Source organism: Spiroplasma poulsonii, from assembly GCF_009866525.1.
In the GTDB taxonomy this organism is placed as follows: domain Bacteria; phylum Bacillota_I; class Bacilli_A; order Mycoplasmatales; family Mycoplasmataceae; genus Spiroplasma; species Spiroplasma poulsonii.
The window spans coordinates 777,959-835,629 of record NZ_CM020866.1 but is presented as its reverse complement, the minus strand read 5'-3'; the positions used below and the strand labels follow the sequence as shown (position 1 = coordinate 835,629).

The 57,671-nt window shown below is 28.5% G+C and carries 62 protein-coding genes, 6 tRNA genes, 3 rRNA genes, 2 pseudogenes and 1 riboswitch (1 of these 74 cut by a window edge); of the genes and pseudogenes, 14 read left to right on the top strand and 59 right to left on the bottom strand.

Annotation, left to right across the window (positions count from 1 at the left end):
* The 3 genes in view from tkt to deoD are tightly spaced (at most 45 nt apart) and all read right to left on the bottom strand, a layout consistent with a single transcriptional unit that may run on beyond the window.
* Window positions 1-1,636, bottom strand: the 5' portion of a protein-coding gene (gene tkt / locus MSROBK_RS04625) for a transketolase (RefSeq protein WP_040093338.1). It extends 350 nt beyond the left edge of the window; only the first 1,636 of its 1,986 coding nucleotides appear in the window; it begins with the start codon at window positions 1,634-1,636; its stop codon lies beyond the left edge, outside the window.
* Window positions 1,637-1,681: 45 nt separating this feature from the next.
* The gene (locus MSROBK_RS04620) at window positions 1,682-2,305 is read right to left on the bottom strand and encodes a deoxynucleoside kinase (RefSeq protein ID WP_040093336.1); all 624 of its coding nucleotides are present in this window, start codon (window positions 2,303-2,305) and stop codon (window positions 1,682-1,684) included.
* Window positions 2,306-2,323: 18 nt separating this feature from the next.
* A complete protein-coding gene (gene deoD / locus MSROBK_RS04615; protein WP_040093334.1) occupies window positions 2,324-3,034 on the bottom strand; it encodes a purine-nucleoside phosphorylase in 711 nt (236 codons plus the stop codon).
* A 399-nt stretch (window positions 3,035-3,433) separates the two neighbouring features.
* Window positions 3,434-3,604: riboswitch (cobalamin riboswitch) on the bottom strand.
* A gap of 271 nt (window positions 3,605-3,875) precedes the next feature.
* On the opposite strand from deoD, the gene MSROBK_RS13345 reads away from it, so the two are divergent.
* Both MSROBK_RS13345 and MSROBK_RS13340 read left to right on the top strand, forming a co-directional pair.
* Window positions 3,876-4,328, top strand: a complete 453-nt coding sequence (locus MSROBK_RS13345; RefSeq protein ID WP_040092446.1) for an IS5 family transposase — start codon at window positions 3,876-3,878, stop codon at window positions 4,326-4,328.
* A pseudogene (locus tag MSROBK_RS13340) lies at window positions 4,262-4,711 on the top strand (transposase family protein); the annotation flags it as partial. The gene MSROBK_RS13345 and the pseudogene MSROBK_RS13340, both read left to right, overlap by 67 nt.
* 211 nt (window positions 4,712-4,922) lie before the next feature.
* Here MSROBK_RS13340 and MSROBK_RS04605 read toward each other — a convergent pair.
* Window positions 4,923-6,476, bottom strand: coding sequence for a hypothetical protein (locus MSROBK_RS04605; RefSeq protein WP_040093332.1), 1,554 nt, complete (start codon window positions 6,474-6,476; stop codon window positions 4,923-4,925).
* Between the two features lie 180 nt (window positions 6,477-6,656).
* Between MSROBK_RS04605 and MSROBK_RS13335 the strand changes: the two genes are divergently transcribed.
* Together MSROBK_RS13335 and MSROBK_RS13330 are read left to right on the top strand one after the other, a co-directional pair.
* Window positions 6,657-7,109 (top strand): IS5 family transposase, encoded by a 453-nt coding sequence (locus MSROBK_RS13335; protein WP_040093331.1) that lies wholly within the window; start codon window positions 6,657-6,659, stop codon window positions 7,107-7,109.
* Window positions 7,094-7,492 carry a transposase family protein gene (locus MSROBK_RS13330; RefSeq protein ID WP_416375037.1) on the top strand — a complete coding sequence of 133 codons (399 nt, stop codon included), beginning with the start codon at window positions 7,094-7,096 and terminating at the stop codon, window positions 7,490-7,492. The genes MSROBK_RS13335 and MSROBK_RS13330 overlap by 16 nt, the downstream gene beginning before the upstream one ends.
* Window positions 7,493-7,907: 415 nt before the next feature.
* On the opposite strand, the gene recD2 is transcribed toward MSROBK_RS13330, so the two are convergent.
* The 5 genes from recD2 to MSROBK_RS04580 form a co-directional block, all read right to left on the bottom strand.
* Window positions 7,908-10,055: an SF1B family DNA helicase RecD2 gene (recD2, locus tag MSROBK_RS04595; protein WP_040093330.1), complete on the bottom strand. Its 2,148-nt coding sequence runs from the start codon at window positions 10,053-10,055 to the stop codon at window positions 7,908-7,910.
* 15 nt (window positions 10,056-10,070) lie between these two features.
* Window positions 10,071-11,204 (bottom strand): tRNA 2-thiouridine(34) synthase MnmA, encoded by a 1,134-nt coding sequence (mnmA, locus tag MSROBK_RS04590; RefSeq protein ID WP_040093328.1) that lies wholly within the window; start codon window positions 11,202-11,204, stop codon window positions 10,071-10,073.
* Between the two features lie 76 nt (window positions 11,205-11,280).
* A complete protein-coding gene (locus MSROBK_RS11545; RefSeq protein ID WP_052443485.1) occupies window positions 11,281-11,712 on the bottom strand; it encodes a hypothetical protein in 432 nt (143 codons plus the stop codon).
* Between the two features lie 109 nt (window positions 11,713-11,821).
* The gene (locus MSROBK_RS04585) at window positions 11,822-13,072 is read right to left on the bottom strand and encodes a hypothetical protein (RefSeq protein ID WP_052443484.1); all 1,251 of its coding nucleotides are present in this window, start codon (window positions 13,070-13,072) and stop codon (window positions 11,822-11,824) included.
* A gap of 269 nt (window positions 13,073-13,341) precedes the next feature.
* Entirely contained in the window at window positions 13,342-14,634 is a 1,293-nt protein-coding gene (locus tag MSROBK_RS04580; protein WP_369123223.1) for an Mbov_0401 family ICE element transposase-like protein, read from the bottom strand.
* 81 nt (window positions 14,635-14,715) lie between these two features.
* Here MSROBK_RS04580 and MSROBK_RS04575 point away from each other — a divergent pair, with 81 nt between their 5' ends.
* On the top strand, window positions 14,716-14,991 hold the full coding sequence (locus MSROBK_RS04575; protein WP_040093310.1) for an IS3 family transposase: 276 nt from the start codon (window positions 14,716-14,718) through the stop codon (window positions 14,989-14,991).
* Entirely contained in the window at window positions 14,934-15,803 is an 870-nt protein-coding gene (locus MSROBK_RS04570; protein ID WP_206780842.1) for an IS3 family transposase, read from the top strand. The genes MSROBK_RS04575 and MSROBK_RS04570 overlap by 58 nt, the downstream gene beginning before the upstream one ends.
* Before the next feature lie 161 nt (window positions 15,804-15,964).
* Here the strand turns inward: MSROBK_RS04570 and MSROBK_RS04565 are convergent.
* Window positions 15,965-16,800 (bottom strand): annotated as a pseudogene (locus tag MSROBK_RS04565) (IS5 family transposase).
* 698 nt (window positions 16,801-17,498) lie between these two features.
* Window positions 17,499-17,972 carry a hypothetical protein gene (locus MSROBK_RS04560; RefSeq protein WP_040093324.1) on the bottom strand — a complete coding sequence of 158 codons (474 nt, stop codon included), beginning with the start codon at window positions 17,970-17,972 and terminating at the stop codon, window positions 17,499-17,501.
* A 196-nt stretch (window positions 17,973-18,168) separates the two neighbouring features.
* Between MSROBK_RS04560 and MSROBK_RS11540 the strand changes: the two genes are divergently transcribed.
* Together MSROBK_RS11540 and MSROBK_RS11535 are read left to right on the top strand one after the other, a co-directional pair.
* Window positions 18,169-18,507, top strand: a complete 339-nt coding sequence (locus MSROBK_RS11540; protein WP_227991455.1) for a helix-turn-helix domain-containing protein — start codon at window positions 18,169-18,171, stop codon at window positions 18,505-18,507.
* Window positions 18,508-18,509: 2 nt separating this feature from the next.
* Window positions 18,510-18,932, top strand: a complete 423-nt coding sequence (locus MSROBK_RS11535; protein WP_227991452.1) for a hypothetical protein — start codon at window positions 18,510-18,512, stop codon at window positions 18,930-18,932.
* Between the two features lie 113 nt (window positions 18,933-19,045).
* Here MSROBK_RS11535 and rrf read toward each other — a convergent pair.
* The 10 genes from rrf to MSROBK_RS04520 all read right to left on the bottom strand — a co-directional run bounded on the left by rrf (window position 19,046) and on the right by MSROBK_RS04520 (window position 28,557).
* Window positions 19,046-19,152 (bottom strand): 5S ribosomal RNA (rrf, locus tag MSROBK_RS04550).
* 70 nt (window positions 19,153-19,222) lie between these two features.
* Window positions 19,223-22,136, bottom strand: a 23S ribosomal RNA gene (locus MSROBK_RS04545).
* 278 nt (window positions 22,137-22,414) lie between these two features.
* Window positions 22,415-23,934, bottom strand: a 16S ribosomal RNA gene (locus MSROBK_RS04540).
* Together the 16S, 23S and 5S rRNA genes form the textbook arrangement of a ribosomal RNA operon.
* Window positions 23,935-24,266: 332 nt before the next feature.
* Complete coding sequence (locus MSROBK_RS04535) at window positions 24,267-25,853, bottom strand: Na+/H+ antiporter NhaC family protein (RefSeq protein WP_040093323.1); 1,587 nt, start codon at window positions 25,851-25,853, stop codon at window positions 24,267-24,269.
* 495 nt (window positions 25,854-26,348) lie between these two features.
* Complete coding sequence (locus MSROBK_RS13325) at window positions 26,349-26,483, bottom strand: hypothetical protein (protein WP_416375070.1); 135 nt, start codon at window positions 26,481-26,483, stop codon at window positions 26,349-26,351.
* Window positions 26,449-26,748, bottom strand: coding sequence for a transposase family protein (locus tag MSROBK_RS13320; RefSeq protein WP_416375437.1), 300 nt, complete (start codon window positions 26,746-26,748; stop codon window positions 26,449-26,451). The genes MSROBK_RS13325 and MSROBK_RS13320 overlap by 35 nt, the downstream gene beginning before the upstream one ends.
* Window positions 26,733-27,104, bottom strand: coding sequence for an IS5 family transposase (locus MSROBK_RS13315; protein ID WP_040093092.1), 372 nt, complete (start codon window positions 27,102-27,104; stop codon window positions 26,733-26,735). Before MSROBK_RS13315 ends, MSROBK_RS13320 begins: the two co-directional genes overlap by 16 nt.
* A 235-nt stretch (window positions 27,105-27,339) precedes the next feature.
* Window positions 27,340-27,738: a transposase family protein gene (locus tag MSROBK_RS13310; protein ID WP_242441474.1), complete on the bottom strand. Its 399-nt coding sequence runs from the start codon at window positions 27,736-27,738 to the stop codon at window positions 27,340-27,342.
* Entirely contained in the window at window positions 27,723-28,178 is a 456-nt protein-coding gene (locus tag MSROBK_RS13305; protein WP_040093322.1) for an IS5 family transposase, read from the bottom strand. The genes MSROBK_RS13310 and MSROBK_RS13305 overlap by 16 nt, the downstream gene beginning before the upstream one ends.
* Window positions 28,179-28,197: 19 nt before the next feature.
* A complete protein-coding gene (locus MSROBK_RS04520; RefSeq protein ID WP_227991446.1) occupies window positions 28,198-28,557 on the bottom strand; it encodes a non-canonical purine NTP pyrophosphatase in 360 nt (119 codons plus the stop codon).
* Between the two features lie 76 nt (window positions 28,558-28,633).
* Between MSROBK_RS04520 and MSROBK_RS04515 the strand changes: the two genes are divergently transcribed.
* Window positions 28,634-29,422 (top strand): phosphotransferase, encoded by a 789-nt coding sequence (locus MSROBK_RS04515; protein ID WP_227991443.1) that lies wholly within the window; start codon window positions 28,634-28,636, stop codon window positions 29,420-29,422.
* Here the strand turns inward: MSROBK_RS04515 and MSROBK_RS04510 are convergent.
* The 9 genes from MSROBK_RS04510 to MSROBK_RS13295 all read right to left on the bottom strand — a co-directional run bounded on the left by MSROBK_RS04510 (window position 29,419) and on the right by MSROBK_RS13295 (window position 32,196).
* Entirely contained in the window at window positions 29,419-30,000 is a 582-nt protein-coding gene (locus MSROBK_RS04510) for a DxFTY motif-containing membrane protein (protein ID WP_052443480.1), read from the bottom strand. The two genes, MSROBK_RS04515 and MSROBK_RS04510, sit on opposite strands and share 4 nt — an antisense overlap.
* Before the next feature lie 79 nt (window positions 30,001-30,079).
* Window positions 30,080-30,153 (bottom strand) — tRNA-Gly (locus MSROBK_RS04505).
* Window positions 30,154-30,230: 77 nt separating this feature from the next.
* Window positions 30,231-30,317, bottom strand: a tRNA-Leu gene (locus MSROBK_RS04500).
* A gap of 16 nt (window positions 30,318-30,333) precedes the next feature.
* Window positions 30,334-30,409, bottom strand: a tRNA-Lys gene (locus MSROBK_RS04495).
* Window positions 30,410-30,416: 7 nt separating this feature from the next.
* Window positions 30,417-30,491 (bottom strand) — tRNA-Gln (locus MSROBK_RS04490).
* Window positions 30,492-30,506: 15 nt separating this feature from the next.
* A tRNA-Tyr gene (locus tag MSROBK_RS04485) sits at window positions 30,507-30,590 on the bottom strand.
* A gap of 5 nt (window positions 30,591-30,595) precedes the next feature.
* Window positions 30,596-30,671, bottom strand: a tRNA-Thr gene (locus tag MSROBK_RS04480).
* A 689-nt stretch (window positions 30,672-31,360) separates the two neighbouring features.
* Window positions 31,361-31,759: a transposase family protein gene (locus MSROBK_RS13300; RefSeq protein ID WP_242441474.1), complete on the bottom strand. Its 399-nt coding sequence runs from the start codon at window positions 31,757-31,759 to the stop codon at window positions 31,361-31,363.
* A complete protein-coding gene (locus tag MSROBK_RS13295; protein WP_040093321.1) occupies window positions 31,744-32,196 on the bottom strand; it encodes an IS5 family transposase in 453 nt (150 codons plus the stop codon). The genes MSROBK_RS13300 and MSROBK_RS13295 overlap by 16 nt, the downstream gene beginning before the upstream one ends.
* A gap of 208 nt (window positions 32,197-32,404) precedes the next feature.
* Here MSROBK_RS13295 and MSROBK_RS04470 point away from each other — a divergent pair, with 208 nt between their 5' ends.
* The gene (locus MSROBK_RS04470) at window positions 32,405-33,052 is read left to right on the top strand and encodes a hypothetical protein (protein ID WP_040093319.1); all 648 of its coding nucleotides are present in this window, start codon (window positions 32,405-32,407) and stop codon (window positions 33,050-33,052) included.
* Window positions 33,053-33,084: 32 nt separating this feature from the next.
* Here the strand turns inward: MSROBK_RS04470 and MSROBK_RS11530 are convergent, their stop codons facing one another.
* From MSROBK_RS11530 to MSROBK_RS04395, 18 genes are all read right to left on the bottom strand, one after another.
* On the bottom strand, window positions 33,085-33,285 hold the full coding sequence (locus MSROBK_RS11530; protein ID WP_227991430.1) for a hypothetical protein: 201 nt from the start codon (window positions 33,283-33,285) through the stop codon (window positions 33,085-33,087).
* Window positions 33,269-33,865: a MurR/RpiR family transcriptional regulator gene (locus MSROBK_RS04465; RefSeq protein ID WP_227991427.1), complete on the bottom strand. Its 597-nt coding sequence runs from the start codon at window positions 33,863-33,865 to the stop codon at window positions 33,269-33,271. The genes MSROBK_RS11530 and MSROBK_RS04465 overlap by 17 nt, the downstream gene beginning before the upstream one ends.
* A gap of 108 nt (window positions 33,866-33,973) precedes the next feature.
* Complete coding sequence (locus MSROBK_RS12095; RefSeq protein ID WP_255516881.1) at window positions 33,974-34,096, bottom strand: hypothetical protein; 123 nt, start codon at window positions 34,094-34,096, stop codon at window positions 33,974-33,976.
* 82 nt (window positions 34,097-34,178) lie between these two features.
* The gene (locus MSROBK_RS04460) at window positions 34,179-34,931 is read right to left on the bottom strand and encodes a DeoR/GlpR family DNA-binding transcription regulator (protein ID WP_040093318.1); all 753 of its coding nucleotides are present in this window, start codon (window positions 34,929-34,931) and stop codon (window positions 34,179-34,181) included.
* 62 nt (window positions 34,932-34,993) lie between these two features.
* Complete coding sequence (uvrC, locus tag MSROBK_RS04455) at window positions 34,994-36,775, bottom strand: excinuclease ABC subunit UvrC (RefSeq protein ID WP_040093316.1); 1,782 nt, start codon at window positions 36,773-36,775, stop codon at window positions 34,994-34,996.
* 106 nt (window positions 36,776-36,881) lie between these two features.
* A complete protein-coding gene (rplT, locus tag MSROBK_RS04450) occupies window positions 36,882-37,241 on the bottom strand; it encodes a 50S ribosomal protein L20 (protein ID WP_040093315.1) in 360 nt (119 codons plus the stop codon).
* A gap of 26 nt (window positions 37,242-37,267) precedes the next feature.
* Entirely contained in the window at window positions 37,268-37,462 is a 195-nt protein-coding gene (gene rpmI, locus MSROBK_RS04445) for a 50S ribosomal protein L35 (protein ID WP_040093314.1), read from the bottom strand.
* A 42-nt stretch (window positions 37,463-37,504) separates the two neighbouring features.
* A complete protein-coding gene (gene infC / locus MSROBK_RS04440) occupies window positions 37,505-38,035 on the bottom strand; it encodes a translation initiation factor IF-3 (protein ID WP_040093313.1) in 531 nt (176 codons plus the stop codon).
* Between the two features lie 676 nt (window positions 38,036-38,711).
* Window positions 38,712-39,110, bottom strand: a complete 399-nt coding sequence (locus MSROBK_RS13290) for a transposase family protein (protein WP_242441474.1) — start codon at window positions 39,108-39,110, stop codon at window positions 38,712-38,714.
* Complete coding sequence (locus MSROBK_RS13285; protein WP_040092446.1) at window positions 39,095-39,547, bottom strand: IS5 family transposase; 453 nt, start codon at window positions 39,545-39,547, stop codon at window positions 39,095-39,097. Before MSROBK_RS13285 ends, MSROBK_RS13290 begins: the two co-directional genes overlap by 16 nt.
* Before the next feature lie 26 nt (window positions 39,548-39,573).
* Complete coding sequence (locus MSROBK_RS04430; RefSeq protein WP_133165052.1) at window positions 39,574-39,798, bottom strand: hypothetical protein; 225 nt, start codon at window positions 39,796-39,798, stop codon at window positions 39,574-39,576.
* Between the two features lie 145 nt (window positions 39,799-39,943).
* Entirely contained in the window at window positions 39,944-40,744 is an 801-nt protein-coding gene (locus MSROBK_RS04425; RefSeq protein WP_242441467.1) for an IS3 family transposase, read from the bottom strand.
* A gap of 32 nt (window positions 40,745-40,776) precedes the next feature.
* On the bottom strand, window positions 40,777-41,052 hold the full coding sequence (locus MSROBK_RS04420; RefSeq protein ID WP_040093310.1) for an IS3 family transposase: 276 nt from the start codon (window positions 41,050-41,052) through the stop codon (window positions 40,777-40,779).
* Window positions 41,053-41,074: 22 nt separating this feature from the next.
* The gene (locus MSROBK_RS04415) at window positions 41,075-41,425 is read right to left on the bottom strand and encodes a hypothetical protein (RefSeq protein ID WP_052443479.1); all 351 of its coding nucleotides are present in this window, start codon (window positions 41,423-41,425) and stop codon (window positions 41,075-41,077) included.
* Window positions 41,426-41,584: 159 nt separating this feature from the next.
* Window positions 41,585-41,764 (bottom strand): PTS sugar transporter subunit IIB, encoded by a 180-nt coding sequence (locus MSROBK_RS11525; RefSeq protein WP_197708991.1) that lies wholly within the window; start codon window positions 41,762-41,764, stop codon window positions 41,585-41,587.
* Between the two features lie 138 nt (window positions 41,765-41,902).
* Window positions 41,903-42,154, bottom strand: a complete 252-nt coding sequence (locus tag MSROBK_RS04405) for a hypothetical protein (RefSeq protein ID WP_040093309.1) — start codon at window positions 42,152-42,154, stop codon at window positions 41,903-41,905.
* Entirely contained in the window at window positions 42,154-42,303 is a 150-nt protein-coding gene (locus tag MSROBK_RS04400) for a hypothetical protein (protein WP_004027793.1), read from the bottom strand. Before MSROBK_RS04400 ends, MSROBK_RS04405 begins: the two co-directional genes overlap by 1 nt.
* 367 nt (window positions 42,304-42,670) lie before the next feature.
* Complete coding sequence (locus MSROBK_RS04395; protein ID WP_369123222.1) at window positions 42,671-43,672, bottom strand: Mbov_0401 family ICE element transposase-like protein; 1,002 nt, start codon at window positions 43,670-43,672, stop codon at window positions 42,671-42,673.
* A 58-nt stretch (window positions 43,673-43,730) separates the two neighbouring features.
* On the opposite strand from MSROBK_RS04395, the gene MSROBK_RS04390 reads away from it, so the two are divergent.
* The 4 genes from MSROBK_RS04390 to MSROBK_RS04380 all read left to right on the top strand — a co-directional run bounded on the left by MSROBK_RS04390 (window position 43,731) and on the right by MSROBK_RS04380 (window position 45,299).
* Complete coding sequence (locus MSROBK_RS04390) at window positions 43,731-44,006, top strand: IS3 family transposase (protein ID WP_040093307.1); 276 nt, start codon at window positions 43,731-43,733, stop codon at window positions 44,004-44,006.
* Window positions 43,949-44,695 (top strand): IS3 family transposase, encoded by a 747-nt coding sequence (locus MSROBK_RS04385; RefSeq protein WP_206780841.1) that lies wholly within the window; start codon window positions 43,949-43,951, stop codon window positions 44,693-44,695. Before MSROBK_RS04390 ends, MSROBK_RS04385 begins: the two co-directional genes overlap by 58 nt.
* A complete protein-coding gene (locus MSROBK_RS12340) occupies window positions 44,696-44,839 on the top strand; it encodes an IS3 family transposase (protein WP_206780840.1) in 144 nt (47 codons plus the stop codon).
* Between the two features lie 130 nt (window positions 44,840-44,969).
* A complete protein-coding gene (locus MSROBK_RS04380) occupies window positions 44,970-45,299 on the top strand; it encodes a hypothetical protein (protein WP_133165051.1) in 330 nt (109 codons plus the stop codon).
* Between the two features lie 205 nt (window positions 45,300-45,504).
* On the opposite strand, the gene MSROBK_RS04375 is transcribed toward MSROBK_RS04380, so the two are convergent.
* The 11 genes from MSROBK_RS04375 to MSROBK_RS04320 all read right to left on the bottom strand — a co-directional run bounded on the left by MSROBK_RS04375 (window position 45,505) and on the right by MSROBK_RS04320 (window position 57,281).
* A complete protein-coding gene (locus MSROBK_RS04375; protein ID WP_133165035.1) occupies window positions 45,505-46,005 on the bottom strand; it encodes a hypothetical protein in 501 nt (166 codons plus the stop codon).
* Complete coding sequence (locus MSROBK_RS04370) at window positions 45,990-46,919, bottom strand: recombinase RecT (protein ID WP_052443407.1); 930 nt, start codon at window positions 46,917-46,919, stop codon at window positions 45,990-45,992. The genes MSROBK_RS04375 and MSROBK_RS04370 overlap by 16 nt, the downstream gene beginning before the upstream one ends.
* Before the next feature lies 1 nt (window position 46,920).
* Window positions 46,921-47,622, bottom strand: coding sequence for a hypothetical protein (locus tag MSROBK_RS04365; RefSeq protein WP_040092600.1), 702 nt, complete (start codon window positions 47,620-47,622; stop codon window positions 46,921-46,923).
* Window positions 47,623-47,624: 2 nt separating this feature from the next.
* On the bottom strand, window positions 47,625-47,762 hold the full coding sequence (locus MSROBK_RS04360; RefSeq protein ID WP_157944213.1) for a hypothetical protein: 138 nt from the start codon (window positions 47,760-47,762) through the stop codon (window positions 47,625-47,627).
* 880 nt (window positions 47,763-48,642) lie between these two features.
* Window positions 48,643-48,882 carry a hypothetical protein gene (locus MSROBK_RS04355; protein ID WP_040092486.1) on the bottom strand — a complete coding sequence of 80 codons (240 nt, stop codon included), beginning with the start codon at window positions 48,880-48,882 and terminating at the stop codon, window positions 48,643-48,645.
* A 586-nt stretch (window positions 48,883-49,468) separates the two neighbouring features.
* Complete coding sequence (thrS, locus tag MSROBK_RS04345; RefSeq protein WP_040093305.1) at window positions 49,469-51,388, bottom strand: threonine--tRNA ligase; 1,920 nt, start codon at window positions 51,386-51,388, stop codon at window positions 49,469-49,471.
* A 253-nt stretch (window positions 51,389-51,641) separates the two neighbouring features.
* Window positions 51,642-53,078 (bottom strand): pyruvate kinase, encoded by a 1,437-nt coding sequence (pyk, locus tag MSROBK_RS04340; RefSeq protein ID WP_040093304.1) that lies wholly within the window; start codon window positions 53,076-53,078, stop codon window positions 51,642-51,644.
* A gap of 54 nt (window positions 53,079-53,132) precedes the next feature.
* Window positions 53,133-54,116 carry a 6-phosphofructokinase gene (gene pfkA / locus MSROBK_RS04335; protein ID WP_040093303.1) on the bottom strand — a complete coding sequence of 328 codons (984 nt, stop codon included), beginning with the start codon at window positions 54,114-54,116 and terminating at the stop codon, window positions 53,133-53,135.
* 419 nt (window positions 54,117-54,535) lie between these two features.
* Window positions 54,536-55,371, bottom strand: a protein-coding gene (locus MSROBK_RS04330; RefSeq protein ID WP_105628856.1) for an IS5 family transposase whose coding sequence is annotated in 2 segments (ribosomal slippage) — window positions 54,536-54,975 and window positions 54,975-55,371 — 837 coding nt in all. Because the reading frame shifts where the segments join, the coding sequence is not laid out codon by codon here.
* A gap of 115 nt (window positions 55,372-55,486) precedes the next feature.
* A complete protein-coding gene (locus tag MSROBK_RS04325) occupies window positions 55,487-55,999 on the bottom strand; it encodes a lipoprotein (RefSeq protein ID WP_040093302.1) in 513 nt (170 codons plus the stop codon).
* Between the two features lie 484 nt (window positions 56,000-56,483).
* A complete protein-coding gene (locus MSROBK_RS04320; protein WP_040093300.1) occupies window positions 56,484-57,281 on the bottom strand; it encodes a spiralin lipoprotein in 798 nt (265 codons plus the stop codon).
* Between the last annotated feature and the right edge of the window lie 390 nt (window positions 57,282-57,671).

The following is a 57,671-nucleotide window of genomic DNA, read 5'->3' as shown; positions in this document are numbered from 1 at the left end:
TGTCTTCTTCAACAACAATATATCCTCCCTGCAATGTTTTTTTATAACAAGTTGTAGCTAACTGATAAGGGGTATCTTGGCGCGATAAAATTAATGCTGAAGGCGTTTTTTTTGTTTCAACAACAAGTTTTAAACAACCAATTGCTTCATTAATATCAGCGGGACGTAAAACGTTTAAATTCGGACAATTTCGTAACATTGCTAATTGTTCAACTGGCTGGTGCGACTTACCATCAAAACCAACCCCAATTGAGTCATGTGAAAAAGCAAAAATAACCGGTAAATTTTGAATACATGCCATTCTAATGCACGGTTTCATATAATCAGAAAAAATTAAAAACGTTGAATTAAATCCTTTTAATCCTTGATGTAATTCAATTCCAATGCTAATTGTCCCGGCGGCAAATTCCCGAACCCCAAAATGAATATTATTATTTTGGGGTGTCTTAATTGTTCATGAACCATTATAACCAATAATCTTTGTCGCTGTTCCCAAATCAGCACTACCACCAAACATATTATTAGGACATTTTTGTTGATAATATTTAAAAACATCCCCCATAATAATTCTTGTTCCTGCTTTTTTATTTTGATCAGTTGTTAAAAAGGATTTAAAAGCATCAAATTCAACAGTCGGAGCAGCAAATAATTGCTTGAATTCCTCGGGAAAAGCAGTTTGATAAGCTTTTAATTTTTTTGCTCATGTTTGGTATGTTTCTTGACCGCGTTTAATAAAAGCATCCTTTCAATAAGTTTTAACATCTGGGTCAACATAAAATTGCGGATGTTCAAAATCATAAAAGGTTTGCACTTGTTGCATTTCTTCTGCTGTAAACGGTGATGAATGCATTGGTGAGCCTTGTTTTGGATGCCCATAACCAATAATTGTTTTACACTCAATTAAAGTTGGCTTATCACTTTTTTGCGCTGCTGTGATTGCCTTTTTAATTGCTGTTAAATCTTCATCAGCATTATCAACGCGAATATAATTTCAATTTTGTGCTTCAAAAAATTTTTGATAATTTACTTTTAAAACTTCATCACACTTGGTATCTAATTGACAATCATTTGAATCATACAACATAATTAATTTATTTAACTTTCATACTCCAGCTAACTGGATTGCCTCAAGAGCACCCCCCTCTTGTAAATCACCATCACTACACAAAACATAAGTATAATGATCAATAATGTCATGTCCTGATTTATTAAACTTAGCAGCTAAATGTTGTTCTGCTAATGCCATTCCAACGCCATAACCAACACCTTGGCCTAATGGTCCCGATGAATTATCAACCCCTGGGGTTACACCATATTCAGGGTGCGCTGGGGTTTTTGAATTAATATGGCGATAATTTTTTAAATCATCAATTGATAAATCATAACCTGCAAAATGTAAAATTGCATATTGAAGCGTTGACGCATGTCCTGGCGATAGCACAAAACGGTCACGATTAATTCAATCGGGGACAGCTGGATTAGCAATTAAATTGTTTAAATAAATTGCTTGCATCATTGGCGCTGCACTTAAAACAATCCCTGGATGGCCAGTTTTATTATAGATAATTGGATCTAAGCCTAAAATTCGTAAATTACTTAAGCTTTTTGTTTCAATATTATTATTTGTATCTTTCATTTCGTTTTCCTCCTAATAAATTTAAAATATCAACGATAATTATTTTTAAATTAAACAAGGAACTTTATTATCTATCATTAATAATTTCTGCATAATAAAGGTCATTTTTTCTGCAAAATTATCGTTATCAGCATCAACAACAATGAAATGATAATAATCCTTTAATTCATAATATAAGACCTCATATTGTTCATTTAATTTTTCCCAATAATGGTATGGCGTTTCTAATTCTAATACGCGGCCACGCTTATTAATCCGTTCAACAGCTTTTGCTGTTGAAACTTTTAAATAAATAATGACATCAAACCCTAATTTTTGTTTTAAAATTGGTGTAATAACATTTTGAAAAAAACGATTGTAAACTTTAAAATCAACATCATTCATAATTTCTAACAAATGTGAAACCCGAACAAAAACCGGATCTTCTAAAATCGTGCGATCAAAAACAGTATCTTCTAAATTATCAATTTCAAAAAATTGTTCAATTCTGGTTGTCAACATGTAAATTTGCATTTTAAAGGCAAATCCTTTCATATCCTGATAAAAATCATTAAAATATGGGTTTTCTTCTAAGGGTTCTTTAAATAAATTATAATTTAACTGTTGACATAACGTCTCACTAACTTTTGTTTTCCCAGCACCAACAGTTCCAAAAACAGCAATTTTCATTTCTTCTCCTCCGTTAGGTTATTTCATTAATTGCACTTCCGTTGTTAACGCCAATTGCACCATTACCATAAAATTATTTTGGCGTTCCATTGCTGAAGCTGCTTGTTTTGTAACAAGGTTATCAGAAATAGTTAGCAATGTTGCTGCTTGTTTTTTGGTCACAATTGCATTTGCAAACAAGGCATATGATTCCATTTCAACAACATCTAGATTATGTTCTTTCGTAAATGATAACGACTCATCATAGCGATAAAAAACATCAGCAGCATAGGCAGTACCAGTATGTGTTTTGATTCCTTGCTTTAACGCTACATCTTCAATCGTATTGAATAATTTTTCACTTGATGGAATTAGATGAGAATCTATATTAGCAGCAATTTTGGCATAATTACTTTCACCAAACGCTTCGCGAACATTGAAAATATCATATAGTTCAAACTCTGATTTATAACTACCCGCTGAACCAATGCGAATAATATAATCAACATCATAAAATTTAAATAATTCATAGGAATAAATTCCAATACTTGGACAACCCATCCCACTTCCAGCAATTGTAATTTCAATATCTTGATATTTTCCTGTATACATAAACATATTTCGAACCTCATTGACTAATTTGTAATCGGTCAAATATTTTTCCGCAATTGCTTTTGCTCGTAACGAATCACCGGGCATTAAAACAACTTTTGCAATATCCGTTGGTTTTGCATTAATATGTGGTGTCATTTTTTTATTTCCTTCTTTTTGTACCTTTATTGGACTAACGATCCTATTAATGAGATTATTATTTAAAATACTTTTTCTTAAAAATAAATTTAAACAAAACGAAAAGGAATATTTTAATATATTCATATAAGTGATGTTTAATTAACAGTTTTATTTTTATTTAATAAATTAGGTTAATAAAAAATTAAAATTATAAAATATTTTAAAATTAGTTTTATTAAACTTAAAGATTTTTTAATTATTATTATTTTAAATAATGCCCTAATAGGATTATCGCTTTAAATTAACAACTAAAAAACGCTTTTTGACGTCTTTCAAATTATTATTTAATAGTTTTTCACTAATAAATAATTAACTATCCAACCCCAGGGATAATAACTATAAAGGCAGCACTGATAAAATATCAATGTTTTTTAGATCGGTCTACTGGCTCAGTTTCACTTTACTCGCTATTCCTTCTCAAGAAGTATCTTCTCAATGGCATATGTTAGCTTTCATCCACTTTACAGTTGCTGGGACAGCCTAGGATTTTCACCTAATTCCCGTAACATCCAAAATTGCTTTTTAAAGTTGTTAAAGTAATAATATAAAGTTTAATTTTAAAATGCAAGTTAAAAGTAAACTTTTTCCTAAAACGACAACACTGTTGGAATAAAGTAAGTGTTTGCTGGTAAAATCCAGTAAACACTTACTTTATTCGGTCCACTGATAAAACGCGGCAAAATTGCGGCCTACATCTGGTGCATACTATCTTTAAAATTCTTTAACATAATAGACTTCTTGCGATACCCTTTTTTATTAAAATATTATTATAAAATATAATTTATGAGGACATAAAAATATGAACAATAATAAATTTAATACTCTTAATGATAGAGAATGGTTAAGATTAACAGGAATAAAAAAATCCACTTTTAATAAAATGTTAGATATTTTAAAAGTTGCTGAAATAGAAAAATTTAAAAAAGGTGGTAAAACTAATAAATTATCATTAGAAAATAGATTATTGATGACTTTATTATATTGACGAGAATATCAGACTTATTTTCATCTTGGTAAAAGTTTTGATATTAGTGAGGCTAATTGTTATCGTAATATTAAGTGAATTGAAGATATTTTAATTAAAAACTCTGATTTTCAACAACTTGCTGGTAAAAAAGCACTAATAAATGATTATTTTAATGATAAAACTATTATTATTGATGCTACCGAAACTCCAATCCAACGCCCAAAAAAAGACAAAAACAATCTTATTCTGGTAAAAAGAAAAAACACACGATCAAAACACAAGTAATTATCGAACAAGAAACCAAAAAAATTATTGCAACAAGTTTTTCGCTCGGAAAAAAACATGATTATGCTTTATTTAAAGAATCAAAAATCCCAATTTTAAAAAATACCAAATTAATAGTTGATAGTGGTTATCAAGGAATACAAAAAAATCACAATAATGTTCTAATACCTACAAAGAAAACAAAGAAAAACCCTTTAAACAAAGAACAAAAGCAATATAATAGACTAGTTTCAAAAATGAGAATTATTATTGAAAATATTTTTGCTATTCTTAAAAAATTTAAAATTATTACAGAAAAATATCGTAATCGAAGAAAAAGATTTGGTTTAAGATTTAATTTAATTGCCTCAATTTATAATTTACAATTATTATATTTAACATAAAATATTTATTTAAAATTAAATAATTTAAATAATAAATTAATTTTTCGTTGTGGAAAAATATTAAATTTTTAAATAAAAAACATAATTAATTAAAATTATATTTTTCTATTAGTATCTTTTTTACAAATATTTGCAATTTTTTAACAAGTAATGTAAGAAGTCTAATATTAAAATAAAAAAAGCAAGAACTTTCTTGCTTTTTAAGTTAATGTTATTTTTTAGTAAATTGTAATGTAAATAATGTTGATGTTCACCCAGTATAATAAACGGCATTATTTGTCCCAAAAGTTAGATCAAAGTTTCAGACCGTACCACGACGTAATGAAAAAGTATCTTTTGTATCATTTAAAGTAACATCATGACCACGTTTTTTTCAATCACCTGTTGTAAAAATATCTAATCCTGATAAGCCTTTGGCCTCAGAAGATGCTTTAAAATCATCAATTAAAATTCTTAAAACCTTTTGATATTTATATTCTGGTAAAGCTAAAATTTTATTAAAGGCGGACTCACTAAGATGTCAAACCCCAGAATTTTTATTTGATTCAAGACGAAAATGTTTATAAAAAGCTGTTACCAATTTTCCATATTCCAGTAGTTTTTTATCCAAACCATCTTTTGTAATTTCAACTTGAACTTTTAATGCTTCACCGCCGTTCATAACTGCCCCCAATAATGGAAATCCAGCAACTAACATTTTTGATAAATTAACATTAAAATAAGCTAAATTTAAACTATTATGTCCTGTATTAAAAATATTAACTAATGAACGATAAAATGTAACAAAGTTTTCTGGTGTAATTTTATCTGGTTGATAACCCATTCCGGCTCAAACATAAGAAGCTGTTTTTTCAGTTACAAGATCAACCCCATTTGTGCTGTTATTAATAGCGCTTGTTAATAAAGTTAATAACGTTAATGAATCATTATATTTAATACTTCCAACAAGGTTTGCTGAATCAGAATCTTCCGCAATGGCTTTTTTTAATTTTGCTAAAATAATATTATCTAAATCACGAAAGCCTTGGGTATAGTTAACATTAAAATCATTATAAATTTCTTCAAAACCTGGAGTTTTATCAATTTGGAATGTTCCTTCTTTAACAAAAAATTTTACAATTACTTTTGAAAGTTTTTCAACAACACCACGTAAAACATCCCCCATTGTCTTTGGATCATCAGTAATAACATATTGAATAAAGTAATTTGAAGTGGTTGCTAAATTTTTAAAATTAACCTTAAAACTAAAACTAAAATCTAATCGGGTTGCTTTAACATCTTTAACAGCTGGATTATTTGCTAACTTTGCTAATTTTTCTGTATCAATAAAATTTAAATTATATTTTAAACTATCTTCAGATAAATCAATTGGTTTAGTATCAATATAATAATTTGAATAATCATTAATAATTTGTTGATTCACATTGTTAAAAACAGCCATAAAACTAGTTTTTAAAATTTGTAAAGCACCAACAACTTTAGGATCATTTTGATCTAATGCTTTACTTTGTGTCGTTTTATCAACCATAGTATATAACTCATCAAATGTTGGTTGATAATCCTTACTATTAATTGTGTTTCTGGTGCGAGCATACTCTAAAAATGCATTTGAAATGCGTTGCGAAATTTTATTTAAAGTCTCGGCATCCTTTGCTGCTCCAGTATTTGAATCATCTGAGTCGCTCCCCCGATGACAACTAACAATTGTGCTAGCTCCTGTTACAGTGAAAGCAGAAATACCCAATAACGCCAATAATTTTTTCATTTTTTCAGTCTCCCCTTCAGCATATTTTTGCTACATATGTTTTTAATTATGACAAAAAAACAAAAAAAACAAGTGGTCTCATACTCTTGAAGCTGTTTGCTATAAATACATTAGACTTCTTGCGATACCCTTTTTTATTAAAATATTATTATAAAATATAATTTATGAGGACATAAAAATATGAACAATAATAAATTTAATACTCTTAATGATAGAGAATGGTTAAGATTAACAGGAATAAAAAAATCCACTTTTAATAAAATGTTAGATATTTTAAAAGTTGCTGAAATAGAAAAATTTAAAAAAGGTGGTAAAACTAATAAATTATCATTAGAAAATAGATTATTGATGACTTTATTATATTGACGAGAATATCAGACTTATTTTCGTCTTGGTAAAAGTTTTGATATTAGTGAGGCTAATTGTTATCGTAATATTAAGTGAATTGAAGATATTTTAATTAAAAACTCTGATTTTCAACAACTTGCTGGTAAAAAAGCACTAATAAATGATTATTTTAATGATAAAACTATTATTATTGATGCTACCGAAACTCCAATCCAACGCCCAAAAAAAGACAAAAACAATCTTATTCTGGTAAAAAGAAAAAACACACGATCAAAACACAAGTAATTATCGAACAAGAAACCAAAAAAATTATTGCAACAAGTTTTTCGCTCGGAAAAAAACATGATTATGCTTTATTTAAAGAATCAAAAATCCCAATTTTAAAAAATACCAAATTAATAGTTGATAGTGGTTATCAAGGAATACAAAAAAATCACAATAATGTTCTAATACCTACAAAGAAAACAAAGAAAAACCCTTTAAACAAAGAACAAAAGCAATATAATAGACTAGTTTCAAAAATGAGAATTATTATTGAAAATATTTTTGCTATTCTTAAAAAATTTAAAATTATTACAGAAAAATATCGTAATCGAAGAAAAAGATTTGGTTTAAGATTTAATTTAATTGCCTCAATTTATAATTTACATTTATTATATTTAACATAAAATATTTATTTAAAATTAAATAATTTAAATAATAAATTAATTTTTCGTTGTGGAAAAATATTAAATTTTTAAATAAAAAACATAATTAATTAAAATTATATTTTTCTATTAGTATCTTTTTTACAAATATTTGCAATTTTTTAACAAGTAATGCAAGAAGTCTATTTAAAATTAACCAATAAAATCACACACTAAAAAAATAAAATGTGTAATTAAAACTAAATTTAATTACACATTCTAAATATAAACTAATGAAAACTATAAAATATGTTTCTATGTCTGCTTAAAAATAAACTGCTATAGTTTTAGTTTTAAGCACCATCATTATAACAAAAAAACTGTTTTGGCCTAAAAAAATAATTTATTTTAAATTAACATCATAAAAGCAAAAACAACAATAAAACAAATCCTATATTTAATAATCTTTAAGAACTTCTTCTAGCGTTGTTCGCCGTTTTTGCGACAAATTATTAACACCTTGCAAAAAAGCTCTTTGTTCGCCAATTAAATATAAATTTGTTTTTGCTCGAGTAATTGCAGTATATATTAAATTCCGTTTTAACATCATTCAAAAACTTTTAGTGATAACAAAAATGATATTATCATATTCACTTCCTTGCAATTTGTGCACACTACATGCATAAGCTAAAGTAATATCGTAATACATTTCTTTACTATATTCAACAATGTTGTCATATTTTATTAATAAAACATCGTTAAAGTTTCTATCTTTTTTAATATCAACAATAACTCCAACATCACCATTATAAATTTCCAACTCGGGACGATTTTTTAATTGCATTACTTTATCATTAACCCGAAAAATCCGATGACCAATTTTAATCTCTTTTTGGCCATAAGAACGATTTATTTTATCTTGTAAATAGGTGTTTAACATGTTAATGCCAACAGGACCATTATACATCGGAGCAATTACTTGAATTGCATTATAATCTCCTGATTTTTCTTCATTTAGTTTCTGATATAAATCACCAATTGTTGTTAATAATAAATGAGGATCAGTTTCTTCAATAAAAGTTAAATCTTTTTTGTTTAGTAAATCATATTCAAAATGGTCTTGCTCAATCGCATAACTTAATTCCAAAATATCATTTCCTGCTTCTTGGCGGTAAACTTCTTCTAACTTAATGACATTGAAAACATCACTTTGGATAATATCACGTAAAGTGTTACCGCAGGCAACAGAAGGCAACTGATTTGGATCACCAATTAAAATTAATTTTCGTAAATTTAAACTAGCTTTGGCAATTTGAGCTAATAACAAACTATCAACCATACTAACTTCATCTAAAATTAAAATATCATTTTCTAACGGATTACTTTCATTATAAAAAAACTGATTTGTAATTGCATCATATTTCAATAATTTATGAATCGTTAAGGCTTTTTGTCCTGTTTTTTCGCGCAATCGTTTTGCTGCCTTTCCGGTTGGTGCTGCTAAAACAATTTTTGATTGTTGATAAACTTGCTTTAAAATACTAACAATTCCATCAACTACAGTTGTTTTACCAGTTCCTGGACCACCAATAATTACTAAAAAATTGGAATGAACAGCGGCTTTGATTGCTTTCGTTTGATTTGCATTGTAACTAATTTGTTTCTTGCTTGTTAACTTCTCTAAATGCTTTACCAGTTTTTCTTCATCATATTGATCCGTTGAATTTAGACCACTTAACATGGCAGCAATATTTAACTCACTATGATATATTTCTGCAACATAAATTTTATCATTTTTAAAAATTAGTAAGTTGATTTCTTTACTATATTTTAACCCCGCTAAAATAGATTCTTTTGTTAAATCATTAAAATGTTTTTGTAAAATAACTGTTAATTCATCTAATGTTAAATAAGTATCACCAGTATTATTACAAAATTCTTTTGCTAAATATCAGGCATAATAACCAATTCGAATATCACTAAGCGGGTCTTGGTCAAGCGCTAAATAAATTTGATCAATTATTTTGAATGAAATATTATCTTTTAACAGTAATGAATAAGGGTCTTTTGTTAATAAAGCATAAATTTGATCAACATTATATTTTGTTTTTAATAATGATAAAACTTGCAAAGACAACCCTTTTTGATTAAATTGATGGTTTAATTCATCATCTTGGCTCATTTCGTTAAATGATTTTGCAATAATATCCGCTTGTTTAGTAGTAACTCCTGGAATTTGTTTTAGTTCTAAAATATTGGACTTAATTTTACTAACAATATCGTTTCCATAATAATCAATAATACTTTGTGCTGTTTTTGCTCCGATTGTTGGAAACAAACTACTTGTTAAGTATTTCAAAACTTCATCATTGCTTTGGGGTCCAATTTGTTTTAATTCTTTAACTTCAAAATTTTGACCATAACGATTATTATAAACAAATTCACCAGTTAATTCGTATAATTGATCAGGTTGTAACGTTGCTAAAAAACCTTTAATAAAGATAAAATGGGTTTTATCTTTTTCTAATTGAAATTTACAAATCCGATAACCATTCTTTGATTCAAAAACAATTAATTTTAAATAACCACGTATCTTTTCAGCCATTACAATATTCCTTTCTTATAAGTAACATAGTTTTTGATCATTTAAATAAACTTCATCAATTGTTCCACTACCAAGACAAACATCACCATCATAAAAAACGGCAGCTTGACCAGGAGTTATCGCTTTTACTTTATTATCAAAATGAACAAGACATTTGTCATCACTTAAAACCGTTACTTTAACTGGAATATCTTTTTGGCGATAACGAAATTTTGCTGTAGAGTTAAACTGATCAGTTTTCAGTGTATTAATTCAATTAACATCTGTTACAAGACAACTAGTTGAATATAGTCATTTTTCTTCACTACTTTTTGCCACATATAAAATATTTTTTGCCGCATTTTTGCCAGCAACAAAATAAGGTTCTGTCATCCCCCCTAAATTTAATCCTCGTCGTTGCCCAATTGTATAATACATAATACCATTATGTGTTCCAACAACTTCTTTTGTTTCAATATCAACAATCAAACCATTTTGATTTGGAATATAATTTTGCAAAAAGTTTTTAAAATCACGTTCACCAATAAAACAAATTCCAGTTGAATCTTTTTTATTTGCTGTTATTAAATTTTGTGCATTAGCAATTTCTCGAACTTCTTTTTTGGTTAAATTTCCTAACGGAAAAATTGTTTTTGCTAATTGATGTTGATTTAATTGACTTAAAAAATAAGTCTGATCCTTGTCACCATCGACTCCTCGTAATAATTGATATTCATTTATTTCTTGATTAAATTGTACCCGCGCATAATGCCCCATTGCAATAAAATCAGCTTGATAATTATTAATCGCATACTTTAAAAAATAATCAAATTTAATATATTTATTACATAAAATATCTGGGTTTGGTGTTCGTCCTTTTTGATACTCACTAATAAAATATTCAAAGACATATTCTCAATACTCTTTAATAAAATCAACGCGATGTAATGGCACTTTCAAAGCAGCACTAACTTTTGCTGCGTCATTATAATCAACTTCTTGGGGGCAAATTGGATTATTGATTGCCTTATTCCCTAAAATATCATTATTTAATTGACTATCTCAATTTCGCATAAACAGCCCTTCAACTTGATAGCCAGCTTGTTGTAATAAATATAAGCTAACAGAAGAGTCAACACCTCCCGATAAGCCGACAACAACTTTTTCCATTTATAATCACTTCCCTTAATAATATAATTAGCAATATTATTTTAACATTAAAACACTAAGTTTAAAAAACTTAGTGTTATCTTTTTTGACGCTTTAAGAATAAAATCCCTATTGACATTAAGATATTTGCTAATATTAAAAAACTATAACTAATAATTTGCATTATACCACTTGTTAACAGAAAAGTATTATTACTGTAAAAATAACCATACAAAGCAATTCCAATTACACTTCCTAATAATAATAAACCAAAAGGTAAAAGCAAATATAATTGAATTTTAAAATTAGGAATAACACAGAATGGTAAAATAATAACAATAGCATAGATACTAAGCAAGATAATCATAAACAACCGGCTCGGTAAAAAATAATCTTGGTTAGTTTGAATAAAATCAAATTCTCCAAAAGTTGTTGTAATAAAATTATATAAATCCAATGATGAATTATTAATTCAATTATTAAAGATTAAAAAAGCACCACATAAAAGAATTAGACCAACAACAGCCATAATCCGTGCTGTTAAAATCGTTGGATTACGTCATGTAATAATGTTATTTTTCCTAATTTTACTAATTCTTTGTCTTCCGTTTGGTAATAGTTGAATTTGATAACTATTACTAAAAAAAGTTGCTGGTTGAACATCATTTTTTTTGATTTTCTTGATTTAGATCCTCATCGTTGGATTTTACCTGCTTCTTTGCACGAATTCGTTTAATTTTAACATTTTTAATTGGTTTGCTTGGTTTAGCAGTTGACTCTACTGTATCAAACAAACTTGCATAAAAATTATTGATTCGATAGTTTCCTACTGGTTCATCAATTTCAATTGCCCGTGGTATTTCAGTTTCAGACTCATCTTTTTGCGTTATTGGCAAAGAACCTATCTTTTCTTCTTCTTTTGGGGTTATTTCTTCTTGAAGATAATATTTATTAGTCGTATGATCAAGTCCTAAATTTGGTCGTTTTGTGATATCCCATTCCATAACATCAGCTTCATCATAAACCTCCGAACCGCGACCAAATGCGACGTTTAAGTTAATCCCTTTAGCTTCTGGTTTAGTTCTTGGTTGTTCAGGCTCGTTTGTCTGCGGTTTTTTTGCTTCTTCCTTAATTAAGTTTATTTTATTATTAAAAAGCGGTTGTGATTTTTTTCAAGATGAACTTTCTGTATTTTGAGTTTTATTATTATAACTTTGTGTCACAATAACATCTTTTTTTGGAATTGGATTAACAGCACTAACCTTCGGAAAATGTGTTGATAAAATTGATTTTGGTTTTAAAACAGGTTTATTTTCAACAACTGTCTCATTTGTTTTCCGAGCTGTTTCCTGTTCTGTTTTTTGGACAATTTTTTGAGCAATAGCACGCGCTTGTGCTTTTAAGACTGTTCGATCAACATCAATCTGATCATCTTTAAGAACACGATGAACTGGATTGTTATTATTAAAATGGGTTAAATCAATCTTTTTGCTCATCACTGGCGGTTCTTGTAAATGGTTATCATTATGAAAAGGTGCTTTTTCATCAAATGTTGTTTTTATTCGATCTAACCGTTGGTGAAAACTTGTCTTTTCTTGTTCTAACTGTTCTGTTTGAGTATGCAAAACTTTTAACGCGTCAGGATTATCAAGATTTAAATTTAATTCTCGGCATTGGGTTAATGAAGAAGGATAATTTTGTGGCATCATTTGTGTTGGGACAGATGAGTTTGATGCAAAAAAACCATTATTAAAAAAATGGCTATTTTCACCACCAAAAAAATGTGACTTAGCAATTAAAGAAGGCTCTTGACAATCAGAATGCTGATTGTTAAGAAGGCCTTGCTTAATTGGTTTAATTTTTAAAATTTTAATGTCATTGCTCTTCATTATTTAGCACCCACTTTAATTTAACCCCAAAACTCTATGTAATAATTATATCCTAAAATCGCCAAAAAATAAAGCGTTATTGGTGTTTTGACCGCTTTATGTTGGAATAAAGTAAGTGTTTGTTTAATAGACATAAATTTAATTCTTTTTCGTATAAAAGCATTAACAAGACTTTGTCTTTTTAAGTTATTCTAATTAAACCATGAATATTTATATTCTGCAACAGCAAAAATGCAAATTATTAAAATTTGTTCCAAATTGTTAACTGATTAGTTTTTTGAACTAAGAACTTTTCTGATTAATTTTGTGATTCCTCTTTCTTTTGATTTTAAGATTGGGACTGAACCTTGTTTTGATTCATAATCATAATTCTCATTTGTTGGATGAAATCACATATTTTGACGATAATACTCAGTTGCTTCTTTAACTTCTTCAATGTGTTCATTAATAATGAGTTGAATTGGACTTCACTGATTAACCTTTGCCATTCGCATCGATAACATAGTACGAAAGACAATTTCACTATATGCTTTTGCTCCATAAGATTTTAATGCCTTAACATTATGTGAAATTTGTGATTCTGTTTGGCAACCAATATAATACTCATTCTGATAATTTCTAATGCCATTCGCATTTGTAGTAATATATTTAATTAATTCTTTAACCTTGTCTTTTTTATCCTTTAAAAATGGGTACACTTCTTGCATTTCTTTTGTTAAAAATGGTTTTAAGTAATCTAAGATATGATCAACTCCCCCTTTTCGAACAAAAGCATATAAATCTTGATAGATTGCTTTTTTCTGTGTTTCTTCTATTGTTAGCACTTTCTTTGAATCTTTACTTAATCGACGAAAATTAAAACAACGGTGAACTTTAGCCATTAAATGAAACTCATCTAAAATATAGTCTGATTTAAAATATTCTGCTATTTTTTTAATTCATTCAGCACCATCACCCATTACTATTAACGATTTTTCTGTTAAATCATAATTATTATTAATGAATTCTTTTAACAATTGCCGATATTCTTTCATCTTAAGATTTACATTTTTTGACATCACCGTTAACAATAGCTTATTTTGTGAAAAATGTCGTTTCTTAGTAGATTTTTGTCAATCAATTCCAGTATGCAAATATGCTAATCGAACCATATTCTTATCAATCTTTTTATGTCTTTTAAAGATTTTAGTAAAAGTATCATCTAATCCCAAATAAATGTATTTGCTATCGGCTTTTATTTTATTATGAAGGGCAGTATGTTTAAAGTTTTCATTAATTTCTGCCAAATCAATACTTCTAAAAATATTAGAAACAGTCATTGGGGTAATTTTTGAATCTTTATATTTATCAATGATATCTTGATATAGTTTCCCAGAATCTAATTCCTTAAGAACTTTAATATACAAGTCAAAATGAATTCGCTGATATGGCTTTCGTCCCATTTCGGCATCTAACAAAAAGACAAATCGGTTACCACCATATCTGCCATCTTTATTTAATTTATTTGGATCATAATATTTAAAAAGTGTTCGTTGATAAGTAACATGTCATCATTCTGTAATTGTTTGGATGGGTTAAGATAAATTGGACAACAATAATGTGGAGTAAGGATTATAATTAAATTAATAAATGGAGGTGTAATTATGGCAAAGAATCATTATACCGATGAATTTAAACAACAAATTGTTAGTCTTTATAAAACAGGTAAAACAGCAAAACAATTGTCCAGTGACTATCAGGTCGGTAAATCAACAGTTTGAAAATGAATTCATGAATTCAATAATTCTGGTTCATTTAAAGCAAAAGATAATCGAAGCCCAGAAGAAAATGAACTAATTCATCTAAGAAAAGAAATTAAACAATTACGAATGGAAAATGATATTTTAAAGCAAGCCACACTGATAATAGGCAAAAAATAGTAATTATTAAAAACAACAAAGAAAAATATGCAATTATTAATTTATGCAAAACACTAAAAGTTCCTAGATCAACGTTTTATTATCAATTGAAATCAAATAATCCTAAATCAAACCATACTATTGATAATGCTGTTATCAGTATTTTCTTAAAAAGTCGTAAAAATTATGGCACAAGAAAAATTAAAGTTATGTTAGCACAACAAAATATTTTATTATCACGAATAAAAATTAGTAAAATAATGCAAAGATATAACTTAATTTCCAATTATACAAAACTTAAATATAAACATCAAAGTAACAAAAACGCTACATACAAATATCATAATTTGTTAAATCAAGAATTTAATAATTATAAACTACATGAAGTTGTTGTCAGTGATTTAACACAAGTTGCTATCAATAGCAAATGATATTATGTGTGCTTTCTAATTGATTTATTTAATCGTGAAGTTATTGGTTATGATGTTAGTTCCGATAAAGATGCCAAATTAGTTGAAAATACTTTTAAAAAGCTTAGTTTTTCTTTAGATAATATTAAAATATTTCATACTGATCAAGGCAGCGAATTTAATAACAATATCATTTACAATCTTTTAGCCAAAAACAATGTTGCAAAATCTTATAGTAAACCAGGCTGTCCTTATGATAATGCTGTTTCTGAATCAACCTATAAAATTTTAAAAACAGAATTAATTAAAAACAGAAAATTTAAAAATATTGAACAATTTAAATTAGAATTATTTGACTATGTTAATTGATACAATAATGTACGAATTCACAGCAAATTAAATTATTTAACACCAATTGAATAGACTTCTTGCATTACTTGTTAAAAAATTGCAAATATTTGTAAAAAAGATACTAATAGAAAAATATAATTTTAATTAATTATGTTTTTTATTTAAAAATTTAATATTTTTCCACAACGAAAAATTAATTTATTATTTAAATTATTTAATTTTAAATAAATATTTTATGTTAAATATAATAATTGTAAATTATAAATTGAGGCAATTAAATTAAATCTTAAACCAAATCTTTTTCTTCGATTACGATATTTTTCTGTAATAATTTTAAATTTTTTAAGAATAGCAAAAATATTTTCAATAATAATTCTCATTTTTGAAACTAGTCTATTATATTGCTTTTGTTCTTTGTTTAAAGGGTTTTTCTTTGTTTTCTTTGTAGGTATTAGAACATTATTGTGATTTTTTTGTATTCCTTGATAACCACTATCAACTATTAATTTGGTATTTTTTAAAATTGGGATTTTTGATTCTTTAAATAAAGCATAATCATGTTTTTTTCCGAGCGAAAAACTTGTTGCAATAATTTTTTTGGTTTCTTGTTCGATAATTACTTGTGTTTTGATCGTGTGTTTTTTCTTTTTACCAGAATAAGATTGTTTTTGTCTTTTTTTGGGCGTTGGATTGGAGTTTCGGTAGCATCAATAATAATAGTTTTATCATTAAAATAATCATTTATTAGTGCTTTTTTACCAGCAAGTTGTTGAAAATCAGAGTTTTTAATTAAAATATCTTCAATTCACTTAATATTACGATAACAATTAGCCTCACTAATATCAAAACTTTTACCAAGATGAAAATAAGTCTGATATTCTCGTCAATATAATAAAGTCATCAATAATCTATTTTCTAATGATAATTTATTAGTTTTACCACCTTTTTTAAATTTTTCTATTTCAGCAACTTTTAAAATATCTAACATTTTATTAAAAGTGGATTTTTTTATTCCTGTTAATCTTAACCATTCTCTATCATTAAGAGTATTAAATTTATTATTGTTCATATTTTTATGTCCTCATAAATTATATTTTATAATAATATTTTAATAAAAAAGGGTATCGCAAGAGGTCTAATATAAAAATCTTTACTCTACATAAAATTTGTCCAAAAAACCCTTGCCATTCCAGCTTTTGTTTTTCGATTAATTAGTATTCTATCCTTAAACTATATTACCTTTGACTATCTCATGCTAACAATTTGAGCAATTTATTTCCGTTGATATCTTAACTATATTATTTGTAATGTTTATACGGCTTTAATCTGTTTATACTATTCTGGCTTTGGTTTTATTTTTGTTTTTTTCACCTTTTTTACTTGAAATTTAATCGTTACTATTATTTTCTTTATGCGTCGGTGCTTTATTAAATATTATTTTTTATATCCAATTGTCGTTTTTGTCTTAATTTACTTACAATATTTAATTGCCATTTTTCTATATAGTTGAGTTATTTTTGGAAATATTAAGCAAGCCCTTGGGGTTTGAATCTTTTGGTTAATAAATAATACAATTTGTGCAATAACATCAACCGCCTTAACAACTCCGGTTTTAATTCCATTTATTAAAATGATATATTATTTTGCAAATAAATATCCCTTTTTATTTAATCAGAGTTTCTTAAATTATCTCGATGAAACAGACTATAACTTTCAATTTAAATTTTCGAAAAAAAACACTGATAAAAAACCAGTGTAATTTGTTAACTAACGTGAAACTTGATCTAATAATTTTTGTCACTTTTGTGATTCTTTTTCTCATGATTCTTTTGATAAAATCACTTTACGCTCACGCATCGCATTTTTAACACGTGAAATATTTGTTAAACGCATTTGTTTTTTAGCACGTTTTTCGTATAAGGTATTATTTTTTACAATTTCTTCTTTACGTTTTTGTTCTAACACAATAATTCGTTCTTGTTCAATTTTATCAACGTCTTTTACTTTTGCAGAAGCTTTAATTTCTTTTTGTTTTGCTAAAGCAATCTTTGCTTCTCATTTCTTTACAGCCAAAATAGATGCTTCATTATTTTTTTTAATTCATTCTTCACGGATTAATTTTTCTTTTGCTTCTTTTTCATCAGTTTTAGTAGTTAAATCTTTTCCCTCTTCAATAATTTGATTTATTAAGTCAACTACTGATAACTCCTCTTGCATAACAACTTTCTTTTTTACTGCCATAAATAAACTCCTCATCTTTTTATGTTTCGTTCCTATATAAGAATACTTCTTAATATTTTTACATAGACTATTCCCATTATATCAAAAAATCATAAAAATTAAAGCAAATCATTCATTTTAACAAAATAAAGTTTTAAAAAAGATTTTGATTAAATAAAAAATGATAAAATTATACTTAGTAAGAAGGAGACAAGTTATGTTAAATTTTAATGATGAAAAACTAAATAAGTTAGTAACAAATTTTATTCATTATATGGTGGACCCAAAACATGATGAAGGAAAACAATTCGTTGAAACTGATTATAAGAATTTTTTTCATCACATTGATTCACGTAAATCAAAAAGTAATTTAAATATTGTGATTAGTTCCCATTTAGCAACCGCCGAGCAATTTGCGAAAGCTGGGGAAATTATCGACCAATATCACATCAATAAAACCCCTTTTACTTGATGTACTATTACCGTTGACAATAACCAAGCTCTGAAAAATCATTTTTTGAAAAAAGTGGTTTACAACACTTTGAAACTGCATTAGGAATGTTAATTAATTTATCAACTTTTACAATAACTAATCGGGAAAACCAGAATGAACAATTTCAAGAAGTAACATCACAAACGATTGTTCATGATGTTGTTAAAGTTATTAAAAGTGCCTTTGATTTATCCCTCATTGATCTTGCAAAATATCAATCAATTTGAGAATTAAACCAAGCTGAAAAAATTAGTTATTTAACCATTTTAACAAAAAACAACATTCCCGTTTCAACTGGCAACTTATACTTTGAACCAGAATTAGCAATTATTGATGATATTGCAACTCATAGTAATCATCAAAAACAAGGTTTTGCCAAAGAAAATGCTAATTCATTTATTAAACCAAGCAAAACAAGCCAATTACCAATATGCTGGTTTAATTGCCACTCCTGATGGGTTACCACTATATGAAAAACTTGGTTTTAAAAGTCAAAAATTATGTTTTAATGTTTATACGATGCATTATTCAAAATAATAATGCATTTTTTAATGTTAAAATTTAACAAATAAAAAAAAGACTTATTTAAAGTCTTTTTTTAACCTGGCACTGCCCTATTTTCACCTTGCGGCTATCGTCGGCGTGATAGTGCTTAACTTCCGTGTTCGGGATGGGAACGGGTGTGTCCACTATGCCATAAGCACCAGATCACTTGAGTGGAATTATCCCCTCAAAACTAGATAATAAACATTCTAAAATTTGTAAATAAGCTCTCGCTTTTTTGAAGTCCTCGACCTATTAGTATTGGTTAGCTGAACACGTCACCGTGCTTACACACCCAACCTATCAACCTTGTCGTCTTCAAGGGGTCTTACTCCATAAAGGATGGGAAATCTCATCTTAAAGTATGCTTCTCGCTTAGATGCCTTCAGCGATTATCATTTCCACACATAGCTACCCAGCTGTGCCACTGGCGTGACAACTGGAGCACCAGAGGTGTGTCCATCCCGGTCCTCTCGTACTAGGAACAGATCTCTTCAAATTTCCTACGCCCACAACAGATAGGGACCAAACTGTCTCACGACGTTCTGAACCCAGCTCGCGTACCGCTTTAATGGGCGAACAGCCCAACCCTTGGAACCAACTTCAGCTCCAGGATGCGATGAGCCGACATCGAGGTGCCAAACCTCCCCGTCGATGTGAACTCTTGGGGGAGATCAGCCTGTTATCCCCAGGGTAACTTTTATCCGTTGAGCGACGGCCCTTCCACACGGGACCGCCGGATCACTAAGCCCAGCTTTCGCTCCTGTTCGACTTGTAAGTCTCACAGTCAAGCACCCTTCTACCTTTGCGCTCTATGTATGATTTCCGACCATACTGAGGGTACCTTTGGGCGCCTCCGTTACATTTTAGGAGGCGACCGCCCCAGTCAAACTACCCACCTGACACTGTCTCTGATCTGGCTTACAGATCTAGGTTAGGATTTCGACATAGCAAAGGTGGTATTCCAAGGACGACTCCACAACAACTAGCGTCGCTGCTTCAAAGTCTCCCACCTATCCTATATATGCTATATCAAAACCCAATATCAAGCTATAGTAAAGCTCCATGGGGTCTTTCCGTCTAGTTGCGGGTAACCTGCATCTTCACAGGTACTAAAATTTCACCGAGTCTGCAGCCGAGACAGCGAAGGGATCATTACGCCTTTCGTGCGGGTCAGAACTTACCTGACAAGGAATTTCGCTACCTTAGGACCGTTATAGTTACGGCCGCCGTTCACTGGGGCTTCGGTTCAAAGCTTCGCTAATGCTAACTAATCCCCTTAACCTTCCAGCACTGGGCAGGCGTCACCCCCTATACGTCGTCTTACGACTTTGCAGAGAGCTGTGTTTTTGCTAAACAGTTGCCCCTCCCTCTTCACTGCGGCTCATATTGCTATGAGCACCCCTTCTCGCTAACTTACGGGGTTATTTTGCAGAGTTCCTTAGCTACAGTTATCTCGCTTGCCTTAGGATTCTCTCCTTGACCACGTGTGTTCGTTCTAGGTACAGGCACCATATAAATAGTGCTAGAAGCTTTTCTTGGAAGCATGGAGTCATATACTTCGCTACTAGGCGAACCGTTCGCTCCCCATCACACTTCAAGGTTATGCAAGGCGGATTTGCCAACCTTACCCTCTTTGTGCTTAGCCCGGAAATCCAATAACCGGGATATACTATCCTTCTCCGTCACTCCATCGCTCTATATGGTGGTACAGGAATATCAACCTGTTGTCCATCGACTACGCCTTTTGGCCTCGCCTTAGGTCCTGACTAACCCTGGGTGGACGAACCTTGCCCAGGAAACCTTGGTCAAACGGCATGAGGGATTCTCACCCTCAAACGTTACTCATGCCGGCATTCTCACTTCTAACCAGTCCAGCAGTCCTCACGGTCTACCTTCATCCCTGTTAGAACGCTCCCCTACCGCCCTGTATATAAATATACAAAACCCATAGCTTCGGTATTATGCTTAGCCCCGGTACATTTTCGGCGCAAAGTTACTCGACTAGTGAGCTGTTACGCACTCTTTAAAGGGTGGCTGCTTCTAAGCCAACCTCCTAGCTGTCTAAGCGACTTCACATCCTTACACACTTAGCATAAATTTTGGGACCTTAGCTGATGATCTGGGCTGTTTCCCTTACGTGCATGGACCTTATCACCCATGTACTGACTGCCGAGTATACAAAATTGGCATTCGGAGTTTAATTGTATTCAGTACCCCTAGGTGGGGCCATCATACATTTAGTGCTCTACCTCCAACTTGCTAACCTCGACGCTAGCCCTAAAGCTATATCGGGGAGAACCAGCTATCTCCAGGTTCGATTGGAATTTCACCCCTAGCCACAAGTCATCCGCGGTCTTTTCAACGAACGTCGGTTCGGTCCTCCATTAAGTTTTACCTCAACTTCAACCTGCTCATGGCTAGATCACCTGGTTTCGGGTCTATGACAACATACTAAACGCCCTATTAAGGCTCGCTTTCACTACGGCTCCGTATCTTCTACTTAACCTTGCATGCTATCATAACTCGCCGGCTCATTCTACAAAAGGCACGCCGTTACCCATTAACGGGCTCCGACTTCTTGTAGGCATATGGTTTCAGGTACTATTTCACTCCCCTCCCGGGGTGCTTTTCACCTTTCCCTCACGGTACTGGTTCACTATCGGTGAATAGGTAGTATTTAGCCTTACGCGGTGGTCCGCGTTGATTCCGACAAGATTTCACGTGTCTCGCCGTACTCAGGATTCCATTTCGAGTCTTGTTCATTTCATATACGGGGCTATCACCCTCTGTGGCATGGTTTCCCAACCATTTCTACTATAAACAAGTTTTGTAACTCTACTCATATGGTCCTACAACCCCAGATAAATCTGGTTTGGGCTGTTCCCCGTTCGCTCGCCGCTACTAAGAGAATCGCATTCGCTTTCTTTTCCTCTAGGTACTGAGATGTTTCAATTCCCTAAGTATACCTTCACTATAACTATGTATTCATTATAGGATGATGAGAGATTAATCTCACCGGGTTCCCCCATTCGGACATGTTCGGATCAAAGCTTACTTCCAGCTCCCCGAACCTTATCGCAGGTAGTCACGTCCTTCATCGTCTCCTATTCCCAAGGCATTCACCATACGCCCTTTGTAACTTCAAAGTTTTATTAATTTAATTATTTGACCTGATTTTAAATCAGTTTTGAGAATCATTTACAAATATAACTGTGAAATTTTAGTTATTTTTTTAAAATAACAGAAATTTTGAATTATTGTTATTTTAATCTTATGATTAAAATAACTAGATGTCTATTATCCAGTTTTCAAAGAACAATTTCAATAACATTTTTCGTGTTATTGTCAGAGAAACTAATCCCCGAAAACTAAACATAACGGTCATTAAAACTAATTAGATTACTATAAAGTAATAACTCCATAGAAAGGAGGTGATCCATCCGCACGTTCTCGTACGGATACCTTGTTACGACTTCACCCTAATCATCAATCCTACCTTGGGCGGCTTCCTCCTTGCGGTTAGAATACCGACTTCTGGTATTATCAACTCTCATGGTGTGACGGGCGGTGTGTACAAGACCCGAGAACGTATTCACCGCGACATTGCTGATTCGCGATTACTAGCGATTCCGGCTTCATGAGGGCGAGTTGCAGCCCTCAATCCGAACTGAGACCGGCTTTTTCAGATTAGCTCCCTCTTGCGAGATCGCAACTGTTTGTACCGGCCATTGTAGCACGTGTGTAGCCCAAGACATAAGGGGCATGATGATTTGACGTCATCCCCACCTTCCTCTAGCTTACACTAGCAGTCCCGTTAGAGTATCTCAACTTAATGGAGTAAATAACGGCAAGGGTTGCGCTCGTTACTGGACTTAACCAAACACCTCACGGCACGAGCTGACGACAACCATGCACCACCTGTCTCAATGTTAACCTCCACTGTATTTCTACAGCTTTGCACTGGATGTCAAGCCTTGGTAAGGTTCTTCGCGTTGCTTCGAATTAAACCACATGCTCCACCGCTTGTGCGGGTCCCCGTCAATTCCTTTGAGTTTCACTCTTGCGAGCATACTACTCAGGCGGAGTACTTAATGCGTTAGCTGCAGCACCGAACTTAGTCCGACACTTAGTACTCATCGTTTACGGCGTAGACTACTAGGGTATCTAATCCTATTTGCTCCCTACGCTTTCGTGCCTAAACGTCAGTGATAGGCCAGTCGACCGCCTTCGCCACTGGTGTTCCTCCATATATCTACGCATTTCACCGCTACACATGGAATTCCATCGACCTCTCCTACACTCTAGCTTAACAGTTTTCAAGGCGAACTGGAGTTAAGCTCCAGGATTTGACCCCAAACTTGTTAAACCGTCTGCGCACGCTTTACGCCCAATAAATCCGGATAACGCTTGCCACCTATGTATTACCGCGGCTGCTGGCACATAGTTAGCCGTGGCTTTCTGGTAAGGTACCGTCAAATAAGTATCATTTCCTATACCTACTGTTCTTCCCTTACAACAGACCTTTACAATCCGAAGACCGTCTTCAGTCACGCGGCATTGCTCCATCAGGCTTTCGCCCATTGTGAAAAATTCCCTACTGCTGCCTCCCGTAGGAGTTCGGGCCGTGTCTCAGTCCCGATGTGGCCGTTCAACCTCTCAGTTCGGCTACGTATCACTGTCTTGGTAGGCCATTACCCCACCAACTAACTAATACGCCGCACCCTCATCCATTAGTGGTCCAAACGGACCTTTTAACATTCTCTGATGCCAGAAAATGTCGTATGCGGTATTAGCAGTCGTTTCCAACTGTTATCCCCCGCTAATGGGTAGATTAGATACGTGTTACTCACCCGTTCGCCACTGGGTGCAAGCACCCCGTTCGACTTGCATGTATTAGGCATGCCGCCAGCGTTCATCCTGAGCCAGGATCAAACTCTCATTAAAAAATATTGTTTTTGTTCCTAGCTTTAATGACGGATATTCATTGATTAAATGATTATCTTTGTTGTTATGTTTAGTTTTCAAAGATCGTTTTTGTGTCAACAAAACACCTTTCAAATCATACAAAAATTAGTGATTATTGTCAATAACTTTTGACTTTTTTTGTAATAATTTTTTCGATATTGTGCGGAAATATTCATTTTTCATTAATAATAAGTATTACTAACTGACACCTTTATAAGTATATAAAATCCATATTTTTTTGCAAGCGTTTTTACTAAAAATATTAATATTTTTTTCATAAAAAATAACTATTTAAAATAGTTATTTTAATCTTATTTTTTCCGAAAGATGTTAGTTATTCCTTTTCATCATGATGCTGTTAAATAGCGTTCTAAACTATTAAAACTAATAAAAATAATTGCTGAAAAAAATAGTAAATATAAATATCAAGCATATTTTCAAACATCAAGAAAAGAGATCGGTGTTTGATTACTAGTAACATAGTTATTTGCCATACTAACTAAAATTAGCATTTGTGCCCCATATGGAATTAAACCTTGGAAGACAGCGGGGAAAATTGAAACAAAAGCAGCAATCTTGTTTTTATTTAAATCATATTTTTGTCGAATTTCTTTTACCATTGGGCCAACAACAATAATAGCAATAGTATTGTTAGCTAAAGCAATATCTGCCACACTTGTTAAAGTTGCAATTCCAAATTGCGCACTTTTTTTACCTTTAATTTTTTGATTAATTTTTTCAGTTGCTCATTCCAATCCCCCAGATAGTTCACTTAACCCTGCTAAACCACCAGTGAAAAGTGCTAAAAAAGCAATTTCCGCCATTGATAACATTCCATTTTTAATAGCATCTGTTGCCACTAAAAACTTATCTAAACCACTTAAGAAATGACCATTTGGATTTAAACTGCCATTTAACATACGAGCGGGCGTTAAACTTGGTAAATAAGATGATGTTAAATCACCAGTTGCTGTTACTCATTGATTAAATTGGCTTAAACTAAAACCAACAATAATGGCACCAAAAATCCCACTAATTAACACAATAAAAACATTAACACCACACAAGGCAACAACTAGAACAACAAAGAATGGTAAAATTGTTAATAATGCTCGCCACCAAATTCATCTTTCACTATTTACTTTTGCATATTTGACATAAGTAACGGTAAAGAAAAGAATAATAGTAATAATTGCGGCAAAAATTAAAATTTTTCAATTAAATAAAAATCGACTTTGCGGAGTAACATCTTGAGTTCGACATGATGCAATTGCTGTATCAGAGATAACTGATAAATCATCACCGAACATTGCTCCGCACAATAAGGCCCCACCTACCATTGCTAAATTTAAATTTGCTTGTGCTGCCATTCCAAACGCAATTGGTCCAAACGCAACAATTGTTCCAACACTAGTTCCCATTGCAGTTGAAATAATCGCACTAATTAGAAAAACACCCCCAACTAAAATTGCTGGTGGAATAACCTTGAACCCAAGAAAAGCAATGGCAGAAGAAGCCCCAATTATGTTCATTAGTTGAGCAAATGACCCCGACAATAAATAAATAAAAACCATAATTAAAATGTTTTGATCAGCACTTCCTTTTAAGAAGGCATTTAATTTAGTTGTAAAATTTCCTTTAATAATTAAAAAACCAATAATCGTTGGAATCAAAATAATAATTGGAGCAAATATTAAATAAAACCCCATTGGATTGTTTTTTGAAAAAATTTCTTGTTTAAAAATATCTAAAATAATTCCCACTAAAATAAATAAAATAACAAATAATAACAACGGTACTAAACCACGAAAAGAAACCTCTTTCTTTAAATCTAATAAATTTGTTGTTAGCGTTTGTTCTTGTAATAATTTTTCAACTTTTTTCTGTTTTTTCGGCACATTAATCAACTACTTTCTCTTGTTAAAATAATTGATTATTGATTTTTAATATTATTAAATTTATCGTAATTAACGGCACATCATCATGTTATTAGTACGAGCAAAAAATAATCATTTATGAAAATCTTGATTTTTAGTATTATTAATTGTCATTGTCATACCCCTTTACCTAATTTGTTCTTTCTTTATTATATTATAGATTTATTAAATTTTTTAAAAAATAATAAAAAAGCCACTATCATAAAAATGGCTAATTTGTATTAAGTTAATAATGTTAAGTAATTCTAGTTAAAACTGCTTAAATAAGTGACACGATCAGCAATTATATCATTAGACTTCTTGCATTACTTGTTAAAAAATTGCAAATATTTGTAAAAAAGATACTAATAGAAAAATATAATTTTAATTAATTATGTTTTTTATTTAAAAATTTAATATTTTTCCACAACGAAAAATTAATTTATTATTTAAATTATTTAATTTTAAATAAATATTTTATGTTAAATATAATAATTGTAAATTATAAATTGAGGCAATTAAATTAAATCTTAAACCAAATCTTTTTCTTCGATTACGATATTTTTCTGTAATAATTTTAAATTTTTTTAAGAATAGCAAAAATATTTTCAATAATAATTCTCATTTTTGAAACTAGTCTATTATATTGCTTTTGTTCTTTGTTTAAAGGGTTTTTCTTTGTTTTCTTTGTAGGTATTAGAACATTATTGTGATTTTTTTGTATTCCTTGATAACCACTATCAACTATTAATTTGGTATTTTTTAAAATTGGGATTTTTGATTCTTTAAATAAAGCATAATCATGTTTTTTTCCGAGCGAAAAACTTGTTGCAATAATTTTTTTGGTTTCTTGTTCGATAATTACTTGTGTTTTGATCGTGTGTTTTTTCTTTTTACCAGAATAAGATTGTTTTTGTCTTTTTTTGGGCGTTGGATTGGAGTTTCGGTAGCATCAATAATAATAGTTTTATCATTAAAATAATCATTTATTAGTGCTTTTTTACCAGCAAGTTGTTGAAAATCAGAGTTTTTAATTAAAATATCTTCAATTCACTTAATATTACGATAACAATTAGCCTCACTAATATCAAAACTTTTACCAAGATGAAAATAAGTCTGATATTCTCGTCAATATAATAAGGTCATCAATAATCTATTTTCTAATGATAATTTATTAGTTTTACCACCTTTTTTAAATTTTTCTATTTCAGCAACTTTTAAAATATCTAACATTTTATTAAAAGTGGATTTTTTTATTCCTGTTAATCTTAACCATTCTCTATCATTAAGAGTATTAAATTTATTAGACTTCTTGCATTACTTGTTAAAAAATTGCAAATATTTGTAAAAAAGATACTAATAGAAAAATATAATTTTAATTAATTATGTTTTTTATTTAAAAATTTAATATTTTTCCACAACGAAAAATTAATTTATTATTTAAATTATTTAATTTTAAATAAATATTTTATGTTAAATATAATAATTGTAAATTATAAATTGAGGCAATTAAATTAAATCTTAAACCAAATCTTTTTCTTCGATTACGATATTTTTCTGTAATAATTTTAAATTTTTTAAGAATAGCAAAAATATTTTCAATAATAATTCTCATTTTTGAAACTAGTCTATTATATTGCTTTTGTTCTTTGTTTAAAGGGTTTTTCTTTGTTTTCTTTGTAGGTATTAGAACATTATTGTGATTTTTTTGTATTCCTTGATAACCACTATCAACTATTAATTTGGTATTTTTTAAAATTGGGATTTTTGATTCTTTAAATAAAGCATAATCATGTTTTTTTCCGAGCGAAAAACTTGTTGCAATAATTTTTTTGGTTTCTTGTTCGATAATTACTTGTGTTTTGATCGTGTGTTTTTTCTTTTTACCAGAATAAGATTGTTTTTGTCTTTTTTTGGGCGTTGGATTGGAGTTTCGGTAGCATCAATAATAATAGTTTTATCATTAAAATAATCATTTATTAGTGCTTTTTTACCAGCAAGTTGTTGAAAATCAGAGTTTTTAATTAAAATATCTTCAATTCACTTAATATTACGATAACAATTAGCCTCACTAATATCAAAACTTTTACCAAGATGAAAATAAGTCTGATATTCTCCTCGTCAATATAATAAAGTCATCAATAATCTATTTTCTAATGATAATTTATTAGTTTTACCACCTTTTTTAAATTTTTCTATTTCAGCAACTTTTAAAATATCTAACATTTTATTAAAAGTGGATTTTTTTATTCCTGTTAATCTTAACCATTCTCTATCATTAAGAGTATTAAATTTATTATTGTTCATATTTTTATGTCCTCATAAATTATATTTTATAATAATATTTTAATAAAAAAGGGTATCGCAAGAAGTCTAATAAATCATTAATAATTTTATTGTCAGTAATTGGATGTGCTCATCGTCGCGTATTAACCCCCGGAAAATGATCCAACCTAATAATTTCTAAACCTGAATCATCAGCCAAGACTGGTTTATTAATCATTTGACTTAAAAAATCCGCCTTGCAAAAAGCATTTTCTTCAAAGGTAGTTCCCGTTTCTGGAATATCAGGAATCGGATTTTCTAAATCTAATAATGATTTAACTGTTATGTTAACATCGTAAAACATCGCCTTAAATTCTCGAACTTTGTTTTTATTACTAGTTGCAATTCAAATCTCTGTCATTCCTTATTTCCTCGCTTTTCTTAATTATATCTATTGTATAATAAAATTAAGAAATCACAGAATGGAAGTTAGATAAATGATGAAATACAACATTAAAACAAAACTAAATTTAGGAATAACTAATCAAAATTACCAAACCGTTGATAATCTTTTTATTCGCTATAGTGACCCTTTTACCAATTTATTTATTGACCATCAAAATGAAATTTTTGTTTTAGAAAAAATTAAAAATACTAAATTAACCCTTCCAATTGTTGATTATGGTTATGATAATGACCATTTCTTCCTCGTAACATCATACTATCAAACATTACAACCAGTTAGTGCGATAAAACTTACAAAAGAAGTCCTTAAAAATATTGCAGCAATAATTAAACAATTATGACAAATTAAGCTTACCGCAAATGATCAAATTAAGACTTTTCAACCACAACAATTTTTAGAAACTTTTAAAACTGCTTTGAAAAAGCCATTAGTAGCCTTACAACCATATGAAGCTAAGCTTGATTATATTAAATTGCAAACAAATAATCTTGTTTTATGCCACAATGATTTAAATGGTGGAAATTTAGTTGTTGTTGAAAAAAAACTTTATTTAATTGATTTTGAATATGCAATGCAAAATGATAAGTTTTTTGATATTGCTTCTTTTGCTTCAGAAACGTTAACAACAAAAGCAGAACAAACATATTGGTTTAGTCTTTTCAACCTAACAGTACAACAGCAGCAAAAAGTTAACGCTTGAATGTATTATCAAAACATTGTTTGAATTGCTTGAGCTAACTATATGTATGAACAAACAAACAATAATATTTTCTTAGAAATTATTAATTTAAAATTACTTAATTTGCAAAATAATGATTAGGGATCAAGTGTTGATGATGGTGGATTTTGCTCATCATCCGCTGTCGTTGTTTCTTGTTCGTTAGCTTCGAGTTCTTGAAAATTAGTTTTTTTCATTTGTAAATAACCACATAAATTACGCATTCATACGGCCATAAAAGTACCAAAAAAAACAGCAAGTAATAAAAACACTAGGGCAACTAAACAACGATATAAAATTTTATCTCACCCTCATCAATAACCAGTTAAATAAATGCCATATAAAGTTCAAGATAAAGTAATTGTATAAGTAAACTGATCAGCTTGATGAAACTTTAACCAAAAACCAGCACAAGTTAATAAAAAGACTCCTAAAATCATTGCTAATCCAAAACTAATTCCAGCACCAACATCATAATGATAAGCAAAACTTAAATCTGGGGAAGTTAACAAAAACAACAACAAAAATGGCCCTACTGCTTCAATGATCAAAAATAAAAAACTTTTTCAAAAAACAGTTCGTGAAGCATGAAACGCTAAATCATTTTGTACTTCTACGGGTAAATGTTCTCAATTATTATCAGTAACGTCTTTTTTGTTATCCTTTTTAATTACTTTCATATTAATTAATTACTCCTCTTAAGATGCTTGTATTCCTATTTTAACATAAAAAAATTGTTAAACTAACAACTTATAGTAATGGAGCGGGTGAAGGGAATCGAACCCTCACAGTCAGCTTGGAAGGCTGAAGTTCTACCATTAAACTACACCCGCATTTTTAATTTTTATAACTTATAACAATAATATATATACCACTGTCTTAATTTGATGTCAATTGTTTTTAAATAAAATGGTACCCGAGACCGGACTTGAACCGGTACAGTTGTAAAACCGACGGATTTTAAGTCCGTTGCGTCTACCTATTCCGCCACTCGGGCATATATATCTAATAAATGGTCTCCTGTAAAGGACTTGAACCTTTGACCCACTGGTTAAAAGCCAGATGCTCTACCTACTGAGCTAACAGGAGACTTAAATGGCAGGGCTAGCTGGGATTGAACCAGCGCATGAAGGAGTCAAAGTCCTTTGCCTTACCGCTTGGCTATAGCCCTATGTCTCAATAAAAATGGTGGAGGGGGAGGGATTCGAACCCCCGAACCCGAAGGAGCTGATTTACAGTCAGATGTGTTTGGCCACTTCACTACCCCTCCAAGAATGGTGCTGGCTAGAAGAATCGAACTCCCAACCTACTGATTACAAGTCAGTTGCTCTACCAGTTGAGCTAAGCCAGCACAAACATTAAATGGTCGGGTGTAACGAAATTAAACCGCTGATCGCCCACTTGTAAGGTAGGTACGTTCCAGTCTAATAACACCCGATTACACAATTAGTTATTGTGTTAAAACCTTTATAATTTTATATAAAACAATAATTTTTGTCAATTAAAATAATTATTAATTATTTTTAAAAAAACAACAAAACTGTATTAAAAAAGAAATAAAAAATAAAATTTTAAAATGTAGTATATAGATATTATTGAAGGGTCAATAATAATTATTGTTATACTATAAATGGTTATAAAATAAAAACCAACCATTTTCAATGCTATTTATTTAAACATCCCAGTTTCAAATATTAAAAGGTTTTTGTTTTATTGCTAAAATAAGCAGAAAATTAATATCATAAGTTGCAATATGGTGGTTATCACTTTTAAGATTAATAAAAGCTTCAAATATGAGGCTCATCCTTTTTAAAAAATAACAGTAACTAAAACTATTATAAAAAATCAAAAAATATTTCTTAAAATGACATTACAATAGACTTCTTGCATTACTTGTTAAAAAATTGCAAATATTTGTAAAAAAGATACTAATAGAAAAATATAATTTTAATTAATTATGTTTTTTATTTAAAAATTTAATATTTTTCCACAACGAAAAATTAATTTATTATTTAAATTATTTAATTTTAAATAAATATTTTATGTTAAATATAATAATTGTAAATTATAAATTGAGGCAATTAAATTAAATCTTAAACCAAATCTTTTTCTTCGATTACGATATTTTTCTGTAATAATTTTAAATTTTTTAAGAATAGCAAAAATATTTTCAATAATAATTCTCATTTTTGAAACTAGTCTATTATATTGCTTTTGTTCTTTGTTTAAAGGGTTTTTCTTTGTTTTCTTTGTAGGTATTAGAACATTATTGTGATTTTTTTGTATTCCTTGATAACCACTATCAACTATTAATTTGGTATTTTTTAAAATTGGGATTTTTGATTCTTTAAATAAAGCATAATCATGTTTTTTTCCGAGCGAAAAACTTGTTGCAATAATTTTTTTGGTTTCTTGTTCGATAATTACTTGTGTTTTGATCGTGTGTTTTTTCTTTTTACCAGAATAAGATTGTTTTTGTCTTTTTTTGGGCGTTGGATTGGAGTTTCGGTAGCATCAATAATAATAGTTTTATCATTAAAATAATCATTTATTAGTGCTTTTTTACCAGCAAGTTGTTGAAAATCAGAGTTTTTAATTAAAATATCTTCAATTCACTTAATATTACGATAACAATTAGCCTCACTAATATCAAAACTTTTACCAAGATGAAAATAAGTCTGATATTCTCGTCAATATAATAAAGTCATCAATAATCTATTTTCTAATGATAATTTATTAGTTTTACCATCTTTTTTAAATTTTTCTATTTCAGCAACTTTTAAAATATCTAACATTTTATTAAAAGTGGATTTTTTTATTCCTGTTAATCTTAACCATTCTCTATCATTAAGAGTATTAAATTTATTATTGTTCATATTTTTATGTCCTCATAAATTATATTTTATAATAATATTTTAATAAAAAAGGGTATCGCAAGAAGTCTATTATATATATTATATCCTTTTCACCATAATTTTCTACCCGTAATCGAACAAAATATTTAATATTTTATGTCAAAACTTAAAAAAATAATGTATAGTTATAAATAGACAACATTATAACTAATTCTTAGGAGGAATAAAAATGAGAAAACTGCTAAGCACAATGGCAGCCCTAACAATTGTATCAACAACCGCAACGACTGTAATTGCTTGTTCAGATAAAAATATGGTATATTACACCCAATTTATGGACGGGGTTAAGAACAAGGAAAACTTTATTTTTATGGTATCAGCACAAAATTGTATTCACTGTCAAAATACCCATGACACAACAATTGCTGATTTATATACTAATGGGTATGGCAATCAAAAATATGATGATTACTTAACAGGAAAACGTGGTGCACAATATGCTTTAAATAGTTACCATATTAGTGCTGAAGAACAAGCAAAAATTAAAAAAACCCGTTTAATTGTTACAAGTGATGTTAAAGATTACAATAATGTTTGACAACAAAAATGAGCAAAAAACGTTGCGGATTGAATTGTAACGCAAGAACGTAATGCCCATAAAATTAACGGTGAAATTGATAAAAGCATTACCGCTGAATCATTAGGATTAAATGGAACACCAACTTATATTTATGTTAAAAATGGTAATTATGTTGGTTTTGAAACTGGTGAAATTGGTAATTTAGAAACAGGGCCAAATCCTAACCTATGAATGCAACGTTTTATTAAACATATGGTTTTAGAAGATTGAGATACTGATCATAATAAAGAAAAATAAAAAATACTCAGATTAATTGTCTGGGTATTTTTTTAATTAAGCATTGTCAGAATTGCATTAAAGATAATAAATAAATGATTATAAATTATTTGGTGGGTATACATTTTGCGGCGATCATTAATAATGATTGGCCCTCTTGTTGTTAAATTTGTCTCTAAAATCGGTGAATTTTCTTTTAAAATAAATTTAATATTATCACAAGGTAATGTCTTATCACTATGTTTTAAAAACATTAAATAAATACGTTTGGTTAGTATCAATAATAATTCAAAGGACAAGATCATCTTTGGTTAGTTTTTCTAAAAACTTTTTGGCAATAAAATCATGGGTTGTCATACTTGTGTCAAACCCAAGTCCTAATAATTGATGATAAAAATTAATTAATAAATCTAAATGTGTGTGTTCACCAATTAAATAAATTTTATTGGTTGTTTTTAACATTGTTTTTAATTCTAAAATTGATTCTAAATTTTCATTTAATAGTTTTGTCATCATAACAGTGTGATTTGTTACTAAATCCTTAATTGTGTTTTCTAAAGGGTTAATACGGTGTAATTGATTAAGTTTTCTCAAATTATCTAATTCATAACGAAAGAAAATATAAAATTCTTTTCAACCAGTAAAACCTAGCATCTTACAAAACTTCGTTACCGATGAGACACTTGTATGTGATGTTTCTGCAACATCATTAATAATAAAAGTTTCGTTTGGTACTTTAGCAAAATTTAAAATAGTTTGTGCAATGATACCATTAACAGTATCATCATTACGGTTAATAATTTCTTCTAACTTCTCAAGAATATTAGTTCTCAATTGCATGTTCCCCACCCAATCATTCCATGTTTTAATTCCTCAACTTTCAATTGTGATTATAATAAACTTGGAATGAAAAAAATTTGAGAGTTTATTGAAAATATTTTCCTAATCGACGCCGTCTGTTTGGTCCTTTACAACTGCTTCAATTTTTGCTAGAACGGTGAATAATTCTTCAAATTCAAACTTTTCAATTTGGTTACATACATACTGGACATTATTTAATTCCATTTTAACCTCCTTTCAAGCACAAAATTACCAGCCACAAAACCTTTTTCCTTGCAAAGAAAAAACTTTGTCCGAAGACAAAGTCTTAAATAATACTAACATTTAAATCATATTGTTTAGCAACTTCTGGTTTATCGGTTACTAAATACGAAACATTTTTTGTTTCATAAAATTTAAAAAACCCCAGCTTATCAAATTTAGTACTATCTGCCAATAGAATTTTTGTTTGTACTCGTGCTAAGGCTGCTAATTCAACCCGAGCCTCTTCTTCGTTACTTTTATAAACTGCGCCCGTTTGATCAATTGTATTTGCCGAAAAAATAACCTTTGAAAATTGAATTAATGATAAACTTTCTTCACAAAGTGAGCCATAAAACGCTTGTGATTTTTCTCGTACTTTACCACCAATTAAAACATTATATTGAACATTATAATTGTCTTTTGCCAATTGTAAAATTCGAAATGAATTAGTAACAATTTTAACTGGTTTATCAATTAAAGTTACAAAAACTTCACAAGTTGACCCAACACCAACAAATATAATATCATTTTTTTCTAAAAGATTTAAAAGTTTTTTCGCAATAATCATTTTTTTATCAAAGTTAATGCTACTTGCACGAACATCAATACTGCACGACTTATTGTGAACCCCTAAAAAATTAATCCCACCATAAAACATTGTAATAATACTTTCATTTTCAAGTTCTTTTAAATCACGACGTGCGGTTGTCGCAGAAATATCGAATTTTGCAACATACTCAAGAACATGATTCATTTCGTGGAAAGGTTTTTGGCATAGATATTCTAATAATAAGTCTTTTCGTTGGACTCTATGCATAATATTCTTTACTCCTTTTTATATATTTAACTTTGTCCATTATAATTATAACTAAAAAAACTTTATCCGCTAAAATTTTCCAGAAACTTTCGCAAATTTTCAACAAGTTTTCAATTACGTAAAATTTGATATAATTCTTCACCACTTGCCTTTTGCATTGCCCCAACACTATCAAAATCAAGATTTAAAGCCTTAATCCGTTGTGCCCCTAACCCCGGAACTACTTCTAAAATACTTGTTGTTAACGCCTTTGTTTGCCGACGGCGAAAACTACTAATTGCAAAATGATGAACATCGTCTTGCATTTTTGTTAAAAATAAAAATAAGCGACTGGTTTTATCAAGATAGACCTTTTCTTTTGCTAAGTTAAGAAGATGGTCAGTTTTATGTTGATTGTTTTTAACTAACCCAATAACAGGGATTATTAAATTTAATTTTTTTAATTCATTTAAACAAGCGTTAACTTGTTGAATTCCCCCATCCATCATAATTAAGTTTGGTAATGGCTGGTCAGTTTCAAGCGCTTTTTGATAACGACGAGCAACAACAGCCGCAATTCGATGGGCATCATCTTGTTGCGCAATTGCCAGATTATATTTACGATAATCATTTCGTGATGGTCGCCCATTTTTATAAACGATTACCCCACCAGTAACAAATTCATCATTAATATTTGCAATATCAATCATTTCAATTAAATAAGGTAATTCATTTAAATGTAAAAGATTTTGTAATTCTTGTAAAACTTCAACATTATTTAGCTGACGCTGTGCTGTTGATTGCGTTTGTAAATAAGATTCATAACTATTGTCAGTTGCTAGTTGCATAATTGTTTCTTCTGCTCGGGTTTGGGGATGAAAAACACGATTATCAAATAATAAATTTAATTCTGGTAAAGCAATCGCTTTATTAACAATAATTTTAGTCGGTAAAATATTCTTTTGATAAATATTTTGCAAATATAACCGATAAAGTTCTTGAAAATCATCTTCAATTGTGACTTGATAATATTCATAATCTTTATAACTTAATTTTCCAGCCCGATAAAACAAAGTTGTTAATACTAAATTATGCTCAGTTTTGTATAAACTAATTACATCTAAATCATCATTTTGATTTAACATTTCAACTGTTTGGGATGATAAAGTCCAATCTAAATTACGAATTAATAATTTTAGCTTTTGGGCCTCTTCAAATTGTAAATTATTTGCTGCTTGTAACATTCGTTTTTCTAACAACTCTTTTGTCTCGTTAAAATTTCCTTTAAAAAAAGCATGAACCTTTTTGATCATTGCTGTATAATATTCTTTTGGCACGGTTTTAAAACAAGCGCCAGAACATTGGTTAATATGATAATATAAGCAGGGTTTACCAAGGTTTCCTTTACAACGCCGCAACGGATATAATCGTTCTAAAACTTTAATAATCTCCCGAGCATGACTTCCTTCTGGAAACGGACCATAACAACGAGCATATTTTTTATGAACATTACGAACATATAAATATTGGGGATCTTGTTCCTTGGTAATTACAATGTATGGATAATGTTTATCATCATTTAATAAAATATTATATTTTGGTTTATATTGTTTAATTAAATTATGTTCTAAAATTAACGCTTCTTTTTCTGTTTTAGTAATAATTGTTTCTAACCGCGTGATTTCTTGCACCAACCGTGTTGTTTTGTAATTATAAACCTTATTAAAGTATGAACTAACCCGGCTACGTAAATTTTTTGCTTTTCCAACATATAACACTTGATTATAACTATTAAAAAATAAATAACACCCTGGTTTTGCTGGTAAAATTTCAACTTGTTCTTTTAATGATAACTTTGTTGCCATATTTTGTGTTTTCCCCTTAAATATATTAATATTTTATGCTTAATTGTAATAATTAGCAACTAAGAATAAATTGTCAAAAAAAAACTACTTTTTAAAAATAGTTTTGTTAATTTTTTAACGCTTTTTTTGATTCATCCACTAACATTTTAAATTCAGTAGGATTATGAATTGCTAATTCCGATAACATATTACGATTAATTTCGACATTAGCTTTATTTAATCCATTCATAAATTGTGAATATGACATATCATGTTCACGCACAGCTGCATTAATTCTCTGAATTCATAATGAACGAAAATCCCTTTTACGTTGTTTACGATCACGAAAGGCATATGCCAATGATTTCATTACTTGTTCTTTTGCTTTTTTGTAATGGGTTGATTTTGTCCCAAAATATCCTTTTGCTTGTTTAATAATTTTTTTACGACGTTTTCTTGTTGTTGGTCCGCCTTTAACTCTTGCCATTTTTTAATACTCCCTTCTTGTTTAAATTAATCTTGTAATAATTGTTTTAATCTACTTTGATCAGTATGATCCATTACGCCAGCTTTACGTAAGTGCCGTTTTTGTTTTGTTGATTTATTTTGAGCTAAATGTGAAGTATAAGCATGGGCAATCTTTCATTTTCCGGTTCCAGTTACTTTTACTCGTTTTGCTAAAGATTTCTTTGTTTTCATTTTTGGCATAAATTTTCCTCCTATTCTTATTTTAATAGTTATTTTAATTAATTATTTTTTTGGCACCACATACATATCTAAAAACAAACCATTTAATTGGGGTTCTTTTTCCACTTTTGCAAATTCTTCAATACGACTAAAGAAGTTATCTAATGTTTTTTTTCCAAATTCGGGGCGCGCAACTTCACGACCACGAAACTTTAATGAAATCTTAACACGATTACCATCCTTTAAAAATTCACGTACTTTTTTTGCTTTAAATTCTAAATCATGATCACCAATTCCAGTACGTAATCGTATCTCTTTATTTTCAGTTACATGTTGATTTTTCTTATTTTCTTTTTCTTTCTTTTTTTGCTCATATTTATATTTTCCATAATCAACTAGCTTTGCTACTGGTGGATCTGAAACTGTTGATACTAGTAATAAATCAAAGCCTTTTTCTTCCGCAAAACGAATTGCTTCATTATGTCCTAATGGTCCAATTTTATTACCATCATCCATAATAATTAAAACTTCTCGTGCTCTAATATCATAATTCACTTGATCAATATTCTTATTGTTTTTAGTAGGTTGACTCATCCAATCCCTCCATTGTAATTAATTAAAAAAACGCTCAAAAGTAGCGCTTTAATTAACAAGAATTATTTATTAAACGATTAATAATTAATCGTTACAAATCTAATTTAATCTTGTAAAACCTATTAACCACACTAAAGGGCACAGGTGAGCATTAGCTACTTTAACATTTTCCAAGGATAATTATATGTTTTTTATATAATTTAGTCAAGATAATTATTATTTTGTTCGAATATTATTTTAGGTACCAGTTTAACAATAATTTTAGACTATTTTTAAAAATAGTTAATCATTAAACCGCTTAATTTAAAAGTATTTTATTTACACATTTATTAAAACACATTTCTTTAAAAAAGGGAATACTAAAATGAGAATATTTTAAAAATATTCTTTTTTCGTAACATTACTGGTTTTTTAACTACTATCTTACTGCTGTTATTTCTTTTAATACTTTACTAATACTAGTAGTACGATAATTCATTACAGGAATTCCTCGCTTTTTTAGGTTCATATAATAGACTTCTTGCATTACTTGTTAAAAAATTGCAAATATTTGTAAAAAAGATACTAATAGAAAAATATAATTTTAATTAATTATGTTTTTTATTTAAAAATTTAATATTTTTCCACAACGAAAAATTAATTTATTATTTAAATTATTTAATTTTAAATAAATATTTTATGTTAAATATAATAATTGTAAATTATAAATTGAGGCAATTAAATTAAATCTTAAACCAAATCTTTTTCTTCGATTACGATATTTTTCTGTAATAATTTTAAATTTTTTAAGAATAGCAAAAATATTTTCAATAATAATTCTCATTTTTGAAACTAGTCTATTATATTGCTTTTGTTCTTTGTTTAAAGGGTTTTTCTTTGTTTTCTTTGTAGGTATTAGAACATTATTGTGATTTTTTTGTATTCCTTGATAACCACTATCAACTATTAATTTGGTATTTTTTAAAATTGGGATTTTTGATTCTTTAAATAAAGCATAATCATGTTTTTTTCCGAGCGAAAAACTTGTTGCAATAATTTTTTTGGTTTCTTGTTCGATAATTACTTGTGTTTTGATCGTGTGTTTTTTCTTTTTACCAGAATAAGATTGTTTTTGTCTTTTTTTGGGCGTTGGATTGGAGTTTCGGTAGCATCAATAATAATAGTTTTATCATTAAAATAATCATTTATTAGTGCTTTTTTACCAGCAAGTTGTTGAAAATCAGAGTTTTTAATTAAAATATCTTCAATTCACTTAATATTACGATAACAATTAGCCTCACTAATATCAAAACTTTTACCAAGATGAAAATAAGTCTGATATTCTCGTCAATATAATAAAGTCATCAATAATCTATTTTCTAATGATAATTTATTAGTTTTACCACCTTTTTTAAATTTTTCTATTTCAGCAACTTTTAAAATATCTAACATTTTATTAAAAGTGGATTTTTTTATTCCTGTTAATCTTAACCATTCTCTATCATTAAGAGTATTAAATTTATTATTGTTCATATTTTTATGTCCTCATAAATTATATTTTATAATAATATTTTAATAAAAAAGGGTATCGCAAGAAGTCTAATATAATAAAATAAACTTCCCATACTTACTAATGATAAATTAGTGTCATCACCTAATAAAATTTTAACAAAATTATTAATTATTGTATGATCTGAATTATGTAAATTATTAATATAACTGTCAAAAGCAGTTTCAACATATCAGTAATTAATTAAACCTCCCAAATCTTTAGTATTTTGCACTGGATTATCTGGTACTTGTCCATTTATAAAATAATTCTGGTTTATTTTTTTAATATTATTAAGTGCTATAATCAATTCTTGATATGTTGAATTATCTTTATCATTTATTTTTACTATGGAATGGCAAGGGTTTTTTGGACAAATTTTATGTAGAGTAAAGATTTTTATATTCAATTGGTGTTAAATAATTTAATTTGCTGTGAATTCGTACATTATTGTATCAATTAACATAGTCAAATAATTCTAATTTAAATTGTTCAATATTTTTAAATTTTCTGTTTTTAATTAATTCTGTTTTTAAAATTTTATAGGTTGATTCAGAAACAGCATTATCATAAGGACAGCCTGGTTTACTATAAGATTTTGCAACATTGTTTTTAGCTAAAAGATTGTAAATGATATTGTTATTAAATTCGCTGCCTTGATCAGTATGAAATATTTTAATATTATCTAAAGAAAAACTAAGCTTTTTAAAAGTATTTTCAACTAATTTGGCATCTTTATGAGAACTAACATCATAACCAATAACTTCACGATTAAATAAATCAATTAGAAAGCACACATAATATCATTTGCTATTGATAGCAACTTGTGTTAAATCACTGACAACAACTTCATGTAGTTTATAATTATTAAATTCTTGATTTAACAAATTATGATATTTGTATATAGCGTTTTTGTTACTTTGATGTTTATATTTAAGTTTTGTATAATTGGAAATTAAGTTATATCTTTGCATTATTTTACTAATTTTTATTCGTGATAATAAAATATTTTGTTGTGCTAACATAACTTTAATTTTTCTTGTGCCATAATTTTTACGACTTTTTAAGAAAATACTGATAACAGCATTATCAATAGTATGGTTTGATTTAGGATTATTTGATTTCAATTGATAATAAAACGTTGATCTAGGAACTTTTAGTGTTTTGCATAAATTAGTAATTGCATATTTTTCTTTGTTGTTTTTAATAATTACTATTTTTTGCCTATTATCAGTGTGGCTTGCTTTAAAATATCATTTTCCATTCGTAATTGTTTAATTTCTTTTCTTAGATGAATTAGTTCATTTTCTTCTGGGCTTCGATTATCTTTTGCTTTAAATGAACCAGAATTATTGAATTCATGAATTCATTTTCAAACTGTTGATTTACCGACCTGATAGTCACTGGACAATTGTTTTGCTGTTTTACCTGTTTTATAAAGACTAACAATTTGTTGTTTAAATTCATCGGTATAATGATTCTTTGCCATAATTACACCTCCATTTATTAATTTAATTATAATCCTTACTCCACATTATTGTTGTCCAATTTATCTTAACCCATCCATAACCCATCCACTTCACAGCATTAGGCAAAAAAACAATGTTATCACCATCAAAACCATTATGCATTTTACTTCAATACGCAATTCAATAAGATAATGAAATAACACTTGAACCTAAGATAATTTGATTAATAAACACAGCTAACGCCCCCGCAATTAATAACGAGGTAATTAAAGCAAAACTATCTCGAATAATTGATAAGTGGGTTTGATTTCCAATTTTTCCAACCGTTGGAATAAATTTGTTATTTAATCATGCTGTAAATTTATTTGGTTTTGTCCTCACTGATTCTCCCATAATTAAATCATCTCCTTTCTCAAATTATAAATTTAATTTTTGTAACGCAAAAGATAAGACTTTGTCACCATAACCCATCCCATAATCCATTTGATCAATTACAAAAACCGGAATTTAATCTTTAATTGTTTTGTTAAAACGATCTAATTCATAACGAACTTATGGTCCTAATAATAAAATGCTAGCTTCTTGCCAACGATGAATTGCCTCAATGGTTGAAATTGCTAAAACAGTTATCTCACAATCTAGCTTTTTAGCTGCTTCCTCCATTCGTTGGACCAAAATTGATGTACTCATCCCGGCGGAACAAGCCAACATAATAATTGGTTTTGCATCCATTATTTTGGTTTCCTTTCTCTAAATTTTATTATTTTAAATGATTGTATAGTGTAAAAATAAACAATAAAATTATTTAATAAAATTACATATAAAAACTAGTGTGCCACAGCTAAGATATATGATCAATTATAATAAATATTAAAATCCTTTAATCATAATTCTAAAGAAATTCAAAATCTTAATAATAACAAAAATTCCAAATGGAATTAAAATAATTCAAGCATCACCTAAAAAGGTCATTAATTGTGGTAATACAGCATAAATTGCTTCTTTAACTTTCATCATTGCTTGCCCTAAACCACTTCAAATAGAACCCATTCCATCTGAAATAGTATGTTTATCACCAACTGCTAAAAAATTAATTGCTGTTGTTAAATACATACCTAACATTATTTCTTATCCTCCTTATTTTCAATTTCTTTTTTATCTTTTTTCTTTCCTCGAATTTGGCGAATTTTTTGATAAATTGATAAACCAATTCAAGCAAAAATACCTAATATAATAACAACACTAAAAATTGTCGTTAATCAAACTGGCATAATATATCTCCTTTCAATAAATTAAAAAATTGAAATTTGCAAACTCGCTCCGCTCGTTGTCGCTTTGCTCCACTTAAAAAACATTATTGAATAAATTATCCGCTAATAAATTACGCGGAATAATTTATTCTTTTACTTTTTAATTTCAATATCTTTTGCAATCTTATTGACAGTATTAATAATTATCGGTCGTATAAATTATTTTGGGGTCTTAAATTAATATCTTAGAAATTGTGGAATAATATACCACTTACTTATTTAGATTGTATTACTTTTAATTTTATTGTCAATATATTTTTCTATTTTTTTAAATTTTTCCACAAAAAAAATACATTTTTATTAAAGTTATTTAATTTCTTAGATAAAACTAATAAAAATATAAGTTTTTTTGTAAATTATTATTTACAAAATTATTAACTGAATAATTAAATTTATTTTCTTCTAACAATTGTTCATTAGTATTAAATAAATTAATTTTATTTTTTAATCCCATCATACTAGCATTTAATTTATTTCTAATAGTTTTTTCACTATAAATAGCTTTTTTAATTATAGTGCCTTTTCAATAATGAGAAATATCACCTTCAATATCACAACCAATATTATTCCATAGTGTTTGGTTTTCAATTCCTTCTTTATTATTTTTAATTAATCTAATAGTTTTATTCAAAAAAATTAATTTAGCATCGCTTATAAAAGATTTACTATCTTCTAAACACTGTAATAATCCCTCATATTTACCATTATAAAAATTATCAACTGCTTTATGATATATTTCTCTATTTTCTTTGTTTTTACTTTGATATGGATATAGTTTTTTAAATCTACTTGTAAGATGAAATTTATCTATTGTATAGTGAATTTTATTTTTAGGAAAATATTGACGCATAAAATTTTTAGTATTTTTAATCCATAATGCACCATCACCTAAAATCATAATTTCAATATTAGGTGTCAATTTGAAATGAGTTTCAATTAAAGTAAATAATTTTATAAGAACTGGTTTTAAATTTGCTTCTTTTTTAAGATAATCTGGAATATTATCCATTTCAAAAACACCTAATTTATTTGCGATTACAGGTCTTTTTACAGTATATTTTTCTTCATCATACCCAGTATGTACAGTACATGCTATCGTATGTTTTTTTATCTTTTTTCTTCCTTGCTTTGTTGAATCTAACATTTTCAAATAAGTCCCATCCATTTGAATATATAAAGTGTGTGGAATATCTATTTTTTTATTACTTTTATTAAAGTAATATTCTTCGTCAGTTTTTGCATTTTTCATAATATTAGATACTGTCATTAAACTAATTTTTACATGCTCCATAGTATCTAAAATATCTTTATTGGATGGGTTAAGATAAATTGGACAACAATAATGTGGAGTAAGGATTATAATTAAATTAATAAATGGAGGTGTAATTATGGCAAAGAATCATTATACCGATGAATTTAAACAACAAATTGTTAGTCTTTATAAAACAGGTAAAACAGCAAAACAATTGTCCGGTGACTATCAGGTCGGTAAATCAACAGTTTGAAAATGAATTTATGAATTCAATAATTCTGGTTCATTTAAAGCAAAAGATAATCGAAGCCCAGAAGAAAATGAACTAATTCATCTAAGAAAAGAAATTAAACAATTACGAATGGAAAATGATATTTTAAAGCAAGCCACACTGATAATAGGCAAAAAATAGTAATTATTAAAAACAACAAAGAAAAATATGCAATTACTAATTTATGCAAAACACTAAAAGTTCCTAGATCAACGTTTTATTATCAATTGAAATCAAATAATCCTAAATCAAACCATACTATTGATAATGCTGTTATCAGTATTTTCTTAAAAAGTCGTAAAAATTATGGCACAAGAAAAATTAAAGTTATGTTAGCACAACAAAATATTTTATTATCACGAATAAAAATTAGTAAAATAATGCAAAGATATAACTTAATTTCCAATTATACAAAACTTAAATATAAACATCAAAGTAACAAAAACGCTATATACAAATATCATAATTTGTTAAATCAAGAATTTAATAATTATAAACTACATGAAGTTGTTGTCAGTGATTTAACACAAGTTGCTATCAATAGCAAATGATATTATGTGTGCTTTCTAATTGATTTATTTAATCGTGAAGTTATTGGTTATGATGTTAGTTCTCATAAAGATGCCAAATTAGTTGAAAATACTTTTAAAAAGCTTAGTTTTTCTTTAGATAATATTAAAATATTTCATACTGATCAAGGAAGCGAATTTAATAACAATATCATTTACAATCTTTTAGCTAAAAACAATGTTGCAAAATCTTATAGTAAACCAGGCTGTCCTTATGATAATGCCGTTTCTGAATCAACCTATAAAATTTTAAAAACATAATTAATTAAAAACAGAAAATTTAAAAATATTGAACAATTTAAATTAGAATTATTTGACTATGTTAATTGATACAATAATGTACGAATTCACAGCAAATTAAATTATTTAACACCAATTGAATATAAAAATCTTTACTCTACATAAAATTTGTCCAAAAAACCCTTGCCATTCCAAACAAAGAATTAAATTTAAAATAGACTATATATAGGGGCGGTTGATATTTTTGGGTGGTTATATAGTTTAATTTATAAATTATTTTGTTCTGAAAGGATAGATGGCCACTGTTTGAGTAAGAATAAGAAAGGAATTAAATAAAATGAATGAAACATTAATGATTGCTTTACTTGTGTTAGCGGGTGCGGGTGGAATGGGTAGTCTTGGTATTCTAGGATTATCTGCTAAAAAAATTAAAAAATATAAAGCAGAAATCAGAGAATTAAGAACTGCTGTTATTGCCCACGAAAAACATTTACGAGGACCTGATTATGCAACAGAATTAGCATTAAAAACAGGTCAAATTAAAAATGTTAAAAAACAAGTTAAAGTTAATGATAAAAAACAAGCACAAAAAGATGCCATTAGACAATTAACAAATAATATTTAAAAAAATAACCTTAATTGGTTATTTTTTATTTTTCTTTATTGTGTGTTATATAAAAGTTTATAAGATATTCAATTCGTTGCGAATAAGTATTAAAATTTAATTCATTTCAAACTTGTTCTTCATTTTCATTTAAGTAAACATTTATATTCCGAATTTTACAAGAATAATATTTTCCTGTTTTTTGATTATATGAATGTTTCATAAATTAACTTTCATAATTAGCAATAATAATTGCATCTCGTAAATGATTACTTATTTTTTCATTATTATATTTTCAACTTTTACCATATTGATAAGTTAAATTAACATCTTTTTCATATTTTCATATATAACCATCATTATATTTACTTAAATTTTCCATATTTTTAACAACTGATTTTGTATGTTTTGGTGAAATAGTAGCAATATATCCTTGCGTTTCTAATGAACCTAATAATTTCAATAAATCATCTCTATCTTTTGAGCCATTGGCATTTGTATATAAACAATTTTCTATAAAAATTAAATATTCTAGTTTATGATTATTTGATAATATTTTCCCAAATAGTTTTTCATTTTTCAAATAATTTATAATAAATTCATAATGTTCTTTTCAGCCTTTATTTGTAAATTCTTGTTTATCTATTAATTTATTATTTTTATAAACAACAATAGCCGTAGTACCAGTTCCTGATGGGTCAATACCTATTTTTATCAATTGGCTCATTCTTCATCATTGTTATTATTAACTACTGGTACTACATTTGATATATCTTCTTCTTTAACTACATTATCGTTTATGTCCACTATTTCATCATTAGGTGGGGTATTATAATTTAAATTTATATTATTTGATAAAGTTTCATCGTTAATATGCCCATTATTTTGGATGAAAGTAGCATCATTATCAATATAAATCTTTTCATCATTAGTTGTAATAACTGCTTGATCTGATTTATATGCTTGTTGTAATTCAACTGACATAATACCTCATTTTCTTAATAATGATGTTAATACTGTTTTAAGGGCCATTTCATCAAAACTAGCAATATAAAATGATTTATTTTTAGCATAAGTTTTAGAATATTTCATAAAATGATTTTCCATTTGCTCTTTTGTCATATATAAAGTTTTTTCAAAACCATTAACCATTTTAAAATATGCTACATAACCTATAATTGATAATTTTTCTCGTTCATCTTCATTTTGATTTCAATTAAAAGCAGTACCTTTTAAACGATCATAATTTATTAATTCATTTGCTCTAACATCTGATACTGACATATCTAAATATTGGCCACTTCTTTGGGCTAATTGAATATAACCTTTATAACCCATTTGAAATTGGGCTTGATTAATTCATTCTTGGATTTCACGACCATTAATAATTCTTGTTATTTTTGTATTATATGGTACTACATAAGCATAACCGAATTGTTTTTCCATTGGTAAATTTAATAAAACACCTTGATAACAAGCAGTCATAATTGTTTTTGGATCTGCTTTTTGTAATAATTCATTACTATTTGATATTGCAATTATATTACTTTTAAATCTTGCAATTTCATTTTCATTAGAAAATTTACTTTTTATTCAATCAGTTACCTTATCTGTTCTTAAAAATTCTACAATATTTGTCATGTTATTTTTCTCCTTTATTTATTTTAAAATTAATACCTTTAACCCCAATTAAATTAATATCTTTATTACTATCTCATTGATCTTTAATTTCATTTTTAACAATTTGTTCATCAACAGTTAAATAATTTTTAATAAGATTAATAAGTTCTAATTTATCAGCATTTTGTAAAAAATCATCATTAATACCAATAACCTCAATATCTTTAATTAATAATTTTTCTTTCCGAAAATTACTAGTAATAATTTTTAATTCTTGTTCTTGTTTTGCTATACTTTTAATTTCTAAAAATTGCTCTTTTTTATGAGTTTCAATAATTTTATTTTGTTTTTGAAATTGAATATTAATGACACTATTTTTTAAAGAATCATGATTATTCTTAATATTATTTTCTAAATTTAAAATATCTTTTCTAATAAAATTTAATTCATCCTTAAAAGATTTTATTATTTCTAATGGTTCTCTAAAAATATAATCAATTTTTGAAACTACTAATTTTAAATCTTTTAGTGATTGTGATTTATATTCTCCATTTATTAATCAAGCTTGTTGTCGATATATAAATTCTGCTAATTCTTGTCCATTTTCATCAATTCACTTTTTAATTGTTAATGCTTTTAAGCTTAATTCTTTAAAATTATTTCCTTTTAAATAAAACGGATAAGTAATATTTTTAACTTCATTATTTAATTTTAAATCTTCCATAATTAAATTTCCTCTAATTCCATTTCATTAATTAAATTATCAATATATTCATAAGCACTTTCTTCTGAATAACATTCATCTAATGCTAAATTAAATAAATCTTCTTCTGTATAAACATAACCATTTTCATCTTTTCACATAATTATTTATCTCCTTGTCATTTAATATTGCTATCTTCTAAATCAATAATAGTTGTTAATCAATGATTTTCATTTTCAACATTAGCAGTAATCCTCGCTTCTTCTAATGTATAAAAAAATCTGTTTTAAAAATAGTTGTTTTATCAAACAAATTATTATATTTCATTATTAATACGTATCTTTTATTCATAATTTAATTCCTCCTAATTTTGTTTCCCTAATGCTCAATGTTCATCAGTCATATCTTAAAATGATACTGAATAACTTTTAAACATTAATTCTTGTAATTTGTTTTCTTGATTGCATTTTGAGCAATATCCTCAATATTTTTGTTTAAGACAAATTTTATTTAACTTTTTCATATTTACCTCCTAAATTATTTTTCCTATTTTTTAACTCGCTGGCACTCACTACCAAGTGAAAGTGCCAAAGCGAGAATTAGTTATATAAGTATTGTATTTATCTATTTTATTTACTACGCCATCCGCTTCGCTGTGGGTGAGCGGTGGCGGTATGTTGTTAGTTAAATAATCGACAGTTGTTTTTTGTTTTTGTAGCCAGAGAGTTTTCTCTCTCTTCACCCGCACCATTTCAGGTCAAAGCGTTCAGTTTTTAAAATAAATCTACTTGCACCTTGAAGAGCCTAATGCTGACTTTGTGGTTTTTAAACCGCTGTCACTTCTAAGAAGTAATATCTATCGCAAATTTATTTATAAAGTGACCATCTCTTTTGTTTATTGTGGTTCGATGTTGACCGCGCACTTATCACCACTATCGCTTGTTAAAGCGTCTATTATTTCCGGACTGATTACCGCTGCGCTAGACCGCCTCCTGTGGAATAAAAACACTTAGTTATTTAAAATAACCGTTCCACTCTGCATTAAGTTGTTTTATAAAATCAAAGTTTTAAAAAACCAGTTTTATAATCAAAGATAATTTTTGAATTTTCTAAACGTTTATAAAACCACTCTTGGTTTTTATCTTTTGTATGATTTAATAAATTTTTATGTTTTTCACAAGTTCATAAAACTTTATTTGATAAAAATTCTTTGGTAATGAATGATATTGATTTATAGCAATCAATAACATCACATATTTTTTGTTGTTTATTAATTTCCATTACTTACTCCTTCTTTTATTAAGTTTTTTTATTTATTAACAAACTAATTAACTGAAACAAAGAAAAGACAACACCTTAAATTAGGAGAAAAAACAGGTACACTTTGTAAAAATTTCTAAGATATTTATAAATGTGTAAACAACTTAAAGAGGGTATCAGAAAGTTGTGTAAAAAGTTTCTATTTTAAGAATTTAAGATGCTGTCCTTTCTCTGAATCAATTAATAATTTTGGTTTTACAAATAAAAAAACCATTTTAGTAAATGGTTTAATTTATTATTCTTATTCAATTTCCGAGTTTTTTTCCAAAACCCCAATATTTTTTATACGACCACATTATCTTTACCATACCTTTTCACTAACGACCGCAAAATCAAATATTGCTTTGTTTGCATAATTTCAACTCCTATAATTAACTTAAAAAAGTTAACTAAATTAATAGTTAACTTTTTATCGGTTGGCATTTGCAATTTACAGATTATAAAGAGTAAATAGTTGCTAATTCCAAGCTTTTCTACTTTTAGTTTATCACAGTTTTTGTTATAACAAAAAAACGGAAAGTTCAATCCGTTCCAAAAAATTTTTTTCTTACTTTTTATTAATAAGTTGGTCATTAATCAAAACAATAAATTTATCAAAACTAACAGTTGTTTGTTCTTCTTGACCATAAATCCGATATGTAATTAATTTTTGATCACGTTCTTGATCACCAATAACAATTTGATATGGGATTTTTGCTACTTGTGCTTCACGAATTTTATAACTTAACCGTTCATCGCGATCATCAATACTTGTTCGTAATTTTAGTTTTTTAAATTGTTGGTGTAGTTCTTCAGCGTATGCTAAATGATGTTGATTATTAACAGGCATTAAAACAATTTGTTTTGGTGCTAGTCAAAATGGCAAGACCCCTTTTGATTGTTCTAATAAAATTGCAATGAAACGTTCATAAGTACCAATTAAACCACGATGTAACATTACTGGCATTGCTTTTTCCCCATTTGAGTCAATATAACTTAACTTAAATTTTTGGGGTAGTAAAAAATCAAATTGCAATGTTGAAACAGTAATTTCATGGTTTAAAGCTGTTTTAATTTGAACATCTAATTTTGGACCATAAAAAGCCGCTTCACCAACCATTCGAACATATGGGATTTTTAAATCATATAAAGCTTCTTGTAACATTTGCTCAGCATGATTTCACATTTGATCATCATCATAATATTTTTCCTTATTAGCTGGGTCTCGTAATGATAACGAATAATAATCAACACTAATATTTAAAGTTGTTAAAACTTCACTAATTAACTTAAAACAACGTTTAAATTCTTCTTTTAACTGGTCATGACGAAGAAAAATATGTGAATCAGTTAATTGCATCATTCGCACCCGTTCTAGTCCTGTTAAACTCCCCGATGTTTCATAACGGTGTAAAATGGCATGTTCGGCAATTCGAAGGGGCAAATAACGATAACTACGTTGTTTATAATTATAAACAGCAATATGATGGGGACAAGCCATTGGTCGTAAAACACTAATTTCATTATCTTGTGCCATTGGCGCAAACATATTTTCCTGATAATGATCTCAGTGCCCAGAAATCTTATACATTTCACTTGTCCCAATAACAGGAGTATCAACTTCAATAAAATCATATTCTCATTCTTTTTCCCGAATATATTCTTGTAACACTTTTTTTAAAGCCATACCATTTGGTAATCAAATTGGTAACCCTGGTCCAACTAACTGATCAAAAGTAAAAATTTCAAGGTCTTTGCCAATTTTACGATGATCACGCTCTTTTCGTTCTTGATAAGTAAGCATTAATTGTTCAAATAGTTCACGAGAAAAATGAGCACCACCAGTAATTCGTTGCAACATTTTATTTTTAGCATCATCTTTTCAATATGCTCCAGCTAAGGCTCATAATTTAAAAACTTTAATATTTTTAGGCGGAACAACGGGATAATTATTTGGTAAATATAATTGTTCAGCCACAAAGTAAGCACATTGTTCAGCAACCGCTTGGTCACTCATTGTTGCTAAGAAGTATTCATTATTTTGATATCATTTTTTTGCATCTGTTCCTGACCCACAAACAGAATTAATTGTAATATTATTATTAATTAATTTTGTTATTTCTGCTTCAATAGCACTAATATCAGTTTCTTTTAGATGTGGTTCAACATCAATATCAACGAAAAAAGTATCATCTTGGTAAGCAATTTGTGCAATACGAACCGTTGGATATAAATTAGTAATTGCTTTTGCAGTTATTAACCCTGCGGTATAATTAATCATTGATAATGCTAACGGTGATTTATCCGTAATAATTTCTAATTTGCCATCGGTTGTTATCAAATAATCTAAATGACAAACTTTGTTAGCAAAGACTCCTCCTAAGGCTGCTTTCTCCAAACTTGGTGCAATACTAGTTGCAATTGCTTGAATTGTTTGTGGTTCTGCTAATTCACGCACCTGACCATCAGGTAAAGTAATTTTAATCATTTTGTATCTTCCTTTCTAAAAGAAAAACTCTCTCCCAATATTATTCCTTAATAACACTAGGAGCGAGTTTTTCGCGGTACCATCCTAATTAAATTAGGTTTAAACCTAATTTATCTTTCACACTTAATAACGAAAAGTGCTTAAACGTAAACATTATTGTTGCTAGTAATTTAACTATTCTTTTGTTAAGCTTCCATCATCCTTAACTTGCTGGGAAAAGAAGTGTCGTTAAACTATGGTCAACTTGTTTACTTTATTTAATTGTAATTTCTTTAATTTCTTCATTACGAGCAAATAAGATTGTTGAACCAACTTTTGCTCCTCATTTTTTTGCAACTTCGCAAATTGCTTGATCATTAGTTTTAAACTCATCATAATTATCAACTTTGTTCATAAAAATTGAATGTCATGCTCCAAAAGCGGTATATAACGCTGGAATTGGAGTAACTCCTAAAATTATAACATTGGGACGGAATTTTGAAATTGTTTTCAATAGTTCGCCCGTATTTGAAACAACCACTGCATATTCATATTTACCATCTTTAGCTTTATTTGCTAATTTTTTAGAAATTTCAGCTCGTGGTCCAGATGTTGAACGGGTCGCATCTTCTAATTGTTTATCATAGTATAATTTTGAATAAAACTCATGTTCAGCACGTTTATTAATTAAAGCCATTGTGCCAACAGTAATAAAGGGATAGTCACCATTTGCTGATTCTCCTGATAACATCGTTGCATCAGACCCTAATTCTGTTGCAAAGTAAACATCAGTTACTTCCGCTCTTGTTGGCGAAGGGTTTTCTGTCATTGTTTCTAACATTTGTGTTGCTACAATTACAATTTTTCCTGCTTCACGACATTTACGAATAATGATTTTTTCTCAATATGGAACATCATAATAAGGAATCTCTAATCCTAAGTCTCCCCGTGCCACCATAATTCCGTCTGCAGCAGCAATAATTTCATCAATATTATTAATTCCAATTTGTGATTCAATCTTTGCAATAATTTGAATGTGCTCCGCATTACATTCTTTTAATAGTTTTCGAATTTCTTTGATATTTGCTGCTGTATTAACAAATGAAGCAGCAATATAATCAATTCCTTGTTCCACTCCAAATTTAATATCATTAATATCTTTTTCGGCTAAAAACGGTAAGGTAAAATCAACCCCTGGTAAATTAATTCTTTTATTTGTTTTAACAATGTGATGATTAAATGCTTTTGTTTCAATTAAGCCTGGTTTAATTGCAATAACATTTAATTGTAATTTCCCATCATCAACTAACACCACATCCCCAACTTTTAAATCTTGGGACATATCATAAGAAACTGTCATTTCAGTTCCCGTTCCCTCACGGGTTTGATATTCATTTGGTAATGAATAAATCGTGACAGTTGCTCCAGCAAGAATTTCTTGTTTTCCATCTTTCATTATTCCAACACGAATTTCTGGTCCTTTCGTATCTAATAAAACTGAAATTGGTTTTCCAATTTTTGCACTAACTTCTTTTGCTCAAACAATTCGTGCCCCTTGTTCTTCATGATCTCCATGTGAAAAGTTTAACCGAATCGTATTCATTCCCACTTTGAACAATTCTTCAATCGCCCCCGCTGAATGCGTACTTGGTCCGATTGTTGTAATAATCTTTGTTCGTTTCATTTTCTCATTAATATTAAAGTTATCCATTCTTTTGAAAATCTCCTTCTAAAAAATATCTTACCACCTTATTTTATCGCAAAATTATGATTTTTGATAAATATTCTGATTTAATTCATCAAATTGTGCTCAGATTTTTTTGCGTGAAGAACGCGGGATACTTAATGCTTCCATAATTGGTCGTGCCACAATTTGATCACCTTGATTTCCAATTGCTAAACCACCACGTCCAGCAATAATTTGTTCAACAGCAAATTGAGCCATTTGAAAAGCACGATAACGTTCCATTGCGGTTGGAATCCCCCCCCGTTGAGTATGTCCTAAGACTGTGGCACGTGTTACATAACCACTTTTCTGTTCCACTAATTTTGCTAATTCATGAACGTCAAGATAAATCATCTCACTAACAACAACAACAACACTACGTTTTTGAGCTTTGTGTAGTGCCACAACACGATTAGCAATTTCATCAGCTGTTAAAGCTGCTTCATTAATTGAGATTAAATCAGCACCCCCAGCAATTCCAGCATATAAGGCAATATCACCACAAGCATGACCCATTACTTCAACAATTGCACAACGATTATGTGATTGCATTGTGTCACGTAAACGATCAATTGCTTCAACAACAATATTAATTGCTGTATCAAACCCAATCGTGTAATCTGACGAAGTAATGTCATTATCAATCGTACCTGGTAAAGCAACACAATTAATACCCATTTCTGTTAAACGTTGTGCACCTTGATAACTACCATCCCCACCAATAACAACTAATGCTTCAATTCCTTTTTGTTTTAAATTAGCAACAGCTTTTTCCCGTACTGCTGGTTCTTTAAACTCTGGTAACCGTGCGCTCCCAATAACAGTACCACCTAATCGCATAATACTATCCGCAAAATTATTATCGACAAGTTCAATTCAATTATTGACCAAGCCTAAATAACCATCCCGAATAATATAAGTTTCTAAGCCTTTTGCGTGTGCTGTTTTAATTACTCCCGCAATTGCAGCATTCATCCCTTGCGAATCGCCTCCAGATGTTAGAATTCCAATTTTTTTTAACATATTGATACTCCTTTTCTTTTTTTCATCTTGTTATATTAATTTTAGTGGATATTCTCGGATTGTAAAGATTTTTTAACCAAAAGCATAAAAAAACACTAATTAATTAGTGTTTTTTTATATTTGGTTTAATTAAAAGTTGTTTATTAACTAAGCTGTTTTACCTTTAACATTAACATTAAAAGTAAATGATCCCAAAATTTTATTTCCTTCAGCAGTCACTATAAATATACAGCATTAATAACATCTAATTCAGATTAGACTTCTTGCATTACTTGTTAAAAAATTGCAAATATTTGTAAAAAAGATACTAATAGAAAAATATAATTTTAATTAATTATGTTTTTTATTTAAAAATTTAATATTTTTCCACAACGAAAAATTAATTTATTATTTAAATTATTTAATTTTAAATAAATATTTTATGTTAAATATAATAATTGTAAATTATAAATTGAGGCAATTAAATTAAATCTTAAACCAAATCTTTTTCTTCGATTACGATATTTTTCTGTAATAATTTTAAATTTTTTAAGAATAGCAAAAATATTTTCAATAATAATTCTCATTTTTGAAACTAGTCTATTATATTGCTTTTGTTCTTTGTTTAAAGGGTTTTTCTTTGTTTTCTTTGTAGGTATTAGAACATTATTGTGATTTTTTTGTATTCCTTGATAACCACTATCAACTATTAATTTGGTATTTTTTAAAATTGGGATTTTTGATTCTTTAAATAAAGCATAATCATGTTTTTTTCCGAGCGAAAAACTTGTTGCAATAATTTTTTTGGTTTCTTGTTCGATAATTACTTGTGTTTTGATCGTGTGTTTTTTCTTTTTACCAGAATAAGATTGTTTTTGTCTTTTTTTGGGCGTTGGATTGGAGTTTCGGTAGCATCAATAATAATAGTTTTATCATTAAAATAATCATTTATTAGTGCTTTTTTACCAGCAAGTTGTTGAAAATCAGAGTTTTTAATTAAAATATCTTCAATTCACTTAATATTGCGATAACAATTAGCCTCACTAATATCAAAACTTTTACCAAGATGAAAATAAGTCTGATATTCTCGTCAATATAATAAAGTCATCAATAATCTATTTTCTAATGATAATTTATTAGTTTTACCACCTTTTTTAAATTTTTCTATTTCAGCAACTTTTAAAATATCTAACATTTTATTAAAAGTGGATTTTTTTATTCCTGTTAATCTTAACCATTCTCTATCATTAAGAGTATTAAATTTATTATTGTTCATATTTTTATGTCCTCATAAATTATATTTTATAATAATATTTTAATAAAAAGGGGTATCGCAAGAAGTCTATTGTTTAACATCAGTAATTGTTGCGACAATAAGTTCAGGTGAACCTTTAGCTTACCCCTGAAATATCAACTGTTGCTGTTCCTTCTTCTTTAACTGTAATTTCACTTGAAAATTCAGTCCCTGAAACATATCCTTGGATTTTTTTAGCTATTGTCAAGGCCTCAACCGGCATCTCCTTGTTTGTATCTTTTTTGTAACAATCTTTAATTTGATCATCAGTTGCTTTTTTAATTGTTAAAGTAATTTTGTTATCTTTTGCTAACGGAAAACTAACTCCTTCTGCTAACTTGTAAGTAACAACAAAAGTATTTCTAAATAATGGCACATTATCATCAATTTCTTTATTTTTCTTGTTATCTTTTACTGTATTAGCAACAATCCTAATTACATCATAATTTAATTTACCTTCAACAATTCCTAACAAGACTTCCGCAAAATCTGATGCTTTTAACCCTCCTAAAGTATCTTTCATTTTAGGTCCTTTGTTACATGCGACTACTGTCGTTGCTCCGGTTGCTATTAATCCAAATGCTCCGACAATTGCTAAAAGTTTTTTCATTTCTGTATTCCTTTCTGGTCCAGTACGTTATACAAAACAAAAGTAATTATTACAATTAAAAATTACAATACATAAGAGGAAAGAAACGTTAATTTACTATTACATATTTTAATAATACTTTAACTGTTTTCTATCCTACTGACTTTATCTTATATTTTTCTTAGTTTCTTTCTCTTATACTAAATTAAGAATATCATATTTTTTTAAAAACCAATAAGTTTGAAAAAAAATCTTTCCTCTATTTTCAATACCTGTTTCACCAATCAATTGGAAGGTTTTAATGCAACATTTGGTTTATAATCTCCTTTACCTTTTGTTAACTTCAGTGCGGCGTTATCCTTTTCTTTTTCTTGTTTTGTTAGATTGGTATTAGTAAATGCTCTAAGAGTGAAAAGCTTTTTTGAGTTAAAAAACATAAAAAAACACTAATTAATTAGTGTTTTTTTATGTTTTTTTGGTTTAATTCAAAGATGTTTAAAACTTATTATGCATCAATCGCTTTAACTTGTACCGTAAATTTAAATGATCCTGAGATTTTATTCCCTTTAGTAGTTACTGTAAATTCAACATCTTTTGCGTCTGTGTAATTACCTTCTGCTTCATTATTTGTGATTGTATAATCTGTTCCTAAGACAACAGTTTGGTCAACTCCTGCTACTGCTTTAATTACTGTAGCAACAGGACCTGTAATCGCTGCATCAGTGTTAAGTTTAACTAAGTCTGCTGCTTTAACATCATTTTTATCTTTTACAGTAATTGTTTGTTCTGCAACTGTTGGTTTTGTTGCTCCTGAAACATCAACTGCTGCTCCTTGATCTTTAATTGTAATTTCACTTGAAAACTTAGTTCCTGAAACATATCCTTGGATTTTTTTAACTAATGTTAAATCTGCATCAGAAATGCCTTTACTTTCTCCAGCTTTGTAAAATGCTTTAATTTTATCATCAGATGCTTTTTCAATTGTTAAAGTAAATTTTTTATCTTTTTCTAATGGAAAAGTAACATCTTTTTTTGTTACTACAAAAGTGTATCCAAATAATTTAAGATTATTAGTAATTTCTTTATTTTTAGCTTCATCTGTTACTTTACCAGCAACAATTCCAATTACTTTAGTATTTAATGCAGTGCCATCTGCAACTCCTAATAAAGCTTTTTCAAAATCTGATGCTTTTAATCCTCCTAAAGTATCTTTACTGTTATCTCCTTTGTTACATGCGACTACTGTCGTTGCTCCGGTTGCTGTTAATCCTAATGCTCCTAAAATAGCTAGAAGTTTCTTCATTTTTTTTATTTCCTTTCTGTTTAAGTAGGACATATGAAAGCAAAAGTAATTATTACAATTAAAAAATTGTAATACATAAGAGGAAAGGAACGTTAATTTACTATTAAATCATTTTAATAATACTTTAACTGCTTTCTAATCCACTGTCTTTATTTATATCTTTCTTAATTTCTTTCCCTTATACCGATAAGAATACCATATTCTTTTAAAAAAGCAATAAATACTTAAAAAAACTTAGAATAAAGTTTTAGGTACCAACCATTCCCAAAAAAACCATAGTTTTTTGAAAAATTCCTTATATTATTTAGTTAAATGTCTACAAAATTAAGTTTCTTTAATTTTCTGATTTAATTTAACCTTAAAATAACTTTTTTTGCAACCTAAAAAAGC